At 71.4% G+C, this 57,337-nt stretch carries 51 protein-coding genes and 1 pseudogene (2 of these 52 running past the window's edge); 20 read left to right on the forward strand and 32 right to left on the reverse strand.

Annotated elements, in window-relative coordinates:
* Nucleotides 1–434: the 3' portion of a dihydropteroate synthase gene (gene folP, locus A6P39_RS16695; RefSeq protein ID WP_067038730.1), read on the forward strand. 427 nt of this gene lie to the left of the window's left edge; only the last 434 of its 861 coding nucleotides appear in the window; the start codon falls outside the window, past its left edge; it ends in the stop codon at nt 432–434.
* A gap of 51 nt (nt 435–485) precedes the next feature.
* Here folP and A6P39_RS16700 read toward each other — a convergent pair whose 3' ends face one another.
* Nucleotides 486–1,244 (reverse strand): TIGR00730 family Rossman fold protein, encoded by a 759-nt coding sequence (locus tag A6P39_RS16700; protein WP_067038732.1) that lies wholly within the window; start codon nt 1,242–1,244, stop codon nt 486–488.
* A 104-nt stretch (nt 1,245–1,348) separates the two neighbouring features.
* A complete protein-coding gene (gene dapE / locus A6P39_RS16705; RefSeq protein ID WP_067038734.1) occupies nt 1,349–2,428 on the reverse strand; it encodes a succinyl-diaminopimelate desuccinylase in 1,080 nt (359 codons plus the stop codon).
* Nucleotides 2,429–2,571: 143 nt separating this feature from the next.
* On the opposite strand from dapE, the gene A6P39_RS16710 reads away from it, so the two are divergent.
* Together A6P39_RS16710 and A6P39_RS16715 are read left to right on the forward strand one after the other, a co-directional pair.
* Nucleotides 2,572–3,570 (forward strand): heavy metal transporter, encoded by a 999-nt coding sequence (locus A6P39_RS16710; protein ID WP_199840633.1) that lies wholly within the window; start codon nt 2,572–2,574, stop codon nt 3,568–3,570.
* A gap of 284 nt (nt 3,571–3,854) precedes the next feature.
* Nucleotides 3,855–4,265, forward strand: coding sequence for an ATP-binding protein (locus A6P39_RS16715; RefSeq protein WP_067038738.1), 411 nt, complete (start codon nt 3,855–3,857; stop codon nt 4,263–4,265).
* Between the two features lie 116 nt (nt 4,266–4,381).
* Here A6P39_RS16715 and A6P39_RS16720 read toward each other — a convergent pair whose 3' ends face one another.
* Nucleotides 4,382–5,479 (reverse strand): bifunctional succinyldiaminopimelate transaminase/glutamate-prephenate aminotransferase, encoded by a 1,098-nt coding sequence (locus A6P39_RS16720; RefSeq protein WP_067038740.1) that lies wholly within the window; start codon nt 5,477–5,479, stop codon nt 4,382–4,384.
* Nucleotides 5,480–5,590: 111 nt separating this feature from the next.
* On the reverse strand, nt 5,591–5,914 hold the full coding sequence (gene fdxA, locus A6P39_RS16725) for a ferredoxin (protein WP_067038742.1): 324 nt from the start codon (nt 5,912–5,914) through the stop codon (nt 5,591–5,593).
* Between the two features lie 140 nt (nt 5,915–6,054).
* Between fdxA and A6P39_RS16730 the strand changes: the two genes are divergently transcribed.
* Together A6P39_RS16730 and A6P39_RS16735 are read left to right on the forward strand one after the other, a co-directional pair.
* Nucleotides 6,055–7,077: a GNAT family N-acetyltransferase gene (locus A6P39_RS16730; protein ID WP_079133038.1), complete on the forward strand. Its 1,023-nt coding sequence runs from the start codon at nt 6,055–6,057 to the stop codon at nt 7,075–7,077.
* Between the two features lie 7 nt (nt 7,078–7,084).
* Nucleotides 7,085–7,951 (forward strand): transglutaminase-like domain-containing protein, encoded by an 867-nt coding sequence (locus A6P39_RS16735; protein WP_067038746.1) that lies wholly within the window; start codon nt 7,085–7,087, stop codon nt 7,949–7,951.
* Between the two features lie 17 nt (nt 7,952–7,968).
* On the opposite strand, the gene A6P39_RS16740 is transcribed toward A6P39_RS16735, so the two are convergent.
* The 8 genes from A6P39_RS16740 to A6P39_RS16775 form a co-directional block, all read right to left on the reverse strand.
* Nucleotides 7,969–8,583 carry a response regulator transcription factor gene (locus tag A6P39_RS16740; RefSeq protein ID WP_067038747.1) on the reverse strand — a complete coding sequence of 205 codons (615 nt, stop codon included), beginning with the start codon at nt 8,581–8,583 and terminating at the stop codon, nt 7,969–7,971.
* The gene (locus A6P39_RS16745) at nt 8,580–9,773 is read right to left on the reverse strand and encodes a sensor histidine kinase (protein WP_067038786.1); all 1,194 of its coding nucleotides are present in this window, start codon (nt 9,771–9,773) and stop codon (nt 8,580–8,582) included. The genes A6P39_RS16740 and A6P39_RS16745 overlap by 4 nt, the downstream gene beginning before the upstream one ends.
* 5 nt (nt 9,774–9,778) lie before the next feature.
* Nucleotides 9,779–10,519 (reverse strand): ABC transporter permease, encoded by a 741-nt coding sequence (locus tag A6P39_RS16750; RefSeq protein ID WP_067038749.1) that lies wholly within the window; start codon nt 10,517–10,519, stop codon nt 9,779–9,781.
* Complete coding sequence (locus A6P39_RS16755) at nt 10,516–11,445, reverse strand: ABC transporter ATP-binding protein (RefSeq protein WP_067038752.1); 930 nt, start codon at nt 11,443–11,445, stop codon at nt 10,516–10,518. Before A6P39_RS16755 ends, A6P39_RS16750 begins: the two co-directional genes overlap by 4 nt.
* Nucleotides 11,446–11,580: 135 nt before the next feature.
* On the reverse strand, nt 11,581–13,998 hold the full coding sequence (locus tag A6P39_RS16760) for a hypothetical protein (protein ID WP_067038754.1): 2,418 nt from the start codon (nt 13,996–13,998) through the stop codon (nt 11,581–11,583).
* Between the two features lie 159 nt (nt 13,999–14,157).
* Nucleotides 14,158–14,574, reverse strand: coding sequence for a DUF6113 family protein (locus A6P39_RS16765; protein ID WP_067038756.1), 417 nt, complete (start codon nt 14,572–14,574; stop codon nt 14,158–14,160).
* Nucleotides 14,571–15,428: an N-acetyl-1-D-myo-inositol-2-amino-2-deoxy-alpha-D-glucopyranoside deacetylase gene (gene mshB / locus A6P39_RS16770; RefSeq protein ID WP_067038758.1), complete on the reverse strand. Its 858-nt coding sequence runs from the start codon at nt 15,426–15,428 to the stop codon at nt 14,571–14,573. The genes A6P39_RS16765 and mshB overlap by 4 nt, the downstream gene beginning before the upstream one ends.
* 192 nt (nt 15,429–15,620) lie before the next feature.
* Nucleotides 15,621–15,815, reverse strand: coding sequence for a hypothetical protein (locus A6P39_RS16775; protein WP_067038760.1), 195 nt, complete (start codon nt 15,813–15,815; stop codon nt 15,621–15,623).
* Between the two features lie 164 nt (nt 15,816–15,979).
* On the opposite strand from A6P39_RS16775, the gene A6P39_RS16780 reads away from it, so the two are divergent.
* Nucleotides 15,980–18,106 (forward strand): S9 family peptidase, encoded by a 2,127-nt coding sequence (locus A6P39_RS16780; protein ID WP_067038762.1) that lies wholly within the window; start codon nt 15,980–15,982, stop codon nt 18,104–18,106.
* A gap of 167 nt (nt 18,107–18,273) precedes the next feature.
* On the opposite strand, the gene A6P39_RS16785 is transcribed toward A6P39_RS16780, so the two are convergent.
* The 5 genes from A6P39_RS16785 to A6P39_RS16805 are packed head-to-tail and all read right to left on the reverse strand — an operon-like array spanning nt 18,274 to nt 23,847.
* Nucleotides 18,274–19,335, reverse strand: a complete 1,062-nt coding sequence (locus A6P39_RS16785; protein WP_275883865.1) for an ABC transporter ATP-binding protein — start codon at nt 19,333–19,335, stop codon at nt 18,274–18,276.
* Nucleotides 19,319–20,302: an ABC transporter ATP-binding protein gene (locus A6P39_RS16790; protein WP_067046916.1), complete on the reverse strand. Its 984-nt coding sequence runs from the start codon at nt 20,300–20,302 to the stop codon at nt 19,319–19,321. Before A6P39_RS16790 ends, A6P39_RS16785 begins: the two co-directional genes overlap by 17 nt.
* A 5-nt stretch (nt 20,303–20,307) precedes the next feature.
* The gene (locus A6P39_RS16795) at nt 20,308–21,306 is read right to left on the reverse strand and encodes an ABC transporter permease (RefSeq protein WP_067046919.1); all 999 of its coding nucleotides are present in this window, start codon (nt 21,304–21,306) and stop codon (nt 20,308–20,310) included.
* On the reverse strand, nt 21,299–22,222 hold the full coding sequence (locus A6P39_RS16800; RefSeq protein ID WP_067046923.1) for an ABC transporter permease: 924 nt from the start codon (nt 22,220–22,222) through the stop codon (nt 21,299–21,301). Before A6P39_RS16800 ends, A6P39_RS16795 begins: the two co-directional genes overlap by 8 nt.
* Before the next feature lie 5 nt (nt 22,223–22,227).
* Nucleotides 22,228–23,847 (reverse strand): peptide ABC transporter substrate-binding protein, encoded by a 1,620-nt coding sequence (locus tag A6P39_RS16805; RefSeq protein ID WP_067046925.1) that lies wholly within the window; start codon nt 23,845–23,847, stop codon nt 22,228–22,230.
* Between the two features lie 188 nt (nt 23,848–24,035).
* Between A6P39_RS16805 and A6P39_RS16810 the strand changes: the two genes are divergently transcribed.
* The 6 genes from A6P39_RS16810 to A6P39_RS16835 all read left to right on the forward strand — a co-directional run bounded on the left by A6P39_RS16810 (nt 24,036) and on the right by A6P39_RS16835 (nt 30,863).
* Complete coding sequence (locus A6P39_RS16810; RefSeq protein WP_067046928.1) at nt 24,036–24,776, forward strand: class I SAM-dependent methyltransferase; 741 nt, start codon at nt 24,036–24,038, stop codon at nt 24,774–24,776.
* Nucleotides 24,777–25,004: 228 nt separating this feature from the next.
* A complete protein-coding gene (locus A6P39_RS16815; RefSeq protein ID WP_067046930.1) occupies nt 25,005–26,879 on the forward strand; it encodes an ABC transporter substrate-binding protein in 1,875 nt (624 codons plus the stop codon).
* A 24-nt stretch (nt 26,880–26,903) separates the two neighbouring features.
* Nucleotides 26,904–27,929, forward strand: coding sequence for an ABC transporter permease (locus A6P39_RS16820; RefSeq protein ID WP_107304368.1), 1,026 nt, complete (start codon nt 26,904–26,906; stop codon nt 27,927–27,929).
* Entirely contained in the window at nt 27,926–28,840 is a 915-nt protein-coding gene (locus A6P39_RS16825; protein ID WP_067046935.1) for an ABC transporter permease, read from the forward strand. Before A6P39_RS16820 ends, A6P39_RS16825 begins: the two co-directional genes overlap by 4 nt.
* Nucleotides 28,837–29,853 (forward strand): ABC transporter ATP-binding protein, encoded by a 1,017-nt coding sequence (locus A6P39_RS16830; protein ID WP_067046938.1) that lies wholly within the window; start codon nt 28,837–28,839, stop codon nt 29,851–29,853. The genes A6P39_RS16825 and A6P39_RS16830 overlap by 4 nt, the downstream gene beginning before the upstream one ends.
* Entirely contained in the window at nt 29,850–30,863 is a 1,014-nt protein-coding gene (locus tag A6P39_RS16835; protein ID WP_067046941.1) for an ABC transporter ATP-binding protein, read from the forward strand. The genes A6P39_RS16830 and A6P39_RS16835 overlap by 4 nt, the downstream gene beginning before the upstream one ends.
* A gap of 101 nt (nt 30,864–30,964) precedes the next feature.
* Here A6P39_RS16835 and A6P39_RS16840 read toward each other — a convergent pair whose 3' ends face one another.
* The 7 genes from A6P39_RS16840 to A6P39_RS16870 form a co-directional block, all read right to left on the reverse strand.
* Complete coding sequence (locus A6P39_RS16840; protein WP_067046944.1) at nt 30,965–32,107, reverse strand: ABC transporter ATP-binding protein; 1,143 nt, start codon at nt 32,105–32,107, stop codon at nt 30,965–30,967.
* Entirely contained in the window at nt 32,100–33,152 is a 1,053-nt protein-coding gene (locus A6P39_RS16845) for an ABC transporter ATP-binding protein (RefSeq protein ID WP_067046947.1), read from the reverse strand. Before A6P39_RS16845 ends, A6P39_RS16840 begins: the two co-directional genes overlap by 8 nt.
* 14 nt (nt 33,153–33,166) lie before the next feature.
* On the reverse strand, nt 33,167–34,102 hold the full coding sequence (locus A6P39_RS16850; RefSeq protein ID WP_067046950.1) for an ABC transporter permease: 936 nt from the start codon (nt 34,100–34,102) through the stop codon (nt 33,167–33,169).
* Nucleotides 34,095–35,018, reverse strand: coding sequence for an ABC transporter permease (locus A6P39_RS16855; protein ID WP_067046953.1), 924 nt, complete (start codon nt 35,016–35,018; stop codon nt 34,095–34,097). The genes A6P39_RS16850 and A6P39_RS16855 overlap by 8 nt, the downstream gene beginning before the upstream one ends.
* Before the next feature lie 167 nt (nt 35,019–35,185).
* Nucleotides 35,186–36,811 (reverse strand): peptide ABC transporter substrate-binding protein, encoded by a 1,626-nt coding sequence (locus A6P39_RS16860; protein ID WP_067046956.1) that lies wholly within the window; start codon nt 36,809–36,811, stop codon nt 35,186–35,188.
* A gap of 642 nt (nt 36,812–37,453) precedes the next feature.
* Complete coding sequence (gene typA, locus A6P39_RS16865) at nt 37,454–39,370, reverse strand: translational GTPase TypA (RefSeq protein ID WP_275883866.1); 1,917 nt, start codon at nt 39,368–39,370, stop codon at nt 37,454–37,456.
* 152 nt (nt 39,371–39,522) lie between these two features.
* Nucleotides 39,523–41,691: an ABC transporter family substrate-binding protein gene (locus A6P39_RS16870; protein ID WP_067047352.1), complete on the reverse strand. Its 2,169-nt coding sequence runs from the start codon at nt 41,689–41,691 to the stop codon at nt 39,523–39,525.
* 289 nt (nt 41,692–41,980) lie between these two features.
* Here A6P39_RS16870 and A6P39_RS16875 point away from each other — a divergent pair, with 289 nt between their 5' ends.
* Genes A6P39_RS16875 through A6P39_RS16890 form a run of 4 tightly spaced genes read left to right on the forward strand, consistent with a single transcriptional unit; the run spans nt 41,981 to nt 45,840 of the window.
* Complete coding sequence (locus A6P39_RS16875) at nt 41,981–42,271, forward strand: hypothetical protein (RefSeq protein ID WP_067047355.1); 291 nt, start codon at nt 41,981–41,983, stop codon at nt 42,269–42,271.
* A 24-nt stretch (nt 42,272–42,295) separates the two neighbouring features.
* Nucleotides 42,296–43,117: a hypothetical protein gene (locus A6P39_RS16880; RefSeq protein ID WP_067047358.1), complete on the forward strand. Its 822-nt coding sequence runs from the start codon at nt 42,296–42,298 to the stop codon at nt 43,115–43,117.
* Nucleotides 43,118–43,135: 18 nt separating this feature from the next.
* A complete protein-coding gene (locus A6P39_RS16885) occupies nt 43,136–45,073 on the forward strand; it encodes a fumarate reductase/succinate dehydrogenase flavoprotein subunit (RefSeq protein WP_067047360.1) in 1,938 nt (645 codons plus the stop codon).
* A complete protein-coding gene (locus A6P39_RS16890) occupies nt 45,070–45,840 on the forward strand; it encodes a succinate dehydrogenase/fumarate reductase iron-sulfur subunit (protein ID WP_067047363.1) in 771 nt (256 codons plus the stop codon). The genes A6P39_RS16885 and A6P39_RS16890 overlap by 4 nt, the downstream gene beginning before the upstream one ends.
* Here A6P39_RS16890 and A6P39_RS16895 read toward each other — a convergent pair.
* On the reverse strand, nt 45,821–45,952 hold the full coding sequence (locus A6P39_RS16895; protein WP_267893330.1) for a hypothetical protein: 132 nt from the start codon (nt 45,950–45,952) through the stop codon (nt 45,821–45,823). The genes A6P39_RS16890 and A6P39_RS16895 overlap by 20 nt on opposite strands.
* Before the next feature lie 104 nt (nt 45,953–46,056).
* Between A6P39_RS16895 and A6P39_RS16900 the strand changes: the two genes are divergently transcribed.
* Nucleotides 46,057–47,625 (forward strand): hypothetical protein, encoded by a 1,569-nt coding sequence (locus tag A6P39_RS16900; RefSeq protein ID WP_067047366.1) that lies wholly within the window; start codon nt 46,057–46,059, stop codon nt 47,623–47,625.
* A 20-nt stretch (nt 47,626–47,645) separates the two neighbouring features.
* On the opposite strand, the gene A6P39_RS16905 is transcribed toward A6P39_RS16900, so the two are convergent.
* The 5 genes from A6P39_RS16905 to A6P39_RS16925 form a co-directional block, all read right to left on the reverse strand.
* Nucleotides 47,646–50,234: a SpoIIE family protein phosphatase gene (locus tag A6P39_RS16905; RefSeq protein WP_067047369.1), complete on the reverse strand. Its 2,589-nt coding sequence runs from the start codon at nt 50,232–50,234 to the stop codon at nt 47,646–47,648.
* Between the two features lie 305 nt (nt 50,235–50,539).
* Nucleotides 50,540–50,938, reverse strand: a complete 399-nt coding sequence (locus A6P39_RS16910) for an ATP-binding protein (RefSeq protein ID WP_067047372.1) — start codon at nt 50,936–50,938, stop codon at nt 50,540–50,542.
* Between the two features lie 182 nt (nt 50,939–51,120).
* Nucleotides 51,121–51,558 (reverse strand): (deoxy)nucleoside triphosphate pyrophosphohydrolase, encoded by a 438-nt coding sequence (locus tag A6P39_RS16915; RefSeq protein WP_275883867.1) that lies wholly within the window; start codon nt 51,556–51,558, stop codon nt 51,121–51,123.
* Between the two features lie 30 nt (nt 51,559–51,588).
* Nucleotides 51,589–51,780: an SPOR domain-containing protein gene (locus A6P39_RS16920; protein WP_067047378.1), complete on the reverse strand. Its 192-nt coding sequence runs from the start codon at nt 51,778–51,780 to the stop codon at nt 51,589–51,591.
* A 438-nt stretch (nt 51,781–52,218) separates the two neighbouring features.
* Nucleotides 52,219–52,971, reverse strand: a complete 753-nt coding sequence (locus A6P39_RS16925) for a GntR family transcriptional regulator (protein WP_067047381.1) — start codon at nt 52,969–52,971, stop codon at nt 52,219–52,221.
* A gap of 253 nt (nt 52,972–53,224) precedes the next feature.
* On the opposite strand from A6P39_RS16925, the gene A6P39_RS16930 reads away from it, so the two are divergent.
* Both A6P39_RS16930 and A6P39_RS16935 read left to right on the forward strand, forming a co-directional pair.
* Nucleotides 53,225–53,782, forward strand: a complete 558-nt coding sequence (locus A6P39_RS16930) for a hypothetical protein (RefSeq protein ID WP_067047385.1) — start codon at nt 53,225–53,227, stop codon at nt 53,780–53,782.
* The gene (locus A6P39_RS16935) at nt 53,779–55,005 is read left to right on the forward strand and encodes a serpin family protein (RefSeq protein ID WP_107304376.1); all 1,227 of its coding nucleotides are present in this window, start codon (nt 53,779–53,781) and stop codon (nt 55,003–55,005) included. The genes A6P39_RS16930 and A6P39_RS16935 overlap by 4 nt, the downstream gene beginning before the upstream one ends.
* A 149-nt stretch (nt 55,006–55,154) precedes the next feature.
* Here A6P39_RS16935 and A6P39_RS16940 read toward each other — a convergent pair whose 3' ends face one another.
* Nucleotides 55,155–56,216 (reverse strand): phospholipase D-like domain-containing protein, encoded by a 1,062-nt coding sequence (locus A6P39_RS16940; protein ID WP_107304380.1) that lies wholly within the window; start codon nt 56,214–56,216, stop codon nt 55,155–55,157.
* 449 nt (nt 56,217–56,665) lie between these two features.
* On the opposite strand from A6P39_RS16940, the pseudogene A6P39_RS16945 reads away from it, so the two are divergent.
* Nucleotides 56,666–56,872: pseudogene (locus A6P39_RS16945) on the forward strand (Uma2 family endonuclease); the annotation flags it as partial.
* A gap of 84 nt (nt 56,873–56,956) precedes the next feature.
* Here A6P39_RS16945 and ychF read toward each other — a convergent pair.
* Nucleotides 56,957–57,337, reverse strand: the 3' end of a protein-coding gene (gene ychF, locus A6P39_RS16950) for a redox-regulated ATPase YchF (protein ID WP_067047394.1). The gene runs 708 nt beyond the window's last position; only the last 381 of its 1,089 coding nucleotides appear in the window; its start codon lies beyond the right edge, outside the window; its stop codon occupies nt 56,957–56,959.

A 57,337-nucleotide genomic window follows, 5' to 3' on the forward strand; every position in this document is an offset into this window, starting at 1 on the left:
TGCAGCCGCGGACGCGTCCGCACCGGGTGACGTACGACGACGTCATGAGCGACATCCTCGGCGTGACGGTGGGGCTGGCGGAGCGGGCGGTCGCGCTGGGCGTGCCGAGGGAATCGGTCCTCATCGACCCCGGGCACGACTTCGGGAAGAACACCCGGCACAGCCTGGAGGCGACACGGCGGCTGCCCGAGATGGTCGCGACGGGCTGGCCGGTGCTGGTCTCGCTGTCCAACAAGGACTTCGTCGGCGAGACGCTGGACCGGCCGGTGAAGGAACGGCTGATCGGCACGCTGGCGACGACCGCGGTGTCGGCATGGCTCGGCGCGCAGGTGTACCGGGTCCACGAGGTGGCCGAGACCCGGCAGGTGCTGGACATGGTCGCCTCCATCGCCGGCCACCGGGCCCCCGCGGTGGCCCGCCGCGGCCTGGCCTGACCCGCCGGGGGCTCCCACGGGGCAGGGCAGGCGGGAATTTGACGACAGGACCTAGCGGGCCGCTTCCTTCGAGACCAGGGCCACCGCTTCCTCCACGTCGTCCGTGACGTGGAAGAGGAGGAGGTCCTTCTCCGAGGCCTTGCCCTGGGCGACCAGGGTGCCGCGGAGCCAGGAGACCAGGCCGCCCCAGTACTCGCTGCCGAAGAGGACGATCGGGAAGCGGGTGACCTTCTGGGTCTGGACCAGGGTGAGGGCCTCGAAGAGTTCGTCCAGGGTGCCGAGGCCGCCGGGCAGGACCACGAAGCCCTGGGCGTACTTCACGAACATCATTTTTCTGACGAAGAAGTAGCGGAAGTTCAGGCCGATGTCGACGTAGGGGTTCAGGCCCTGCTCGAAGGGCAGCTCGATGCCGAGGCCGACCGAGACACCGCCCGCCTCGCACGCGCCCCTGTTGGCCGCCTCCATCGACCCGGGGCCACCGCCCGTGATCACCGCCCAGCCCGCGTCCACGAGGCCGCGGCCGAGCCGCACGCCCGCGTCGTACTCCGCCGAGTCCACCGGGGTGCGCGCCGAGCCGAACACGCTGATGGCGGGCGGGAGTTCGGCGAGCGTGCCGAAGCCCTCGATGAATTCCGACTGGATCCGCAGGACCCGCCAGGGGTCGGTGTGGACCCAGTCCGTCGGCGCGCGCTCGTCCAGCAGCCGCTGGTCGGTCGTGCTGGCCATCACCTGTCCGCGCCGTCGGAGGACCGGTCCGAGCTGCTGCTCGTCCGGCGGCTGCTTCTTCCCCACGGGGTTGCCGGTAGCCATGTGCGCTCCCTCCGCTTGCGGGTAGTTCGATCTCAGACTAGATCGCCGTGGGTTACAGCGGGGGGACGTACGCATGTCCGGCGTGCAGCGACGCGCTCCGCCGGCTATGCCGTGAGCCAGTTCCGCAGCCGCTCCTCGCCCGCGAGGATCTTGGCCGTCTCCACCCGCTCGTCGCGCTTGTGCGCCAAGTGCGGGTTGCCCGGGCCGTAGTTGACGGCCGGGATGCCGAGCGCGGAGAAACGGGAGACGTCCGTCCAGCCGTACTTGGGCTGCGGGGTGCCGCCCACCGCCTCGATGAAGGCCGCCGCGGCCGGGTGGGACAGGCCGGGCAGCGCGCCGCCGCTGTGGTCGTCGATCACGAACTCCGCCACCCCGCAGTCGGCGAAGACCTCGCGGACGTGCGCGATCGCCTCCTCCTCGGTGCGGTCGGGGGCGTAACGGAAGTTGACCGTGACCACGCACGCGTCGGGGATGACGTTGCCGGCCACTCCCCCACCGATGCGCACCGCGTTCAGGCCCTCGCGGTACTCCAGGCCGTCGATGACGGGGTAGCGGGGCTCGTAGGCCGCCAGGCGGGCCAGGATGGGGGCTGCGGCGTGGATGGCGTTGGAGCCCATCCAGGAGCGCGCGGAGTGCGCCCGCTCGCCCGCGGTCTTCAGCAGCACCCGCAGCGTGCCCTGGCAGCCGCCCTCGACCTGGCCGTCGGAGGGCTCCAGCAGGATCGCGAAATCGCCCGCCAGCCAGTCGGGGTGGGCCTCGGCCACATGCCTGAGCCCGTTGCGCTCGGCCTCGACCTCCTCGTTGTCGTAGAAGACGAAGGTCAGGTCGCGGTTGGGGGCCGGGACCGTGGCCGCGATGCGCAGCTGCACCGCCACGCCGGACTTCATGTCGCAGGTGCCGCAGCCCCACAGCACGCCGTCCTCGTCCAGGCGCGAGGGGACGTTGTCCGCGATCGGGACGGTGTCGATGTGGCCGGCCAGGATGACGCGCTCGGAGCGGCCCAGGTTCGTGCGGGCGATCACGTTGTTGCCGTGGCGGTCCACCGTCAGGTGCGGCAGGGCGCGCAGGGCGGCCTCGACCGCGTCCGCGAGCGGCTTCTCGGTTCCGCTCTCGGAGGGGATGTCCACGAGCTGCGCGGTGAGCGCGGCGGCGTCGAGCGTGAGGTCAAGCGAGGTGTCGGCCATGCCCCGACCCTAGCGCGCCGCCCGCCGGGACCGGTTTCGCCGACCGCGCCCCGGGTCCGCCGGCCGCGGCGCGGCTGCGTCTGCTGGATCACACTGGCCAGACCCCCGGTGAGGGCCCGGCGCGGCTCCAGTACCTTGTACGCGTGTCAGAGCCGTCCCCCACCCGTCCCAAGCGTCGCGGCCGTCTTCTTCGTTTCTCCGCGGCCCTGTTGGTCCTGTGCGGCGTCGCCGCGTACCTCGTGGTGCAGTACGTCACCGGAGGGCGGCCGCACGGCTGCACGGTGGTGTCGGACTCGGGCGACGGGACGTCGTACGAGTTCACCCCGGAGCAGGCGGTGAACGCGGCCACGATCGCGGCCGTCGGCACCGGGCGCCACATGCCCGAGCGGGCCGTGGCGATCGCGCTGGCCACGGCCATCCAGGAGTCGGGGCTGCGCAACATCCAGCACGGCGACCGGGATTCGCTGGGCCTGTTCCAGCAGCGGCCCTCGCAGGGCTGGGGCACCGCGCAGCAGATCATGGACCCGGACTACGCGGCGGGCATCTTCTACGCGCACCTGGCGAAGGTGCCGGACTACACCGACCTGCCGCTGACGCAGGCCGCGCAGCGCGTGCAGCGCAGCGGGTACCCGGAGGCGTACGCCAAGCACGAGCCGGACGCCACGCTGCTGGCGGCGGCCCTGACCGGCACCGCGGCGGCCACACTCACCTGCGACGGGCATCCGGACGGCACGGCCACGGCGACCGGTCCGGACGCGGTACGGGCCGCGCTGGTACGGGACTTCGGGCGCGACGCGCTCCAGGAGACCGGTGCCGAGGTGGGCGGTACGCCCGTGCCGTCGCCGTCCCCGTCGCCGAGCGTGACCGCCACGGCCCGGGGCCGGACCGTGACCGTGCCGGTGCCGCAGGGCACGGAGGTGGACGCGACCGGGCGCGGCGAGCGGCAGCGGGGCTGGCAGCTGGCGCACTGGGCGGTCGCGAACTCCTCGGCGCTGCACATCCAGCGGGTGTCGTACGCGGGGCGGCAGTGGACCGCCGGGAGCGACAACAGCCAGTGGAAGGCGGCCGCCTCGCAGTCCGCGGCCGGGACCGGCGGGGCGGAGCAGTCCACGAGGGCCGTCCAGATCGTGACCGGACAGTAGTACGAGAGGTCACTCCGGCGGGTTGTGCGGCGACGGTTCGCCCCGCCGGGCGGGCGTCTTGCACGTCGGTGCCTGAAACCCCGGAAATTCAAGGGCTGTAAGGATTCTGCGGGAATTCCGGCAGGCGTTCTTTGCCCGTTTTTCTCCACACCTGATAATGCGATGCGTTATCCATTCGTTACCTGGGGCGTCCGCAACCTTCGCGGGTCTCGAGCGGTAGTCACGGCGTCCGGGCCCGGACCGGACCCGGACACACACCGTTCTCTCCCGTCGAATGGAGCATCATGTCCCTCCCCCTGACCCGCCGGATCGCCCGTACCGCGCTGCTCGTCGCAGCGGGAGCGGCCGCCGGGGTCGGTGCGGCCGGCTCCGCCAGTGCGGCCCCGAGCCTGCCGACGGCGGCCCCGAACCTGGGCGGCCTGACCGCCGTGGACGCCACGCACGTCGCCGAAACCGCCAACAGTGCCGCAACGAACGCCACCACTCTCGCGGGCAACGCGGGCAGCCGGGTGGTCGGGACGGCGGTGCCGGCCGCGGGCCAGGCCGGCGGCAGCGCCGTGCGGAAGGCGGCGCCGGTGGCGCAGCAGGCCGCGGGCAGCGTCGCCGGGACGGCCGGGAACGTCCTCGGTGACGCCGCGCAGGGCGGCAGCGCGCTGCCGACGGCCAACCTGCCGGTTCAGGGGCTGGGCGGCTGACGGTCCGCCGCGCTGCCGCTGAGCTGACACCGGCGACGGGGTCCAGGGAGCTTCCTGGGCCCCGTTTCCCTGTGTGCGGGGCGTGCGCCCGCCGCGGGGCGGCGGGTGCGGCCGGGTCAGGCCGTCAGGCGCTCCGCCGCCGCCCGGATCCGCTCGTCCGTCGCCGTCAGGGCCACCCGTACGAACTTCTCGCCCGCCTCGCCGTAGAAGTCGCCCGGAGCCACCAGGATGCCGAGGCCGGCCAGGTGGGCGACCGTGGTCCAGCAGGACTCGTCGCGGGTGGCCCACAGGTAGAGGCTGGCCTCGCTGTGCTCGATGCGGAAGCCGTGGCCGAGCAGGGCCGTGCGCAGGGCCTCGCGGCGGGCCGCGTACCGCGCGCGCTGCTCGTGGACGTGGGCGTCGTCGCCGAGGGCGGCCACGACCGCCGCCTGGGTCGGCGCCGAGGTCATCATGCCGCCGTGCTTGCGGATCTCCAGCAGCGGGCCGAGGACAGCCGGGTCGCCGGCGATGAAGGCCGCGCGGTAGCCCGCCAGGTTGGAGCGCTTGGACAGGGAGTGGACGGCGACGATGCCGTCGTACGAGCCGCCGTTGACGTCCGGGTGCAGCACCGAGACCGGGTCGGCCTCCCAGCCCAGTTCCAGGTAGCACTCGTCGGAGAAGAGCAGGATGCCGTGGGCGCGGGCCCAGGCGACGATGTCCGTCAGCTCCTGCTTCGACAGCACCTTGCCCGTCGGGTTGGACGGGGAGTTCAGCCAGAGGAGCTTCAGGTCCGCCGGGTCGAGGTCGCGTGGGTCGTCGTAGACCTCGTACGCGGTGCGGGCGAGGCGGGCGCCGACCTCGTACGTCGGGTAGGCGAGGCGCGGATAGGCCACCTTGTCGCCGGGGCCGAGGCCCAGCTGGGTGGGCAGCCAGGCGACCAGTTCCTTGGAACCGACCACCGGCAGGACGTGGCGGTGGGTGATCCCGCGGGCGCCGAGACGGCGCTCCAGCCAGCCGGTGATCGCGTCCCGCAGCGCCGGGGTGCCCCAGACCGTCGGATAGCCCGGCGAGTCGGCCGCGTCCATCAGGGCCTTCTGGATCAGCTCGGGCACCGGGTCGACCGGGGTACCCACGGAGAGGTCGACGATCCCGTCGGGGTGCGCGGCGGCCGTCTTCTTGTACGGCTCCAGCTTGTCCCAGGGAAAGGTCGGCAGGCGGTCGGAGACTGCGGACACGGTCAGTGGCTCACTTTCGTACGGTGCGGCAAACGCCTCGGTCCCGTGCGGCGGTGATCGGGTGATCGGGGCCGTACGGGACCGAGGCGGCGATGCGGGCCGCTTGGCGTGTTACTCGCCCGCCTGCGGCGGCAGCGCGGCGATGAAGGGGTGGTCGCGCTCGATCAGCCCCAGCTTGCTGGCGCCGCCCGGGGAGCCCAGCTCGTCGAAGAACTCGACGTTCGCCTTGTAGTAGTCCTTCCACTCCTCCGGAGTGTCGTCCTCGTAGAAGATCGCCTCAACCGGGCAGACCGGCTCACAGGCACCACAGTCGACGCATTCGTCCGGGTGGATGTACAAGGACCGCTGGCCCTCGTAGATGCAGTCGACCGGGCACTCCTCGATGCACGCCTTGTCCTTGACGTCGACACAAGGCTGCGCGATGACGTAGGTCACGCTGTCGTTCCTCCTCGATAGGGCGCTGGCGGGCCTCCTCAGGCTCCGCCGCCTGGCGCGCGGGAGCGCGGCGTCGTCGATGCCCGCCCCTAGTATCTCCGTTCCGGGGCATGATCCGAACAGGAGGGGTGAACTGACCAGTGGAAATCTCGGCGACAGGACGCCTGGAAGTCCGAATTACCCCTGCTGACGTGGGCAAACGCGTCTCCGTACGGTGCTTGGAAGAGCCTGGAGCAACATCGGAGAAGTTCACCGACACGGTGGGTGTTCTCACATCATGGGATTCCGGCGTGCTCATGATCACACGACGGAGCGGGGAGAGTGTCCGCATCCCGGAAGCCGTCGTGGTAGCGGGCAAGGTCGTGCCGGCCGCTCCGGCACGCCGCCGGGGGCCCGCGGCCACCTACCCGGAACTCGCGCGCATCGCCTCGCGCGGCTGGCAGCCGCTGGAGAGCGAGCGGCTCGGCGAGTGGGAGCTGCGGGCCGCCTCCGGATTCACGCGGCGGGCGAACTGCGTGCTGCCGCTCGGCGATCCGGGGCTTCCGCTCGACGCGGCCCTGGCGGCCGTACGACGCTGGTACCGCGAGCGTGGTCTGCCTGCCTACGTCCAGACCGCCACCGGCGCCGAGGACACACAGGAGCTGCTGTGCGCGGAGCTGGAGCGGCGCGGCTGGGTGCGGGAGGTGACCGCCGAGGTGTGGACCGGTGCCCTGGCACCGGTCGCGGACCGGGCCGAGGGCGCGGGTGTGGCCCTCGCCCGGCAGGCGGACGAGGCATGGCTCGCCCGGTATCAGCGCAAGGGGGTGAGCGAGGTGGCCCTGCGGGTGCTCGGCACGGGACCCTCGGTGTGGTTCGCGACCGTGCCAGGGGAGGGCGGCGTGCCCCCGGCGGCCATCGGGCGGTGTGTCGTGGACGGGCGGTGGGCCGGGTTCGCCGCCGTCGAGGTGGACCCCGGCCGGCGCCGGCAGGGGCTCGCCACGCAGGTGATGGCCGCGCTGGCCCGGCGGGCCCTGGACGAGGGCGCGTCGGCGGCCTGGCTCCAGGTCGAGACGGACAACGAGAGCGCGCGGGCGCTGTACGCCGCGCTGGGCTTCAGCCCGCACCACGCCTACCACCACTACCGGGCGCCGGACGAGCAGAGCGAGCACGGTGGAAGGGCCTGAGCCGGTCATGCGTCACCCGCACCTGCCGCCCCCGCATCCGCCCCCGCCGGAGCGGTCCGCCGAGCTGCGCCGGCGGTTCGCCGAGGAGGCGCGGTCCGAGCGGCCGGATCTGTCGGCGCTGTGCCTGCTGATCGGCGCCTGCGCGGACGGCTCGCTGGACGAGGCCGGGACCGACGCCGCCCAGCTGGAGCTGGACCGGCTGGCGGGCGAGCTGCCGTACCGGCCGGGCGGGCCGCGCGCGTGGGCGGAGGCGGTACGGCGGCTGCTGGGCGCCCGCTACGGGTTCCACGGCACCGCGGGCGACTACCAGCGGCTGGAGTCCTCGCTGCTGCACGAGGTGCTGCGGCGGCGGCGCGGGCTGCCGATCCTGCTGTCGGTGGTGTGGCTGGAGGTCGCCCGCCGGGCGGGCGCTCCGGTGTACGGGGTCGCGCTGCCGGGGCACTTCGTGGTGGGGTTCGGCGCGGCGGCGGAGCAGGTGCTGGCCGATCCGTTCGACGGCGGGCGGGTGCTGACCGGGTCCGACACCGAGCTGCTGGTGGTGGGGGCCACGGGGGCGCCGCTGGAGCCGTCCATGCTGCAGCCCGCCCCGCCCCTGGAGGTCGTCCAGCGGGTCCTGAACAACGTCCGGGCCTGGGCGGCCGCCCGGCCCGAGCGGTCGGACGTGGCGCTGTGGGCCGTGGAGCTGGCGCTGCTGGTGCCGTCGCATCCGGCGCGGCTGCGCTACGAGCGGGGCCACCTGCTGGTGCAGCGGGGCGAGTTCGTCTCCGGCGCGAAGGAACTGGACGCCTACGCCGACCTGATCGAGGTCGTCGACGAGTCGACCGCCCGCAAGGTGCGGCAACAGGCCCATACCGCGCGGGCGATGCTCAACTGACCTTCAGGGCCGCTCGCTCACAGCCAGCCCTTCTCCCGCGCCGTGCGTACCGCCTCCGCCCGGTTGCGGACCGCCAGTTTCTGGATGGCCGTGGAGAGGTAGTTGCGGACGGTGCCCTGGGAGAGGTGCAGGGACTTGGCCAGTTCGGCGTTGGTCGCGCCGTCGGCCGCCGCGCGCAGCACCTCGCGTTCGCGCTCGGTGAGGGGGTTCGCACCCTCGGCGAGCGCGGCGGCGGCGAGGGTGGGGTCGATGACCCGCTCACCGGAGAGCACCTTGCGGATCGCCTCGGCGAGCTGGGCGGCCGGGGCGTCCTTGACGAGGAAGGCGTCGGCGCCCGCCTCCATGGCGCTGCGCAGATAGCCGGGGCGGCCGAAGGTGGTGAGGACGACCAGCTTGATGTGGGGGAACTCCCGGTGCACCCGGGCGGCCGCCTCGATGCCGGTGCAGCCGGGCATCTCGATGTCGAGCAGGGCCACGTCCACGCCGTGCGCGCCGACGGCGGCGAGCACCTGGTCCCCGCGCGCGACCTGGGCGACGACCTCGATGTCGTCCTCCAGGCCGAGCAGCGCGGCCAGCGCCTCGCGGACCATCGACTGGTCCTCGGCCAACAGGACCTTGATCGTGCTCGTCATGCCCCGGATCCTACGTCCCGCGAGCGGGCCGTGGGGACGCGGGCGACGAGCCGGAAACCGTGCTTGACCCGGCCTGCTTCCAGGCTGCCGCCGGCCTTCTCCAGCCGTTCCGTGAGGCCGGTCAGACCGTTGCCCGGGACGCCGCCCGCGCCGCCGGATCCGTTGTCCTCGACGCAGAGTTCGAGGACCGGTCCGTCGAGGGTCTGGCGGTGGGTGAGCTGGACGAGGCAGCGGTCGGCGCCGCTGTGCCGGACCACGTTGGTGACCGCCTCGCGCAGCGCCCAGGCGAGCGCGGACTCGGCCTCCTCCGGGACGTCGTCGAGGTCGGGGTCGGCGGGCACGTCGGCGCTGACGCCGGCGGCGGTGAGGGCGACCTGGGTGCCGGCGAGTTCGGCGCCGAGCCGGGGCCGCCGGTAACCGGTGACGGCCTCCCGCACGTCGACCAGCGCCTGGCGGCTGACCTGCTCGATGTCGGCGACCTGCTGGGCCGCCTTGTCGGGGTGGTCGGGCAGCATCCGGCCGGCCAGCTCGCTCTTCAGCGTGATCAGGGAGAGGGAGTGGCCGAGCAGATCGTGCAGGTCGCGGGCGAGGCGCAGGCGCTCCTCGTTGGCGGCGAGGTGGGCGACGGTGGCCCGGGCCTTGCGCAACTCGATGGTGGTGCGGACGAGTTGGCCGACGCCGACCATCGCGAACCCGATGAGGACGACGAGGAGCAGGGTCTCGTCCCACCCCGAGACGCCGTTGTGCCGCTCGACCACGAACATCACCACGGCGGTCGCCGGGATCGCCCAGAACGCGGCCCGCAGCGGCAGGGTCGCCCCGCAGGCCACCGAGACGTAGACGAAGAGCCCGGTCCAGGCTTCGCCGAGGGTGTAGTTCAGCAGGGGGGCGAGGACGAGCATCACCGCGAGCAGCGAGACGACGACCCTCGGGGTGAAGGGCTTGCCCATGTTCCGGAAGACCAGCGTCAGGTAGGAGACGACGAACGCGGTGAGCCCGAGCGCACCGGCCACGGTGCCGCCCGTGGTGTGGTTCCCCGAGGTCAGGTCGTGGATGGGCGAGCTGAGGAAGACCAGCCAGACGCCGATCCACAGCGCCTTGACCGCCACCTCGCGCCGGTTGCGGGGGCCCTGGCCGATCCGCACCTGGGTCTCCGGCCGCTTCTCGCCGGCCCGCCGGTCTTCCGTCATGGTGCTCACGCCTTCAGCGTGTCCTTCCGGTACAGCCAGGCCGCGCCGCCCGCGAACAGGGCGAAGTAGACGGCGAGGATGGCGATGTCCGACGCGTGCGGGGCCTGGCTCTGCTCGATCGCCCGCCCGAGAGCAGCGTACGCGTGCGTGGGCAGCCACTTCGCGATGTCCTGCATGATCTTCGGGAAGGTCGTCGTCGGCATCCACAGGCCGCCGAGGATCGACAGACCGAAGTAGATGATCATCGTGATGGGGCGGACCGCGTCACCGGAGGCGACGTAGCCGATGGCGACGCCGAGCGCGGCGAAGACCAGGCTGCCGGCCCAGATGACCCCGGTGAGGGCCAGCCACTGCCAGGCGTCCAGGTGGACGTGCTTGATCGCGGCGGCGGCCACGAACACCACGATGATCGACGGCAGGCTCACCACGGCGGCGCTGGCGGTCTTGGCGAGGACATAGCCGCGCCCGGGCAGCGGGGTCAGCCGCAGCTGCCGTACCCAGCCGTTCTCGCGCTCCTTGGCGATGCGCTCGCTGTTGCCCATCAGGACGGCGGTCAGGGCGCCGAAGGAGGCCATGGAGACCATCAGGTAGGTGGCGACGGTCAGCCCGGTGCCGTCGACCTTCTCGTTCGAGCCGGAGCTGCTGGAGAAGATCAGGAAGAGGATCGCCGGGTAGAGCACCGAGAAGAACAGGAACTTCTTGTTGCGCAGGGCACGCGCCAGTTCGAGCTTGATCAGGGCGTTCATGACTGCTTGGCCTCCTCGGCCTCCGTGATGGCGACGAAGGCCTGCTCCAGGCCGAGGCCGGCGACTTCGAGATTGCGCGGGTAGACACCGAGGCCGTACAGGGCGTGGACGGTCGCGTCGGCGTCGGTCGACTGGATGCGGACGGTCTGTCCCGACACGTCGACGGAGGTCAGGAAGGGCAGGGCGCGCAGGGCGGCCTCGTCGATGGCGCCCTCGAGGTCGAAGGCGATCCGCCGGGCGCCGGCCTTGGCCTTGATCTCGGCGGCGGTGCCGTCGGCGAGGAGCCGGCCGCGGTGCAGCACCAGGACCCGGTCGGCGATGGCGTCGGCCTCTTCGAGGTAGTGGGTGGCGAACAGGACCGTACGGCCCTGGTCGGCCTCCGCGCGCATGGTGGCCCAGAACGCCTGGCGGGCGGAGACGTCCATGCCGGTGGTCGGCTCGTCCAGGATGATCAGGTCGCTGTCGCCGGCGGTGGCGAGGGCGAACCGGACGCGCTGGGCCTGGCCGCCGGAGAGCTTGTTGACCTTGCGGTCGGCGATCTGCGTGATGCCCGCGCGGGCCATCACGTCGGCCGCCTTGTACGACTTCGGGTGCAGCGAGCAGGCCAGCTTGACCAGCTCGGCGACTGTGACCTCGTCCATCAGGCCGCCGCTCTGCAGCATGGCGCCGACGCGCCCGGCGACGATGGCCTCGCGGGGGCTGGTGCCGAAGACGTTCACCGTGCCGCTGTCGGCGTTCTTCAGGCCGAGGAGCAGGTCGAGGGTGGTGGACTTGCCGGCCCCGTTCGGGCCGAGGAGGGCGACGGTCTCGCCGGGGTGCAGCTGGAGCGAGAGCCCGTCCACGGCCCGCACGCTGCCGTACGTCTTGGTCACCTGGTCGAAGCCGACCACCGGCGTGGTGGTGGCCGGTGCCGCAGTCGTTGTCATACCCCCATGCTCGCCGAGCGGCGCCGGGGCCGGCAGTGTCGGCGGTCCTGAGAGCCGGATGACAGATGTCATGCGGATCGGGTGACAGACACGGCGAAGGGGGCGCCCGGCGGGCGCCCCCCATGTGCCGTGCGGCTAGTTCGGGTTGGTGGAGATGACCGCGACCCGGTTGGTCTTGCTCATCAGCGCCTGCCGGAGGGCGCCGTAGACGTCCTGCGGGGTGACGGGCGTCTTGCTGCCGTTGCCGCGGGTGATGAGCACGCCGTTGAAGGCCCCGCCGTAGAGCTGCTTCAGGACGTTCAGGTCGGGCTTGTCGACGAGCTTGCCGCCCACGGGCACCACCTTGAGGAACTTCCAGAGCGACTTCTCCGGGCTCATCAGGACCACGTGCCCGGCGCCCGCCTCCACCGTCACCTTGCCCGACATGGCCGGCTGCGCGAACGCCTTCATCTCGCGGTCGACCTCGGCGTTCGACACCGTCGGCTGCTTGGTGGTCGTCGGGACGGTGACCGCGGTCGCCGTGCCCGTCTCCACGAGCGTGCGGTAGGCCTGCTCGACCGCCTGGGTCGACTGGCCCGCGTCGATGGCCTTGCCCGCCTTGCCGTAGACGGCGACGGCCTGGCCGGCCTTGAAGTCGATGCCGCCCTCGACGACCGAGCCGGAGCCGCCGCCGGCCTGCGCGAGGGCGGCCTGGAGCTTCTCCTCGTCGACCGGCATCTCCGGCTCGATCACCCGCTTCTGGCCGAAGAGCGAGCCGATGACGTGGGCCGGGTTGTAGTCGCTGGTCGCGGCCTTGCTCACGGTGGCCTGGAAGTCGAACTGCAGGCCCGCGTTCTCCGGGGTGAGGGTGACCGTCTGCCCGCCGACGGACAGCTTCAGCGCCTTGTTCACCCGGCCGCCGAAGGAGTCGTCCAGCTTCTTGACGGCGTCGTCGCGGGTGCCGCCGCCGATGTCGACGCCGAGGACCGTGGTGCCCTTGGGGACGTCGGTGCGGTTCATCAGCAGTCCGGCGCAGTAGGCACCGCCCGCGACGACGACCACGCCGGCCCCGAGCAGCACCAGCTTGCTGCGGCCCTTCTTCTTCGGCGCGGCCTTCGCCTTGGGCGCGGCCGGCTCCGGCTTGGCCGGGGCCTGCGCGGCCGGGCCGCCGGATCCGGGGCCGGGGAACGGGGACTTGCCGGCGCCCGGGACGACCGGGATGCCACTGGTGACGGTGTGTCCGGAGACGTTGTCGGGGCGGTAGCCGGGTGTGCCCGGTCCGGGGGCCGGCTTCTGCGGGGTGAGGACCGCCGTGTCGTCGCTCAGCCCGCCGCCGGGACCGAGGCCGGTGGCGCCGCCCGCGGGAGCGCCGGGGGCCGCGGGACCTTCGAGGTCGGCCAGGTCGGCGAGGGCGCTGCGCGGGGGCGTGGTGCCCGGGCCGCCGGGGGCGTTGAAGACGCCGGCCGGGTTGCCGAAGGGGTCGCCCGAGTCCGGGCCGGGGCCGCCGGCCGAGGGGGCGAGGGGGCTGTCGCCGGTGACGGGGCCGCCGGTGGGGCCGGCCGGTCCCTGCGGACCGCCGGGGCCGCCGTGCCCGCGGGGGCCGTTGAAACCGCTGGGGCCGCCCGGACCGCCGGGCCCGCTCGCGCCCGTCGCGCCCGCGCCGAAGGCGTCGTGGCCGCCCGCCGCGCCGGGACCGCCGTAGCCGCCCTGGCCGTTCGTGCCGGGCGTGCCCGGAGTGCCGTAGCCGCTCCGGCCGTTCGCGCCGGACGGCCCGCCGCCGGGGCCGTCCTGGCTGCCGGTCTCCGAGAAGTACGGCAGGTCGTCCCGGCGTGGCTCGGCGGCCGAGGGGCCGGGGCGGGTGCCGGGGCCCAGGGGGCCCGCGTTCAGGGCCTCGGTGACGTCGAAGGAGCCGGTGCCGCCGCCGTGTCCGGGGGCGACCGGGCCGCCGGTGGCGCCGGGCAGGTTCTTGGCGTTGCCGGTGCCGGAGCGGGAGGCGCCCGGGACGCTCATGGAGCCGACCACACCGCCGGGACGGCCGCCGCCGGAGCGTGCGCCGGTGGTACCGGACTTACCGGACGCTCCAGGACCACCCGGACGGGCGCCCGGCACGCCGGTGGCGGCGCCGGCCGCGGTGGAACCGCCCTGGACTCCGGCCCCGTTCGTGCCGCCGCCGCCCGGTCCGCCCTTGGGGGCGGAGGACTTGCGGGGCGCGAACCAGTCGCTGGGCTTCTCGTCGGCCGGGGCTCCGGGCGCGGCGGAGGCCTCGGGGGCGGCCGGCCGCTCGGGCGCGGGCCGGGTGTCGGCGGCGGGCGCCTCGTCCCCGGCGCCCTCGGTGTCCCCGACGGGCTTGCGCACGACGACCGGCGGAATGGGCCGGGACCCGGGGATGTTGATCCGGATCCGGGTCGTCAGCGTGGTCTCGGTCTTCTTCTCCTCCGGCTGCATGCCCGAACGGCCCGCTGCCGTACCGTCGTCGGTAGCCATGGGGGTCCCGTAGGGCGGCGTGCCGGAGGGGTATGCGGCTCCGCCGCGCCCGTTGGGCCCGGAGGACGGAGTGTCAGTTTCACGACTCAAGGCAGGTTCTCCCAGTTGGCTCCGCCGCCCGTTACGACCTGACTGCTCGGGCGGCTCGGCGGCGCGCACCACCATACTGGCCACTTCTGGCGCTTATCCCATGACCGCTGAGGAAACCCACACCGGACTCGCACGTGCGCCGCACGGCGAAGTGGTACGTCACTTCCCAAGTCGGGCGGGAGCGCCGTGAGGTTGCCGTCCCGCACCGAGGGTGGCGCAGATCACAGCGAGGACCATGCCGCCCAGCAGGAAGAGGTAGGAACCTCCTCCGGCACCGAACAGGAAGTCCCCTTCGGGGCGCGAGGTGGTGAGCAGGACGACGGCGATGATCCAGCCGGCCACGGGCGCGACGGCTCCGCCGCGGCCGCCGGTGGCGCGGGCCCCGCCGAGGAACGCCCCGGCCGCGCCCGCGAGCGCGAGGAGCAGCCCGCCGGGGAACCAGGCGGCCTGGACGAGCGTCCCGGCGAAGCCGACGACGGCTCCCAGCAGGAAGAGTCCGGCATAAGCGGCGATCCGCCCGGCCGAGGGCCGTTGCAGCGGCTGGGCGAGCAGCGAGCCGGGCTGGTTGTCGCTCATACCGCCGCCTCCTCGACACCCGCGAACAGGTCGCTCTCCCCGCTCTCGGCCGTGCCGCGCACCAGTTCGTAGTACTCGGTGGTGAACAGCGGCTGGGCCAGGTGGTTGGAGAGCGCGAAGTACGGCTCGGCCACGTCGATCTGGGTGACGTGGGCGCGCATCGCGGCGGCCTTGGCGGCGGCATGGATGGTGCCGTCGACGGCGGTGGTGATCCGCTCGTCGTCCACCACGCCCGGTACGTCGGCCACGGAGGCACCCTTGTCGAACGGCAGTGCGGGCAGCTCGTCCTGGAGGCGCTCGAAGGCGGCCTCGGCGACGGAACGCGGGACGCGGTTCCAGTAGACCTTGCCGATGCGGTGCCCGCGCTCGTCCGCCAGCTCGACGGCGCGCATCGCGACACGGTGGGCCTGGATGTGGTCCGGGTGGCCGTAGCCGCCGTTGTCGTCGTACGTCACGAGGACCTGGGGGCGGACCTCCAGGATCACCTCGGCCAGGTGGCCGGCGGCCTCGTCGACGTCGGCCTGCCAGAAGCAGCCGGGGTCCTCGTTGTCGGGCAGACCCATCATCCCGGAGTCGCCGTAACGGCCGGCGCCGCCGAGCAGCCGGGCGTCGGCCACCCCGAGCGCGCGGACGGCGGCGGTCAGCTCGTCGCGCCGGTGCATGCCCAGCGCGGCCCCGGTCAGATGCCGCAGTTCCGGCGGAATGACCTCACCGCGCTCCCCGAGGGTGCAGGTGACCAGCGTCACATGGGCACCCTCGGCCGCGTACCTGGCCATGGTCGCGCCGTTGTTGATCGACTCGTCGTCCGGGTGCGCGTGCACCAGCAGCAGACGACGGGCTGGCAGTTCCGTCATGGGGACCACCCTACGAGGCACCCTGGCCCTTCGCGCCCAAGGGCGCCGGGCCGTCGCGGCTCCCCGGCCACGATGTGCGTCGCGGGGTCCGCCGGGGCGCCCCCGTGGGCAGCCGGGACCGGCGTATACGTATGCAGCAGCGTTCCTGCGCTCGCGGACGGGGTTCGCGCACACCCCCCGGGGCACGGCCCGTCAGAATTTGACGCTGCTGATCATGCTCGCCACGCTCGTCGTCAGCTGGCTGATCGTCGGGGCGACGGTCGAGGAGGCGAGGTAGAAGCCGAGCAGGATGCAGACGACCGCGTGCCCGCCCTTCAGTCCCGACTTCTTGATCAGCAGGAAGACGATGATCGCCAGCAGCACCACCGCCGAAATCGAGAGTGCCACGGCGGCTCACCTCCAAAAGTCGCCAGATCCGGATCAGTTGACCAAGTCCACGCAGACGCCAGCAGGTTCATACCCACACAGCGGTAGTGATCATAACTATCCGTACTCGCGCATCGCTCGGCGCACGGCCGCACAAGGGGGCGCATGGCCAATATGGTCAGGGTATGACGACCGAGGCTGACTCCTTCCCCCGACGGCACGCCCGGACACAGCGGTTCACGCTCGGCGCGCCGCGTTCGTTCACCGTGGCGCCCGACGGTTCACGTGCCGCGTTCCTCCGCTCCGGCTCCGGCAGTGACCGGGCCAACTCCCTTTGGGTTCTCGACCTTCCGGACGGCACCGAGCGCCCGGCCGCCGATCCGCGCACCCTTCTCGGCGGTGCCTCGGAGGAGCTGTCCGCCGAGGAGCGGGCGCGCCGCGAACGCAGCCGGGAGGGCGGTGCGGGGATCGTCGGCTACGCCACCGACGCAGCCGTGGAGTTGGCGTCTTTCGCCTTGTCAGGGCGGCTTTTCACAGCCGAGCTGCGAGCCGGGACGACGCGCGAACTGCGCGTCCCGGGACCGGTGATCGACCCGCGCCCCGCCCCCGACGGCCGGCACATCGCCTACGTCGCACAGGGCGCGCTGCGGGTCGTGGGGGCCGGCGGGGAGCAGGACCGGGCGCTCGCGGAACCGGAGTCGGAGAACGTCGTCTACGGCCTGGCGGAGTTCATCGCGGCCGAGGAGATGGGGCGTTCGCGGGGCTTCTGGTGGGCGCCGGACGGGGACCGGCTGCTCGTGGCGCGCGTGGACGACACGCCGGTGAAGCGGTGGTGGATCGCGGATCCGGCCCACCCGGAGCGTGAGCCAGTTAACGTCGCCTACCCGGCGGCCGGTACCCCGAACGCGGACGTGCATCTGTTCGTACTGGGGCTCGACGGGGCGCGCACGGAGGTCGCGTGGGACCGGGCCCGCTATCCGTATCTGGCGCGTGTGCACTGGTCAGCGGCGGGTGCACCGCTGCTGCTGGTGCAGGCGCGGGACCAGCGCAGCCAGCTGTTCCTGGCGGTGGATCCGGACACGGGGGCCACCCGGATGGTGCACGCCGATGAAGATCCGATTTGGCTGGAACTTTTCCCTGGAGTGCCCTGCTGGAGCCCCTCCGGGCAGCTTGTCCGCATCGCGGACGAGGGCGGCGCCCGGGTGCTGGCGGTCGGCGAACGTCCGCTGACCAGCGGGCAGTTGCACATTCGTGCGGTGCTGGACGTGGGCGAGGGGGACGTACTGGTTTCCGCCTCGGCGGGCGACGAGGCGGAGGCCGCCGAGATTGGCGAAGTTCATGTGTACCGCGTGAACGAACTGGGCGTGGAACGCGTGTCCCAGGAGCCCGGGGTGCACTCGGCGGTGCGGGCCGGGGACGTCACGGTGCTCACGTCCGCGACCCTGGAGCGGCCGGGCACCCGGGCGCAGGTGCTGCGTGACGGAAATCCGGTGGCCACTGTCCGGTCGTACGCCGAAGATCCTGGTTTGTCGCCCCGGGTGACCCTGATCGAGGGGGGCGCACGCCGAATTCCGTGCGCCGTGCTTATGCCGCGTGACTACCCTGGGGACACTCCCCTGCCGGTTCTGCTGGACCCGTACGGCGGTCCGCACGGCCAGCGGGTGGTCGCCGCGCACAACGCCCATCTCACCTCGCAGTGGTTCGCCGACCAGGGCTTCGCGGTGATCGTCGCCGACGGGCGGGGCACCCCGGGGCGCTCGCCTGCCTGGGAGAAGTCGATCCGGGACGAGGTCGCGGCCGTCACCCTCGAGGACCAGGTGGCCGCGCTGCACGCGCTCGCCGGGCAGTTCCCGCTGGACCTGGACCGGGTGGCGATCCGGGGCTGGTCGTTCGGCGGATATCTGGCGGCGCTGGCGGCGCTGCGCCGTCCGGACGTCTTCCACGCGGCGATCGTCGGGGCACCGGTCACCGACCTCAGGCTGTACGACACCCACTACCAGGAGCGCTATCTCGGGGACCCGGGCGAGCGGCCGGAGGTCTACCGCCGCAACTCGGTGGTGGACGACGCCGGCCTGGTCGACCCGGCCGGGCCGCACCGCCCGATGATGATCATCCATGGGCTGGCCGACGACAACGTGGTGGTCGCCCACTCCCTGCGGCTGTCCTCCGCCCTGCTGGCCGCCGGCCACCCGCACGAGGTCCTGCCGCTGTCCGGGGTCACGCACATGACCCCGCAGGAGACCGTCGCCGAGAACCTGCTGCGGCTCCAGCTGGACTTCCTGCGGCGTTCGCTGCCCCACCAGGGAAAATGACCGCCAACTGCGTTAACACGCAGGCAACTTCGCGGAAGCCGCACCGATATACGGACGCGGGAGCCTGATCAGCGTACGGCCGTGCGGGTGCCGTAAGCGGGCCGGGACGCGCCATGTCGTCCCGGCCCGCTGCCATGTCCGGTCGTCCCCGCGCGCTGCCGTGCCGGTCACGCGGGCCCGTTGCCCTGCCCGCCCTCCGCCGTGACCGCCTGCCGTTCCTCGGCGAAGTGGCAGGCCGAGTCGTGCGCGGCCGGCGAGCCGGTGCCGCGGAAGACGGCGGGGACCGCGAGCGCCGGGACCTCCACGACGCACCGCTGCTGGGCCTTCCAGCAGCGGGTACGGAAGCGGCAGCCGGAGGGGATGTCGGCCGGCGAGGGCACGTCACCGGTGAGGATGATCCGCTCGCGCCGGTCGCGGGCCTCGGGGTCGGGCATCGGGACCGCCGAGAGCAGCGCCTGGGTGTAGGGGTGCGTGGGGTGGTCGTAGATCTCGGTGTCCCGGCCGGTCTCCACGATCCGGCCCAGGTACATGACCCCGACCCGGTCGGAGATGTGCCGCACGATCGACAGGTCGTGCGCGATGAAGACGTAGGAGAGGTCGAACTCCGACTGCAGCCGGTCCAGCAGGTTGATCACCTGGGCCTGGACCGAGACGTCCAGCGCGGACACCGGCTCGTCGGCGACGATCACCTCCGGGCGCAGCGCCAGCCCCCGTGCGATGCCGATGCGCTGGCGCTGGCCGCCGGAGAACTGGTGCGGATAGCGGCTGATGTACTCCGGGTCGAGGCCGACCACGTCCAGCAGTTCCCGCACCCGGCGGCGCCGGTCGCCCTTGGGCGCCACCTCGGGGTGGATGTCGTACGGCTCCCCGACGATGTCGCCGACCGTCATCCGGGGGTTGAGGGAGGTGTACGGGTCCTGGAAGACCATCTGGATGTTGCGGCGTACGGCCTTCAGGGCGCGGCCGGACAGCCGGGTGATGTCCTCGCCCTTGAACCGGATGGTGCCGGCGGTCGGGCGCTCCAGGTGGCACAGCATCCTGGCGAGCGTGGACTTGCCGCAGCCCGACTCACCGACGATGCCGAGGGTCTCGCCCCTGGCGAGGGTGAAGTCGACGCCGTCGACGGCCTTCACGGAACCGACCTGCTTCTTGAAGAGGACGCCCCGGGTGAGCGGGTAGTGCTTGACCAGCCCACTGACCTCCAGGATCGGCTCACTGCTCGGGGCCATGCAGGCACTCCCTCCAGAAGTGGCAGGCGCTGCCCCTCAGTTCGGACACGTCGTACAGCGGCGGTACGTCCGTACGGCAGACGTCCCGGGCCATCGGGCAGCGGGGGTGGAAGGCGCAGCCGGGCGGGATGTTCGTCAGGTTCGGCGGCAGGCCCTTGATCGCGTACAGCTCCTGGCCCTTCTGGTCCAGGCGCGGGATGGAGTCGAGCAGGCCCCGGGTGTAGGGGTGGGCGGGCGCCTTGTAGATGTCGTGGACGGGTGCGGACTCGACGATCCGCCCCGCGTACATGACGGCGATCCGGTCGGCGACGTCGGCGACCACCCCCAGATCGTGGGTGATGAGGATGAGCCCCATGCGGTACTCGCGCTGCAACTCCGCGAGCAGGTCCATGACCTGGGCCTGCACGGTGACGTCCAGGGCGGTGGTGGGTTCGTCGGCGATGATCAGCGCAGGCTCCAGGGCCAGCGCCATGGCGATCATGATGCGCTGGCGCATGCCGCCGGAGAACTGGTGGGGATAGTCCCGCACCCGCTGGGCGGCGGCCGGGATCCGCACCCGTTCCATCAGCTCGACGGCCTTGGCCCGCGCGTCCTTCTTCGACATCCCCCGGTGCACGACGAACATCTCGCCCAGCTGGTCCCCCACGCAGACGACGGGGTTGAGGGCGGACAGGGCGTCCTGGAAGATCATCGCCATCCCGGCGCCCCTGATCCTCCGCCGCTCCTCTTCCTTCAGCTTCAGCAGGTCCCGCCCCTGGAAGAGGATCTCGCCCCCGGTGATCCTTGCGGGCGGCATGTCGAGGATCCCCATGACGGCCTGGGCGGTCACCGACTTGCCCGACCCCGACTCCCCGAGCACGGCGAGCGTCTCCCCGGCTTCGACCTCGTAGCTCACCCCGTTGACGGCCTTGGCGACCCCGTCCCGCATCCGGAACTCCACCTGCAGCCCCCGGACTTCGAGCAGCACCGCCCTCACCTCAGCTTCGGATCGAGGGCGTCGCGGACCGCGTCGCCGAGCATGATGAAGGCCAGGACCGTGACGGCGAGGGCGCCCGAGGGCCACAGGAGGGCGTGGGGGGCGTTGCGGACGTAGGGGGAGGAGGCCGAGATGTCGATTCCCCAGGAGACGCTCGGGGGCTTGAGGCCCACGCCGAGGTACGACAGGGTTGCCTCCAGGGCGATGTAGGTGCCGAGCGCGATCGTCGCCACGACGATGACGGGGGCCACCGCGTTGGGGGCGATGTGGCGCAGCAGGATGCGGCTGTCGGAGGCGCCGAGGGCGCGGGCGGCGTGGACGTAGTCGTTCTGCTTGGCGGTGATGACCGAGCCGCGGGCGATCCGGGAGACCTGCGGCCAGCCGAGCAGCACCATGAAACCGATCACCGGCCAGACCGTGTTGCTCGTCACCACGGAGAGGAGGACGAGACCGCCGAGGACCACCGGGATCGCGAAGAAGATGTCGGTGATCCGGGACAGGATCGCGTCCCACACCCCGCCGAAGTAGCCCGCCAGGCCGCCCAGGACCGAGCCGAGGACCGCCACCCCCAGCGTGGCCAGCACGCCGACCGTGACGGACGTACGGGCGCCGTAGACGGTGCGTGTGTAGACGTTGCAGCCCTGGCCGTCGTACCCGAAGGGGGCGCCCGGTCCCGGGCCGTCCTGGGCCTTGGCCAGGTCGCAGGTCAGGGGGGAGCCGGAGGCGATCGCCGAGGGCCACAGGGAGATGACGACCAGGAAGACGATGACCAGGGCGGAGAGCAGGAACACCGGGTTGCGGCGCAGGTCCCGCCAGGCGTCCGACCACAGCGAGCGGGCCCGTCCGGCTGAAGGATGCGGCGCCGCGGGGCCCGTGCCCTGCGGGCCGCCCGGGGTTCGCTCCAGCGTCGTCGCCTCGCTCGCCGCGAGGTCCATGGCGCCGCCCATGCCGGTGCCGGCGATCGCGCGCTCGGGTTCGTACGGCTGCTCAGGCATAGCGGATCCTCGGGTCGAGCACGGCGTACAGGAGGTCGACGAGGAGGTTGGCGACCAGGAAGACCAGGACGAGGACCGTCACGAAGCCGACGACCGTCTGGGTGTTCTGCCGCAGGATGCCCTGGTAGAGCTGGTAGCCGACGCCGTGGATGTTGAAGATGCGCTCGGTGACGATCGCGCCGCCCATCAGCGCGCCGATGTCGGTGCCGATGAAGGTGACCACGGGGATGAGCGAGTTGCGCAGCAGGTGCCGTACGACGACCCGGCGCCTCGGCAGGCCCTTGGCGATGGCCGTGCGGACGTAGTCGGACCGCTTGTTCTCGGCGATCGAGGTGCGGGTGAGCCGGGTGACGTAGGCCAGCGAGACGGAGGCCAGCACCAGGCCCGGCACGATCAGCTCGCCGAACGTGGCGGCCGGTGAGACGGACGGCCTGATCCAGCCCCACTGGACGCCGAGCAGCAGCTGCAGCAGCAGACCGGTGACGAAGGTGGGCACGGAGATGACCACCAGGGTGCCGAGCAGGACGCCGGTGTCGACGGGCCGGCCGCGGCGCAGGCCCGTCACCACGCCCAGCGTGATCCCGATGACGATCTCGAGGAGGATGGCCACGACGGTCAGCCGGATCGTGACGGGGAACGCCGTCGACATCAGCTCGGTGACCTTCTGCCCGTTGAACGCCGTACCGAAGTCGCCGGTGAAGACGTTGCCCATGTAGGTCGCGTACTGCTGCCAGATGGGCTTGTCCAAGCCGAACTCCCGCTTCAGCTGGGCGGCCGTCGCCGGATCGCACGCCCGCTCACCGCACAGGCCCGCGATCGGATCACCCATCACGTTGACCATCAGGAAGATCAGCAGCGTCGACCCCACGAACACCGGGATCATCTGCAGCAGCCGCCGCACGACATAGCGCCCCATGCGGCTCAGCCGACCTTGATCTCGTTGTAGACCGGCACGCTGAAGGGATTGAGCGCCACGTGGGACAGCCGGGCGGAGTAACCGGCGCTGCCGTTCTGGTACCAGAGCGGGATGGCCGCCATGTTGTCGCGGACGACCTTCTCGGCCTGCTGGAAGAGCGCGACGGCCCGGGGCCGGGCGGTCTCGGCGTTGGCCCGGTCCACGAGCCGGTCGAACTGCTGGTTCGACCACTTGCCGTCGTTGGAGGAGGCGTTCGTGTAGTACAGGGGCTGCAGGAAGTTCTGGATCAACGGGTAGTCCATCTGCCAGCCGGCCCGGAAGGGGCCGGTCATCTTGTGCTGCCCGATCTGGTTGCGGAAGTCGGCGAAGGTGCCGACCGGATCGCCCACGCAGGCCTTGTCGTCGCCCAGGGCGTTGTTGACGGAGTTGCACACGGCGTCCACCCATTGCCGGTGCGAGCCCGAGTCCGCGTTGTAGGCGATCTTGAGCTGGCCGCCGGGGAACCCGCCGCCCTCCTGGATGAGCCTCTTGGCCCGCACCGGGTCGTAGTCGCAGGCGGGGCCGCACAGTCCGGCCTGGAAGCCGCCGGCCACCCCGAGGACCGGGGAGGTCCAGTCGGTGGCCGGGGTGCGGGTGCCGCGGAAGATGGTCCCGGTGATCTGCTTGCGGTTGATCGCCATGGACAGGCCCGTGCGGACCTTCCGCGCCCCGCTCGTGTTCCACTTCGGGTCGTAGTAGGGGAAGGCCAGGGTTTGCAGGATGCCGGCCGGGGTGTTGATGTAGCGGCCGTTCAGGTCGGTCCCGACGTTCTTGAGCTGGGTGGCGGGCACGTCGTCGACCAGGTCGAGGTTGCCGGCCAGCACGTCGGTGTAGGCGGTGTTGTTGTCGGTGTAGACGAGGAGCGTGACGCCGGCGTTCCGCGCGGGGTCGGGCCCGGGGTAGCCGGCCCACTTCCTCAGGGTCATGGCGGAGCCCTTGGTGTACGACGCGATCTCGTAGGGCCCGTCGCCGACCGGCTTGCTCAGCCAGGCCGCGTGGTCGGTGAAGAACGCGCGCGGGAGCGGGGCGTAGGCCATGTAGCCGAGGGTGTCGGGGAAGCTGGAGAACTTCTGGGCCAGCCGGACGGTGAAGGTCCTCGGGCCGGTGACCCGGAGCCCGGAGAGGGTGCCGGCCCGCTGGGGGCCGCTGTCGGGGTGGACCTTGTCGTAGCCCTCGATGTAGCCGAAGAAGTACGCGTTCTTCTGGTTGTTCCTCAGGCTCGCCCCGTAGTTCCAGGCGTCCACGAAGGACCTGGCGGTCACCGGCTCGCCGTTGCTGAACCTCCAGCCGCTCTTGACGGTGATCGTGAAGTTCCGTGAGTCCGGGGTGTCGATGCGCTCGGCGAGCATGTTCTGCGCCTTGCCGGTCCTCGGGTCGTACTTCTTCAGGCCCCGGAAGATCATGTCGAGGACCTTGCCGCCCTGCACCTCGTTGGTGTTGGTGGGCTCGAGCGGGTTCTGCGGGTCGCCCCAGGACGAGGTCAGCACCCCGGCACCGCCGTATCCGCCGCCGCCACCGCAGCCGGCGGCCAGCACACCCGCGGCGATCGCGCAGACGGCCCACCGGGCGCGCGTGACTCCCCGCATGGCGTGCCTCCTCCGCGATCACTGATGCGATACCGGCCAATATCCTCATAAAGGATGTAAAGCGCATCTCGGGGCGTCCACGGACGGAACACTCCACCCGTACGGACGCGGCCGAACGCCGCCCGGAGAAGGCAAGAAGACGGTTGTTCACCTCTCGCCCTGCAACAGCGTGTGGCAGACTGCCGCGCGTGGCTGACCGTTCGTTCGCAGATCTGTCCCTCGCCTGCCTGTACGACGCGCTCAACCCCTGGGACACGGGCGACACCTTCTACCTCGACCTGGTGATGTCCGCCCGGAACGTGCTCGATGTCGGATGCGGTACGGGCCGGTTGCTCACACGCGCTCACGAGGACGGCCACCCCGGGCGGCTCACCGGGCTGGAGCCCGCCGCCGCGATGCTCGTCCAGGCCCGGCGGCGCGCTCCCGCGGTCGAGTGGGTACTGGGGGATCTGCGCTCGCGTGCCTGGCGCGGCGAGTACGACCTGGTCCTGATGACCGGCCATGTCTTCCAAGTGCTGCTGTCCGACGCGGAGTTGCGGCACGCCCTGGCCGCGGTGCGGGCCGCCCTGGCACCCGGCGGGCGATTCGTGTTCGAGACCCGGAATCCGGCGGTGCGGCCCTGGGCCACCTGGACGCCCGAGCGGGTGCGCCAGGTCGCCGACGCCGACGGGCGCCCCGTCCGGGTGTGGCACGAGGTCGAGGAGCCCGTGGCCGGGGACCGGGTGACGTTCACCGAGACGTTCGCGGGCGCCCCCTGGGACGCGCCGCGCGTCAGCCGCTCCACCCTGCGCTTCCTCGGCCCGGACGCGCTGTCGGCGTTCCTCGCGGAGGCGGGGCTGCGCGTGACGGAGCAGTACGGCGATTTCGGGCGCGGGCCGCTGACGCGGGAGAGCCCCGAGATCCTCACCGTCACCGAGCAGGCCCGCTGAACCGGCGCCAGCGCCCCACCAGCACCGCTTCACCGGTCTGGACCAATAGTGGCGATCTCGCCCGCCAACTCGGCGTTTCCGCAGGCCACGAAGGTATCCACACGCCGTTGACGCGCGCAGACCGCCGCTGGTAGACCACTCATCACCCTACTGGCGCCACCAGGAGAAACCCGGTCCCGAAGCCGAACAAGCCGTCCCTGTGCGAGCGATGACGCGAGGTCACCCTTGATGAGCACACCAGATGAGCACGGCACGAGAGGTTCCACCCAGGAAAGCCCCCGACCACGCGTGCGCCGGCCCGCCGTCGCAGCCGGAGCCCTCGCGCTGACGCTCGCCGCGGCCATCGCGACCCCGCTCGGCCCCGCACCCCAGCGGGCTCAGGCCGCACCGAACGACAAGGTCCTCACCGTCGCCGTCGCCCAGAGCGTCGACTCCCTCAGCCCGTTCCTGGCAGTGCGCCTGGTCAGCACCAGCATCCTGCGCCTCACCTACGAGTACCTCACGGACTACGACCCCGGGGACGGGCACCCGGTGCCGGGGCTGGCCACCCGCTGGTCCTACTCCCCCGACAAGCTGACCTGGACGTACACCATCCGCTCCGACGCGCGGTGGTCCGACGGACAGAAGGTGACCGCGCAGGACGCGGCCTGGACCTTCGACAAGCTGATGACCGATCCGGCCGCCGCCACCGCGAACGGCAACTTCGTCACCAACTTCCGCAAGGTGACGGCCCCGAGCCCCACGCAGCTGGTCATCCAGCTGAAGAAGCCGCAGGCCACGATGACCGCCCTGGACGTGCCGATCGTTCCCGAGCACATCTGGAAGAACGTCACGGACTTCGCCAAGTTCAACAACGACAAGAGCTTCCCGATCGTCGGCGACGGCCCGTTCGTCCTGACCGACTACAAGGCCGACAGCTACGTCCGGCTCAAGGCCGACAAGAGCTTCTGGCGCGGGGCTCCCAAGTTCGACCAGCTCGTCTTCAAGTACTACAAGGACCAGGACGCGGCGGTGGCCGCGCTGCGCAAGGGCGAGGTGTCCTTCGTCGCGGGCTCCCCGTCCCTCACCCCCGCACAGGCGGCCTCCCTCAAGGGCCAGCCGCACATCCGGGTCAACGACGCCCCCGGCCGCCGCTTCTACGCCCTCGCCACCAACCCCGGCGCCCGGGCGAAGAACGGCCAGAAGATCGGCGACGGCGACCCGTCGCTGCTGGACGAGCGGGTACGGCACGCCCTCTTCATGGCCGTCGACCGCAAGACCCTGGTGGACAAGGTGTTCCAGGGCCACGCCGCCGAGGGCCGGGGCTACATCCCGCCGCGCTTTTCGACGTACTTCTGGCAGCCGTCCGCGAGCCAGGAACTCGGCTACGACCCGGCCAGGGCGGCCCAGCTCCTCGACCAGGCCGGTTACCGGAAGAACGCGGACGGCAAACGCGTCGGCAAGAACGGCAAGCCGCTGAACTACCGCGTCCTGTGCCACGCCACCGATCCCAACGACAAGGCGGTGGGCCAGTACCTGAAGGAGTGGTGGGGCAAGCTCGGCATCGGCATGAGCCTCGACTGCCTCGACAACGTCACCGACCCCTGGCTCGCCGGCAAGTACGACCTCGCCTTCGACGGCTGGTCCGTCAACCCGGACCCGGACTTCGTCCTCTCCATCCACACCTGCGCGGCCCTGCCCGCGACCCCCAAGGACACCGGCGCCACCGACAACTTCATCTGCGACCCGACGTACGACGAGGTGTACGCGCGGCAGCTGGCCGAGTACGACACCGGCAAACGGGCCGCACTCGTCAAGCAGGCGGAGTCACGGCTGTACGACCTGGGGTACATGAACGTCATGGCGTACCCGAACGCCGTCGAGGCGTATCGCACCGACCAGATCAAGTCGATCGAGACCATGCCGAAGGCCGCCGGCAACATCTACGGCCAGGACGGCTACTGGAGCTGGTGGTCCGCGACCCCGGCGGACTCCGGCGGCTCGTCCGGCGGCGGCTCGACCGGCGCCGTCCTCGGGATCGCCGCGGGGGCCGTGGTGGTCCTGGCCGGAGCCGGGGTGTTCGTGGCGCGGCGGCGGCGCACGACCGCGGACGACCGCGAGTAGCCGGTGGACCCCACTGCCCAGGCGGTGCTGCCGGCCGCCGGTCCAGCACGCGGGAAGAGGCACGGCAGTGCCGCCGCGTACCTGCGGTACGCGGCGGTGAAGGCGGGCGGCGCGATCGTCTCGCTGCTCGCCGTGCTCGTCACCGGCTTCTTCCTGTTCCGGCTGATCCCCGGCGACCCGGTGAAGACGATGACCGGGGGCCGGCCCATCTCGGCACAGCAACTGGCCGAATACCGCAAGGAGTTCGGGCTGGACCTGCCGCTGTGGGAGCAGTTCACGGACTACTGCGGCAAGGTGCTCACCGGCGACCTGGGCACGTCCTACCAGTTCCACGCCCCCGTCATCGACAAGATCACCGAGGCGCTGCCGAACACCCTGCTGCTCACCGGCACCGCGTTCGTGCTCTACACCGCGCTCGGCCTGGTCCTCGGCACCCGTGCCGCCTGGCACCGGGGCCGCTTCGCCGACCGGTTCCACACCGGGCTGGCCCTGACGCTGTACTCGGTTCCCTCGTTCTGGCTGGGGCTGCTCCTCATCATCGTGTTCGCGGTGGGGGCGGGCCCGGTCCCCGGCCTCTTCCCCACCGGCGGCATGGAGTCGGGCGGCAAGCACGGCCTGGACTACGTCGTGGACGTCGTCCACCATCTCGTGCTGCCCGTGCTCACGCTGGTGGCGGTCGAGTACGGACAGACCCTGCTGGTCACCCGCTCCGCGCTGCTCGACGAGATGGACAGCGACTACCTGACGACCGCGCGCGCCAAGGGCCTGCGCGACGACCTGGTCCGGCGCCGGCACGCCGTGCCCAACGCGCTGCTGCCCACCGTCACGCTGCTGTTCGTCAACCTGGGCCGGACGGTGGCGGGAGTCATCCTGGTCGAGACGGTGTTCTCCTGGCCCGGCCTGGGCGGCCTGTTCTACCAGGCGCTCAGCGTGCCCGACCTGCCGCTCGTGCAGGGCCTGTTCCTCTTCTTCGCATCGGCGGTGATCGTCATGAACACCCTGGCCGACCTGGTCTATCCGCTGCTCGACCCGAGGGTGGGGCGGACATGACCACGCAAGCGGCCGCGGGCCCGAGCGCCCGGGCACTGGCCTGGCGGCGCAGGCGCCGTGCCGCCGCCCGGTTCTGGCGGCAGTACCGCGGCCACCGCGCGGGCCTCGTCGGGCTCGCCGCCCTCGTCGTGTTCGCCCTGCTGGCGCTGACCGCGCCGCTCACGGTCGGCTCGGACGTGGCGAGCGTGACCGGCGCGCCCGGACAGCCGCTGCAGGGCCCGAGCGGTGCGTTCCTGCTGGGCACGGACCGGTTCGGCCGGGACCTGCTGGGCCTTCTGGTGTGGGGTTCGCGGGTCTCGCTGCTGGTCGGGCTGCTGGCGGCGGTGCTGTCGGTGGCGATCGGGGCCGTGGTCGGCATCACCGCGGGCCACTTCAAGGGCGCCTGTGCGACCGTGCTGATGCGGGTCACCGACTGGTTCCTGGTGATGCCGACGCTGGTGCTCGCCATCGCGCTCGCCACCGTCATGTCCCGTTCGCTGGGCACGGTGGTCCTGGCGATCGGCGTGACGACCTGGCCGACCACCGCACGCCTGGTCCGGGCCCAGACCCTGGCGGTGGAGTCACGGCCGTACATCGAACGCGCCAAGGCACTCGGCGGCGGGCACTGGCACGTCATGACCCGGCATGTGCTGCCCAACGTGCTGCCGCTGATCCTCGCCCAGACCACCCTGATGGTCTCCTCCTCCATCCTCGCCGAGGCGACCCTCGCCTTCCTCGGGCTCGGTGATCCGACGGTGGTGTCCTGGGGCGGACTGCTCCAGGACGCGCGCGAGACGGGCGCGGTCAGCTCCGGCGACTGGTGGTACCTGGCGCCGCCCGGCATCGCCGTCGCGGGTGTGGCGCTGGCGTTCACCCTGTGCGGACGCGCCGTGGAGTCCGTGCTCAATCCCAGGCTGGGGGTGGCCCGTTGACACTGCTGGAGGTCCGGAACCTGAAGGTCACCTATCCGGGCGGGGCGGCCGCCGTACGAGAGGTGGACCTGCGGCTCAAGGCCGGGCAGACGCTGGGCATCGCCGGCGAGTCGGGCTGCGGCAAGTCCACGCTGGCGCTGGCACTGCTGCGGCTGCTGCCGGCCGGCACCGATGTCCGCGGGGAGATCCTGCTGGACGGCGAGGACGTGCTGGGCATGCGCTGGGGACGGCTGCGGGCGGTCCGCTGGGCGGGCGCGTCGATCGTCTTCCAGGGGGCCATGCACTCCCTCAACCCGGTGCACCGGGTCGGCGACCAGATCGCCGAGCCGATCCTGCTGCACGGCGGCGCGAGTACGGACGCCGCGCGGACCAGGGCCGGGGAACTGCTGGAGCAGGTCGGGCTGCCGGCGGCCCGGGCGTCGGCGTACCCGCACGAGCTGTCCGGCGGCCAGCGGCAGCGGGTGATGATCGCCATGGCGCTGGCCTGCGCACCCCGGCTGATCATCGCGGACGAGCCGACGACCGCGCTGGATGTGATGGTGCAGGCGCAGATCCTGCGGCTGATCCGCCGGCTCGTCACCGAACAGGACCTGGCCCTGATCATGATCAGCCATGACCTGGCGGTGCTGGCCGACACCTGCGACCGGCTCGCGGTGATGTACGCGGGCCGCGTGGTGGAGCAGGGCCCCGCGCGCGAGGTGTACGAGGACGCCCGGCATCCCTACGCCAGGGCCCTGTCGGAGGCCTTCCCGCGCATCGGCGACCCCGCCTCCCGGTTCGCTCCGCGAGGTCTGCCCGGCGACCCTCCCGATCCCGCCGCGCTGCCGCCGGGCTGCACCTTCCATCCGCGCTGCCCGGTGGCGCTGCCCGTCTGTGCGACACAGGACCAGCCGCTGCGGGAGGCGGGCCCGGGGCACCGGGCGGCATGCGTGCGCGTCGGCACACCGGCGGCGGAAGCCGCGGAGCCGACGGGATCCGCGGGCACCGCCGAGAACGCAGGGAGCACTCCATGACGCACTCCGGGCAGCAGGTACCGCCCCTGCTCAGCGCCCGCGGACTGCAGGTGGCCTTCCCCGGCCGGCACGGGGGCGCGCCGGCCCGCGCGGTCGACGGGGTCGAACTCGACATCCGGGCCGGTGAGATCGTGGCGCTGGTGGGCGAGTCGGGGTGCGGCAAATCCACCCTCGCCCGGGCGCTGCTGGGGCTGGTGCGGCCGACGCAGGGGCAGGTGGCCTTCGCCGGGCGCCCCTTGCGGTACTCGACGCGGGACCTGCGGTCGTACCGCCGGCGGGCCCAGCTGGTGCTGCAGGACCCCACCGGTTCCCTCAACCCCCGGCACACGGTGTACGACGCGGTGGCCGAGGGCCTGCGGATCCACGGGCACCGCGGGGACGAACGGGTGGCGGTCGCCGAGGCCCTGTCCCGGGCCGGGCTGCGCCCTCCGGAGCGGTTCTTCCTGCGCTACCCGCACGAGCTGTCCGGCGGGCAGCGGCAGCGGGTGGTGATCGCGGGTGCGCTGGTGCTGGAGCCCGAACTCCTGGTCGCCGACGAGCCGGTGGCCTCCCTGGACGCCTCGGTACGTGGCGAGATCCTGGCCCTGCTGCTCCGGCTGCGCGCCGACCTGGGGCTGGCGGCGCTGGTCGTGACCCACGATCTGGGGCTGGCGTGGAACATCGCCGACCGGGTGGCGGTGATGTACCTGGGGCGGATCGTGGAGACCGGCTCGGTCGAGCAGGTCCTGACCGCCCCACAACACCCTTACACCCAGGCCCTGTTGTCGGTCCTGCCGGAGGCCGGAGGTGAACCGGTGGTGCTGACCGGCGAACCGCCGGACCCCGCCCGCATCCCCGCCGGCTGCCGCTTCCACGCCCGCTGTCCGGTCCTCGCGGCCGGCGAGGCGGAACGCACGGGCGTGGCCCGGGCGTGCCGCACCGAGGACCCGGGGATCCTCGGCCCCGGCCCCCGGGCCCAGGTGGCCTGCCACTGGGCACGGGCCTCGGTGGCGGACGGGGCGACGACCTGAGAACGGCGCGCCCACGGGGCCGGGCGCCCAGGTGAAAACGCCGGTTGCCGGCACCCTCGGACGGTGGAGGGTGCCGGCAACCGGCGTCGGCGAGAGGGGCGTCAGGCCGCGTGGACCACGTCCTTCTCCTCGGCGAAGTGGCAGGCCGACTCGTGGGCCGCCGGGGAGTCCGAGCCCTGGAAGCGCTCGGGCACGGCGAGCACCGGGATCTCCTCGGCGCACTTGTCCTGGGCCTTCCAGCAGCGGGTGCGGAAGCGGCAGCCCGACGGCGGGTTGGCCGGGGACGGGACGTCGCCGGTGAGGATGATCCGCTCGCGGTTCTCGCGGGCCTCCGGGTCCGGGACCGGGACGGCGGAGAGCAGCGCCTGGGTGTAGGGGTGCGTCGGGTGTTCGTAGATCTGCTCGTCCGAGCCGATCTCGGCCATCTTGCCGAGGTACATCACACCCACGCGGTCCGAGATGTGCCGGACGATCGACAGGTCGTGCGCGATGAAGATGTAGGACAGGTTGAACTCGTCCTGCAGTCGCTCCATCAGGTTGATGACCTGCGCCTGGACGGAGACGTCCAGGGCGGAGACCGGCTCGTCGCAGATGATGATCTCGGGGTTGAGCGCGAGGCCGCGGGCGATGCCGATGCGCTGGCGCTGACCGCCGGAGAACTGGTGCGGGTAGCGGTTGATGTGCTCGGGGTTGAGGCCGACGACGTCCAGCAGCTCCTGCACCTTGCGGCGCCGGTCGCCCTTCGGAGCCACCTCGGGGTGGATCTCGTAGGGCTCGCCGATGATGTCGCCGACCGTCATCCGCGGGTTGAGCGAGGTGTACGGGTCCTGGAACACCATCTGGATGTTCCGGCGCACCGCCTTCAGGGCGCGGCCGGACAGCCTGGTGATGTCCTGTCCCTTGTAGAACACCTCGCCGGCGGTGGCCTTCTCGAGGTTCATCAGCAGCTTGGCGACCGTGGACTTGCCACAGCCGGACTCGCCGACGATGCCCAGGGTCTCGCCCTGGTAGAGGTCGAAGGACACACCGTCGACCGCCTTGACCGCGCCGATCTGGCGCTTGAACAGGATCCCCTGGGTGAGCGGGAAGTGCTTCACCAGGTTGCGCACCTGGAGGATCGGCTCCCCACGCTCCACCGGGGCCTCGACGGCGGCGATGGCAGCTTCCTCGGTGGACGCCTCGACCTTGTCCACCGGCGCGGTGTTCGGGGTCTCGGCCGCGTCCCGAGCCGTGGGCTCAGCCATTGAGGGTCTCCTTCCAGAAGTGGCACGCGCTGCGGCGGCCGACCAGTTCCCGGCCCTCGTCGCCGGTGAGCTGGGTGAGCTTCGGGACGTCCGTACGGCACACATCCTGCGCCTTGGGGCAGCGCGGGTTGAAGGCACAGCCGTCCGGGATCCGCAGCAGGTTGGGCGGCAGACCCTTGATCGCGTACAGCTCCTGGCCCTTCTGGTCCAGGCGCGGGATCGAGTCGAGCAGACCCCGGGTGTACGGGTGGGCGGGGTTCTTGTACAGCTCGTGCACCGGGGCGGTCTCGACGATCCGGCCCGCGTACATCACGGCGATCTTGTCCGCGACGTCGGCGACCACGCCGAGGTCGTGGGTGATCAGGATCAGGCCCATGTTGAACTCGTTCTTGAGTTCCGCGAGCAGATCCATGACCTGGGCCTGGACCGTCACGTCGAGCGCGGTGGTCGGCTCGTCGGCGATGATCAGGTCGGGCTCCAGGGCGAGCGCCATGGCGATCATGATGCGCTGGCGCATACCGCCGGAGAACTGGTGCGGGTAGTCGTTGACCCGCGCCGCCGCGGCCGGGATCTTCACCAGGTCCATCAGCTCGATGGCCTTGGCCTTGGCCTCCTTGCGGGACATGCCCCGGTGCACCCGGAACATCTCGCCGAGCTGGTAGCCGACGGTCAGCACCGGGTTGAGCGAGGACAGCGCGTCCTGGAAGATCATCGCGATCTCGGCGCCGCGGATCTTCCGGCGCTCCTCACCGGACATCTTCAGCATGTCCTGCCCGCGGAAGAGGATCTCCCCCTGCGGGATGCGTGCCGGCGGCATGTCCAGGATGCCCATGATCGCCTGTGCGGTGACCGACTTGCCGGACCCGGACTCGCCGAGCACGGCGAGCGTCTCGCCGGGCCGGACCGTGTAGTTGACGCCGTTGACCGCCTTGGCGACACCCTCCCGGGTGTGGAACTCGACGTGCAGGTCGCGCACTTCGAGCAGCGGCGTCTGCTCGTCGCCGGTACCGCGGGAGGCGGGAGCGGCGTCCTCGATGATGGTCATGGGTTACGCCCTCCTCAGCGCAGCTTGGGGTCGAAGGCGTCGCGGACCACGTCGCCGAGCATGATGAACGCGAGCACCGTGACACTCAGCGCGCCGGCCGGGAACAGCAGGGCGTGCGGTGAGGTGAGCCAGCGGTCCTGGGCGTCACTGATCATCAGGCCCCAGGAGATGTTCGGGGACTGGACGCCGATGCCCAGGTAGGACAGCGCCGCCTCGGTGGCGATGTAGACGCCCAGGTTCATCGTGGAGATGACCACGATCGGGGCGAGCGTGTTGGGCAGGATGTGCCGGAAGGCGATCCGCATCTGGCCCGCGCCGAGCGCCCGGGCGGCGGCGACGTAGTCGTTGTACTTGTTGCCGATGACCTCACCGCGCATGATCCGGTAGACCTGCGGCCAGCCGAGGACGGACAGCACGATGGAGACGGTCCACACGTTGCTGCTGCCGACCATCGACATGATCAGCAGACCGCCGATGAGGATCGGCAGCGCGTAGAAGACCTCCGAGAAGCGGGAGACCAGCGAGTCGATCCAGCCGCCCGTGAGACCGGCCAGCATGCCGATGACGCCACCGATCGCCGTCGTCAGGATGGTGGAGACCACACCGACGATGATCGAGTTGCGGGTGCCCCACACCGTACGGGTGTAGATGTCGCAGCCCTGGACGTCGTAGCCGAACCAGTGGCCGTGGCCCGGGCCGGTCAGCGAGTTCGACAGGTCGCAGAAGCCGTTGCTGAACGGGGACCGCGAGGTGAACATGCCGGGCGCGATGGCCAGCACCAGCAGGCACAGGATGACGAAGGCCGAGATGAGGAACATCGGCCGCTTGCGCAGGTCGGTCCAGCCGTCGCGCCAGAGGCTGGCGACGCGCTCCTGCTTGCCGTCCGGCTCCGGCGCCTTGGCCGTGGGGCCGTCTGCGGGCACGGGCCGTTCGATGATCTGTTCACTCATAGCGGATCCTCGGGTCGAGCACGGCGTAGAGGACGTCGACGACGAGGTTGGCCACCAGGTAGATCAGGATGAGCAGGGTGACCAGGCCCACGACGACGGGCCCCTCGCGCAGGGAGACGGACTGGGCCAACTGACCGCCGATACCGGGGAGGTTGAAGACCCGCTCCGTGATGATCGCGCCACCCATCAGCGAACCGAGGTCCATGCCGAGGAAGGTGACGACGGGGATGAGGGAGTTGCGCAGCGCGTGGATGCCGATGACACGGCGGCGCGGCAGGCCCTTGGCGATGGCGGTACGGACGTAGTCCGAGCGGACCGACTCGATCATGCTGGTCCGGGTCAGCCGCGCGATGTACGCCATCGAGGTGGCCGCCAGCACCAGGCCGGGCAGCACATAGCTGGCGGGCCAGCCGTCCTCGATGCCCGCGACCGGCGTCAGCTTGAACTTGACGCCCAGTTCGAGCTGGAGGACGTTGCCGAGCACGAACACCGGGATCGAGATCAGGAACAGCGTGGCGATGAAGACCACGTTGTCCGCGAACCGGCCGCGCTTCAGCGCCGAGAGGATACCGGCGAGGATGCCGATGACCGCCTCGAAGCCGAACGCCGTCAGCGCCAGCTTCAGCGTCACCGGGAAGCGCTGGGCGACGATGTCACTGATCGACCGGCCGGTGTAGGTGGTGCCCAGGTCGCCTCGGAAGACGCCGGTGATGTAGTGCCAGTACTGCACCACCAGCGGGTCGTCGAGGTGGTACCGCGCGCGCAGCACCAAGGCGAGGTGGGGGTCCTGCTTCTCGCCCATCAGGGCCCTGATCGGGTCGCCTGGCAGCAGGAAGACCAGGCAGTAGATGAGGAACGTGACGCCTATGAGTACAGGGATCGCCTGCAGCACACGGCGCACGACGAATCGGCCCATTGGTTCTCCAAGGAATGCTGGCCCGTGCCGGCGCCCCGGGGGAGGGCGCTCGCCGGTCGGACCCAACGGCGAAGAGGGTGGGCGGGGGAGCCGTCTTGCTCCGGCGGCTCCCCGTGCCCACCCCGTGGTCCGTTACTTCACGTCGCGGACACTGTTTCCGGCTTCGCTCAGGCGAGCTTGACGCTCGTCCAGTCGATCTGGTGAGCGATGATGTTCATCGAGCTGATCTTGTTGCTGAAGCCCGTGTTCAGACGGTAGAAGTACACCGGGATGTACGGCAGGTCCTTGAGCAGGACGTCGTCCGCGGCCTGGTACTTCTTGATGGCGTCGGCCTGGCTGGTCGCCTGGTCGCCCTGGCTCAGCAGCTGCTCGAACTGGTCGTTGGTGTAACCGGCGTAGTTCGAGCCGTTCTGGATGGCGTCCTTGGAGAACACCGGGCGGAGGAAGTCCTCCATGTTCGGGTAGTCCATCTGCCAGCCCATACGGAAGGCGCCCTGGTACTTCTTGGCGTCCAGGTCGTTCAGGATGGACTGGAACTGCTCGAACGGCTTGGCCGTCACCTTGACGCCGAGGGACTTCTGGATCTCGTTGGCCACGGCCTCGACCCAGACCTTGTGGTCGCCGTCCGCGTTGTAGCCGATCTCCAGGGAGTTGCCGGGCAGACCGCCCGCCTCCGTGAAGAGCTGCTTCGCCTTGGTCGGGTTGAAGGTGCACGCCTCACCGCAGGCACCCTTGCGGTAGCCGTCGATCAGCGGCGGAACGTAGTCGTCGGCCGCGGTACGGGCACCGAGGAACACCTTCGAGGCGATGGTGTCCCGGTCGATGGACATGGAGATGGCCTGACGGATCTTCGGGTTCGCGAAGGCCTTGTTGTACTTCAGCGGGAAGCCGATGTAACCGGTCGCGCCCTCGGGGACGTCGATGGTGTGGCCCGGCAGGTCCTTCTTGTACGTGGCCAGACCCGAGGTCGGGATGACCGGCAGGACGTCGAGGTTGCCGGCGACCAGGTCCTTGTAGGCGGTGTCCTGCTGCGAGTAGACCTTGAAGTCGATGCCCTTGACGTTGTACTGGGACGCGTCGGGGTACTTGGCGTACTTGGTCAGGCTGATGCCCTCGTTGTCGACGAAGGACGTCTTCGCCTCGTAGGGGCCGTTGCCGATCGGCTTCTTGCCGAAGCCCTTGGGGTCCTTGAAGAACGCCTTCGGCAGCGGCACGAAGCCGGTGAACGACAGCTGGGTCGGGAACGCCGAGAACGGCGCCGTCAGGGTGACCTGCAGCGTGTTGGCGTCGACCGCCTTCAGGCCGGACAGCGTGTGGGTCTTGACCGTCTTCTTCGGGCCCGGGTTGAGGTCCGTGTAGCCCGCGATGTGGCTGAAGAGGGCGTTGGTCTGCTGGGCGTTGGTCTGGTCGGCGCCGTAGTTCCAGGCGTCGACGTAGGACTGCGCGGTGACCGCCTCGCCGTTGTGGAAGGTGTAGCCCGGCTTCAGCTTGATCGTCCAGACCTTGTTGTCCTTCGTGGTGATGGACTGGGCCTCGTCGTTGACGATCTTGTTGTTCGGGTCGATCTTCGTCAGACCGGTGAACAGGGCGTGGATGACCTGGCCGCCCTCGGTCTCGTACGTGTTCGACGGGACCAGCGTGTTCTGCGGCTGACCGATCTCGACCGACACCACGCCGTTGTTCTTACCGCCGGCATTGCCGTTGCCAGTGTCTCCGCCGCCACCACAAGCGGTCGCACCCATGGCCACGACTATCGCGACCGCGGCCCACCTGGCGCCCTTGGCACCACGCATGGGGCTCCTCCTCAATGAGTCCATTGGTTCACCACATGGAGGGACACAAGACGCGTCACCGTCACCGGTGCTTGCAATCGTCAAGTGCCCCCGCGCTCGTAAGTCGGCGCCGCCAGCGGCGTGACCCTTTTTTATCCGAGCTCTACGCGCCTAACTATCTGCCATGCGAACGGGCGTGAACCACACCTTCAAGGTCTCGGTTCGATCACACCTGCCGAGAACTTCTTCCAAAATCCGGACAAACAGTTAGGCGAAAGATCCCTGCGAAACGGACTTGTTACACGTCTAGCGGGTTCTGGTGTCCGAATAGCGGACAAGAGGTGGTAGAAAACCGGTTGCGCGAAACGACCACGTGGGCATGCCAAGCGCGATCCACGTCACACCGGGACACAACGCGGCATGCCGGTCGTGTCAGGACGTGTCGGAGATGACGCCGGGACAGACCGACGCGAGGACCCAACAAGCCGCAGAATCCGGTCACTCTAACAACGCCGCAAGGCTGCCCGGCCCCCGTTGAGGGATCTGACGCCCTGTTGTAGGGAAAACCCTCTACGCACCTGACCACTGCCGACGGCGCCCGAAACGGCGCGAGGGCCTGCCCGGCGACGACCGGGCAGGCCCTCGGGCCACGAACGGGAGGGGTCAGCCGTGCTTGGCGCGGCTGGCGGCGCGGGCCCGCTCACGCTGGTCCAGGTTCACCTTGCGGATGCGAACGGCCTCCGGGGTCACCTCGACGCACTCGTCGTCACGGCAGAACTCCAGCGACTGCTCGAGCGACAGCTTGCGCGGCGGCACGATCGACTCGGCCACATCGGCCGTGGACGACCGCATGTTGGTGAGCTTCTTCTCCTTGGTGATGTTGACGTCCATGTCGTCGGCGCGGGAGTTCTCACCGACGATCATGCCCTCGTACACCTCGGTGCCCGGCTCCACGAAGAGCACGCCGCGCTCCTGGAGGTTCGTCATCGCGAAAGCGGTGACGACACCGGAGCGGTCGGCGACCAGCGAGCCGTTGTTACGGGTCTGCAGCGTGCCGAACCAGGGCTCGTGGCCCTCGTGGATGGAGTGGCCGATACCCGTGCCGCGGGTCTGGGTCAGGAACTCGGTCCGGAAACCGATCAGACCGCGCGAGGGCACGACGAACTCCATGCGCACCCAGCCGGAGCCGTGGTTGGACATGTTGTCCATGCGGCCCTTGCGGACACCCATCAGCTGGGTGACGGCGCCCATGTGCTCCTCGGGCACGTCGACCGTCATGCGCTCGACCGGCTCGTAGACCTTGCCGTCGACGTCCTTGGTGACGACCTGCGGCTTGCCCACCGTCAGCTCGTAGCCCTCCCGGCGCATGGTCTCGACCAGGATGGCGAGCGCCAGCTCACCACGGCCCTGCACCTCCCAGGCGTCGGGGCGCTCGGTCTCCAGGACGCGGAGGGAGACGTTACCGATCAGCTCGCGGTCGAGGCGGTCCTTGACCTGGCGGGCGGTGACCTTGCGGTCCTTGACGGCCGACTTCGCGTCGGCGCCCTTGCCGGTGCCGCCCCGGCCGACCAGCGGCGAGGTGTTCGTACCGATCACCATGGAGATCGCGGGCTCGTCGACCGTGATCAGCGGCAGCGGGACGGGGTTCTCGGGGTCCGCGAGCGTCTCACCGATCATGATGTCGGGGATGCCGGCGACAGCGCAGATGTCACCCGGGCCGGCCTTCTCGGCCGGCTTGCGGGTGAGCGCCTCGGTCATCATCAGCTCGGAGATGCGCACGTTGCTGATGGAGCCGTCGCGCTTGATCCAGGCGACGGTCTGGCCCTTGCGCAGCTCGCCCTGCTCGACGCGGAGCAGCGCGATACGGCCGAGGAAGTTGTCGGCGTCGAGGTTGGTGACGTGGGCCTGCAGCGGCGCGTCCTCGTCGTACGTCGGGGCCGGGATGTGCTCCAGGATCGTGGAGAAGAACGGCTCGAGGCTGTCGCTGTCGGCCGGGACCGTGCCGTTTTCCGGCTTGGTCAGCGAGGCGATGCCGTCACGGCCGCAGGCGTAGACGATCGGGAACTCGATCTGCTCCTCGTCCGCGTCCAGGTCGAGGAAGAGGTCGTAGGTCTCGTTGACGACCTCGTCGATGCGGGAGTCCGGGCGGTCCGTCTTGTTGATGCACAGGATGACGGGCAGGCGCTGCTGGAGGGCCTTGCGCAGCACGAACCGGGTCTGCGGCAGCGGGCCCTCGGAGGCGTCCACCAGCAGCACGACACCGTCGACCATCGACAGACCGCGCTCGACCTCGCCGCCGAAGTCGGCGTGGCCGGGGGTGTCGATGATGTTGATGGTGATCGGGTCCCCGCCGTCCTTCGGGTGGTACTTGACCGCGGTGTTCTTGGCGAGGATCGTGATGCCCTTCTCACGCTCCAGGTCGTTCGAGTCCATCATGCGGTCGTCGACCGAGTCGAGCTGGTGGGCGGCGAACGCGCCGGCCTGCTTCAGCATGCCGTCGACGATGGTGGTCTTGCCGTGGTCGACGTGGGCGACGATGGCGACGTTGCGGATGTCGTGACGCGTAGAAGACGCCGTCATAGGTTGCCGTACTCCCGGATGGTGAGGAAAGCCTGCGCGTACGTGTGCGTTACGCGGGCCCTGCCGGGCTTGACACGCCACGGCCTCACCCCATGGTACGTGGCCCCGGGACAGTCGGCCTCCTCAGGGCCGTGTGATCATCTGCGCGCAGGTCAGTTCTTCGGGCCGGCCTCGGGGCTCTGGGGACCCTTCGCGCCCTTCTCCAGGAAGCCCATGTCCTCGTAGACCGGCGTCTGGAATCCGAAGGCGCCGGCGTTGACGATGTTCCGCCTCACCCCCACCAGCTGGGGCCGCTGGAACAGCGGAATGGACCCGGCCGCCGCCCAGATCCGCGAGTCCGCCTTGTGGATCAGTGAGCGCGCCTCGTTCTCGTCCAGGGTCGCCGCGGCCTCGTCGAACAGCTGGTCCACCTGGTCCGTGCCGACCCGCGTGTAGTTCTGCTCGACGTTCAGCGAGCCGTCGGCGGCGGGCACCGGCTTGGCGTAGATCGGCCGGGCGTCGGTCGCCGGGAACGCGGACGAGGGCCACGAGTACAGCGCGAGGTCGTAGTCGCCGGAGGCGATGTGGTCCTTGAAGTAGCTGTCGTCCGAGACCTTGCTGATCGTCGTCCGGATGCCGACCTTCTCCAGCATGGCCGAGATCCGCCCGGCGACCGCGTCCAGGGTCTCGGAGCCGGGGCCGGTGGGCAGCACGAAGCGCAGCAGGAGCGGCTTGCCGTCCTTGGCGAGCGGTCCGGCCGGCGGGCCGGCCGGGGCGGCCGTGCCCTTGGGGGCGTAGGCCCCGGGTGCTCCCCCGTGCCTGCTCTCCTGCGCCAGGCGCCGGTCGCCGCCGTCACCGCGGCCCCCGCTCTTGTCGTCCTCGCCGACGATGTACTGCCCGTCCTTGCCGCCGTCGGACGGATCCTCTTTGCTGCTTTTGTCGCCTTTATCACTCTTGTCGCTCTCGGAGCCGGCCGCCTTATCGGGCTTCTTCTGCTCCTTGACCGGCCCGCCGGCCACCCAGCCGGCGTCGCCGAGCAGCGCCGCCGCCTCCTTGGTGTCCTGCTCGCCGAGTGCGCCGCTGCTGTCCGCGTAGTCGGCCTGTCCGGCCAGGGCGAGGTGGCTGCCGACCGGGACCGCGGGCAGGCCCAGCGGGGTGAGCACCAGCCGGGCCAGTTGCCTGCGGTCCAGGGCGCGGGCGACGGCCCGGCGGACCCGTTCGTCGGCGAGGGCCCCCTCGGAGCCGTTGAGGGCGAGCTGGGTGTAGGCGGGCTCCAGCGACCTGCGGACGTCGAACCCGCCCAGCGCCTGCTGCTCGCCCAGATAGTCGCTGATGGCCTTGCGCAGCTCCGTCCGGTCGGCGTCTTTGCCGGGGCCGAGGCCGTGCGCGAGCGCCCAGGAGCGCAGCTTCTTCACCGAGGTCCTGCCGGAGCCCTGGAGCGGGTTCGCGGCGCCCTGGGCGGCGAGCCCGATCCGCTGGGCCTCGGCCGGGTCGAGGTCGGCGACGTCGACGCTGCCGTCGGCGAGCGCGGCGGCCCGCTTGTCGCGGGGTACGGCGTGCAGCACGATCTCGGACAGCTTCGCCGACTGGCCCCACCAGCGGGGGTTGCGGGTGAGGACGACGTCCTTCGCGGCGGTGTCGACCTTGCCGAGCGTGAAGGGGCCGGCGGTGACCTTCAGCTTGCGGCGGGCGCCGTCGTTGAAGGCGTCCGGGGTGCCCATGACGTCCTTCGGGTACAGCGGTGAGAACAGCGACTTCCAGTCGGCGTAGGGGCGGGAGAACGTGACCCGGACCTGGAGGTCGTTCGCGCCGCGCTCGATCTTCTCGATGCGGTCGTAGCCGGCGTTGCGGGCGGTCCAGTAGGCGCTGTTCTTGCCGGACAGGGCGCGCCACTGGGCGAGGAAGTCGGCGGCCCCGATCTCCCGGCCGTCGCTCCACACGGCCTGCTGGTTCAGCTTGTACTGCACGACCTGGCGCGGCTCGGTCGCGATGACCTTGGCCGACTCGAGATACGCGGAATTGGGCACCGGCCGCCCGTCGGCGTCGAGACGGAACATCGACGGCAGGACGGCCTGGGCGATCCGGGTGGTGCCGGCGTCGGCGTCGGCCTGGAAGGCGTTGAGGGTCTCGGGGACGGCGTCGACGGCCCACTTCAGCGTGCCGCCGTCGGCGACCAGGTTCCGGGAGACCGGGGCGATGTCCTGTCCGGCGAGGGGCTTGTTGACGACCTCGTCGTCGGAGCCGCAGCCGGCGAGGAACGGCACCGCCAGCGCGCCGGCGGTGAGGAAGAGCGCCCCACGCATGACCGCGCTGGGCCTGGGTCCGACTCCGTCGTGGGACATCTCTGCTACCTCCGGGAAGCCGCGAGCGTTATGATCACTTTTGGCGGTATATGGAGCTGATCAGATCTATGCGGCCCACTGAAGAGGAAAGGATCCGGCAACCGAGGGCGACACGGCGACGACGGGTGGTGACCCCACCCGTGTGGCGCAACACCACCGCAATGCATCCGTACGCCTCCGCCAATCGCTGCACATGCCTTCACATCGGCAGGTGTGACGCGCAACACTCCAAGGCGCATGAACGTTGCCGCCCAAGGTCCCGCCGGACCCGCGGAAGTGAGGGCACACCATGTCCGTGCACGACGACATCACCTCGGTCCAGCGCTCCCTCGAGGAACTGAACCGCTCGCTGGGGCGCCTGGAGCACCAGCTCGGCACCGACGGCCTGGAGATCCGCCGGGTCCGGATGGACGCCGACCACCTGCGCGAAAGCCTCGGGCTGCTCAAGGAGAGCGCCGGCGCCTCCGGCATGTCCCGCCGGCCCGACCTCGTCACCATCTCCGACACGCCGTACGACCGCTCCCTGTGGATCGACACGGACGACGAAGGCCTGGGCGCCCGCGACCGCCACGCCCCCTGATCCCCGACCTACCGGAGCCCTGCCTTGGCCACTGGTACGGAACCCCAACAGAACAGCGGCGGCGTACGGACCGCGACGCGCGCCGCGATCGCAGCACCGCATCTGCGGACCGACCGCTGGTGGCTGGCGCCCGCCGTCACCGCGGCCGGTCTGTTCGCCTTCGTCGTCTATTCGACCTGGCGGGCCTTCGCCAACGAGTACTACTACGCGGCCCCGTACGTCTCGCCGTTCTACTCGCCCTGCCTGGCGCAGAACTGCCGGACCATGCACGCCGGTCCGAACGCGGACCTGTTCGGGAGCTGGTGGGGCATCTCCCCCGCCATCATCATCCTGATCTTCCCGCTCGGCTTCCGGCTGACCTGCTACTACTACCGCAAGGCGTACTACCGCGCCTTCTGGGCGTCCCCGCCCGCCTGCGCGGTTGCCGAGCCGCACCGCAAGTACACCGGTGAGACCCGCTTCCCGCTGATCCTGCAGAACGTCCACCGGTACTTCTTCTACGCCGCCCTGCTGGTCGCCGGCGTGCTGACCTACGACACCGTGCTGTCCTTCCGGGACACCCACTACCGCTGGGGCCACATGGGCCTCGGCACCCTCGTCTTCCTGGTCAACATCGTGCTGATCTGGGCGTACACGCTCTCCTGCCACTCGTGCCGGCACATCGTCGGCGGCAAGCTCAAGCACTTCTCCAAGCATCCCGTGCGCTACAGGGCGTGGCAGTTCGTCGGCCGGCTCAACGACCGGCACATGCTGCTGGCGTGGGCGTCGCTGTTCAGCGTGTGGCTCGCCGACTTCTACGTCTATCTGGTCGCGTCCGGGGTCTTCGCCGACCCGCGCTTCTTCTAGGAACAGGTGAGCCGTCTGATGTCCGTGGTGGACCGGCAGGAGTGGGACGTCGTCGTGGTCGGTGCCGGCGGCGCCGGGCTGCGGGCCGCGATCGAGGCGCGCGAGCGGGGCGCGCGTACGGCGGTGATCTGCAAGTCGCTGTTCGGCAAGGCGCACACGGTGATGGCCGAGGGCGGGATCGCGGCCGCCATGGCCAACGTCAACGAGCACGACACCTGGCAGGTCCACTTCCGCGACACGATGCGCGGCGGCAAGTTCCTCAACCAGTGGCGGATGGCCGAGCTGCACGCGCAGGAGGCCCCGGACCGGGTGTGGGAACTGGAGACCTGGGGCGCGCTGTTCGACCGTACGAAGGACGGCCGGATCTCGCAGCGCAACTTCGGCGGCCACGAGTACCCGCGCCTCGCCCACGTCGGCGACCGCACGGGCCTGGAGCTGATCCGCACGCTCCAGCAGAAGATCGTCGCCCTCCAGCAGGAGGACTTCAAGGAGACCGGGGACCACGAGTCACGGCTGAAGGTCTTCCAGGAGTGCACGGTCACCAGGGTCCTGAAGGACGGGGAGCGCGTCTCGGGCGTCTTCGCGTACGAGCGCGAGAGCGGCCGTTTCTTCGTCCTTCAGGCCCCCGCGGTCGTGATCGCGACCGGCGGGATCGGCAAGTCCTTCAAGGTGACGTCGAACTCGTGGGAGTACACGGGCGACGGGCACGCACTGGCGCTGCTGGCCGGGGCGCCCCTGCTCAACATGGAGTTCGTGCAGTTCCACCCGACGGGCATGGTCTGGCCGCCGTCGGTGAAGGGCATCCTCGTCACCGAGTCGGTGCGCGGGGACGGCGGGGTGCTCAGGAACTCCGACGGCAAGCGGTTCATGTTCGACTACATCCCGGACGTGTTCAAGGAGAAGTACGCCGAGTCGGAGGAGGAGGCCGACCGGTGGTACGAGGACCCGGACCACAACCGGCGGCCACCGGAGCTGCTCCCCCGCGACGAGGTGGCCCGCGCGATCAACTCCGAGGTGAAGGCCGGCCGGGGCTCGCCGCACGGCGGGGTCTTCCTGGACGTCTCCACGCGCATGCCCGCCGAGGTCGTCCGCCGCCGGCTGCCCTCGATGTACCACCAGTTCAAGGAGCTGGCGGACGTCGACATCACGGCGGAGGCGATGGAGGTCGGCCCGACCTGTCACTACGTGATGGGCGGCATCGCGGTCGACTCCGACACGGCGGCCGCGCGCGGGGTGCCGGGGCTGTTCGCGGCCGGTGAGGTGGCCGGCGGCATGCACGGCTCCAACCGGCTCGGCGGCAACTCCCTGTCCGACCTGCTGGTGTTCGGGCGGCGGGCGGGCTGGCACGCGGCCGAGCACGCGGCGCGGCTCGCCGGCAGCCGCCCGGTCGTCGACGACGCCCAGGTCGACTCGGCGTCCGCCGAGGCACTGCGCCCCTTCTCCGCGGAGGCAGACCAAGAGGGCGAGGAGGGCGAGGCGGGCCCGCCGGAGAACCCGTACACCCTGCACCAGGAACTGCAGCAGACCATGAACGACCTGGTCGGCATCATCCGCCGCGAGGGCGAGATGGAGCAGGCCCTGCACAGGCTCGGCGAGCTGCGCGCCCGGGCCCGGCGGGCCGGCGTGGAGGGCCACCGCCAGTTCAACCCGGGCTGGCATCTCGCCCTGGATCTCAGGAACATGCTGCTGGTCAGCGAGTGCGTGGCCCGCGCGGCACTGGAGCGCACCGAGTCGCGCGGCGGCCACACCCGCGAGGACCATCCCACGATGGAGCGGTCCTGGCGCAAGGTGAACCTCCTGTGCACGCTCACCGGCACGCCCGCCGCGGCCGACCCCGACCGGGGCCAGATCGACCTCACCCGCGAGACCACCGACCCCATCCGCCCGGACCTGCTCGCCCTCTTCGAGAAGGAGGAGCTGGTCAAGTACCTCGCCGAAGAGGAGCTGTACGAGTGAGCAGCTACGAGGCCCGCTTCAAGGTGTGGCGGGGTGACGTCGAGGGCGGGGGCCTTCGGGACTTCACCGTCGAGGTGAACGACGGCGAGGTGGTCCTCGACATCATCCACCGCCTCCAGGCCACCCAGGCCCCCGACCTGGCCGTGCGCTGGAACTGCAAGGCGGGCAAGTGCGGTTCGTGCTCGGCGGAGATCAACGGCCGGCCGCGGCTGATGTGCATGACCCGCATGTCGGTGTTCACCCGCGACGAGACGATCACCGTGACCCCCCTGCGTGCCTTCCCCGTGGTCCGCGACCTGGTGACGGACGTCGGCTTCAACTACCAGAAGGCCAGGGAGGTCCCGGCCTTCGTACCGCCGGCCGGGCTCGGCCCCGGTGAGTACAGGATGATGCAGGAGGACGTGGACCGCTCGCAGGAGTTCCGCAAGTGCATCGAGTGCTTCCTGTGCCAGGACACCTGCCATGTGGTGCGCGACCACGAGGAGAACAAGACGGCGTTCGCGGGCCCGCGCTTCCTGATGCGGATCGCCGAGCTGGACATGCACCCGCTGGACGCCGCCGCCGAGACCGGCCTGGACCGGGGGCGCACGGCCCAGGACGAACACGGACTCGGCTACTGCAACATCACCAAGTGCTGCACGGAGGTCTGCCCGGAGGGCATCCACATCACCGACAACGCGCTGATCCCGATGAAGGAGCGGGCGGTCGACCGCAAGTACGACCCGCTGGTGTGGCTCGGCTCGAAGATCAGGAGGAGGCCGTCGTGACGGTACGGCCGGGTCGGCGAACCCAGTTCTCCCGGTAGGCGCGCCAGTCCGCGTCCGCCGCCGCGAGGTCCACGTTGGCCTCACCGTCGACGCCCTCGGGTGCCCGGTCCACGCGGCGCCCGGTCTCGTCGTCCCTTTCCTGCCCCCTGTTCCCTCGTCCCCCGCCCGTATCCGTCCCGCTCGCGGAGGGGCCTACCTGCCCATACGCTCCGAAATGTGACGTCCTCCCTGATCCGGGGCCGGCCCCGGCGCGCCACGGCGCACATACGGATACAGGTGGCGCATGCCGTGCTGGGTGCCGTTGCCGGGGTCCTGTGGCTGGTGTTGCCGGTGATGACGGCAGACGCGCAGGATCCGGTTCCCGTGGCGCCCGCCGGGGCGGTCGCGGGCGCCGCCGCGCCGCAGCAGGGCGGTACCTCCACCGCGGATCTCGTCCTGCCCCTCGTCGCGGGGGTCACGGCCGTGGTGCTGGCCGGGTACGGCTGGCTGCGCCGCACCCGGCGCGCCCGTACCCGTACGACCCCGGGGATCGTCTCCGCCGTACCGCCCGCCCCCACCCCGGCCGACTTCGAGCGCCAGGCCCGCGCCGCGCTGGTGCTGGCCGACGACTGCGTCCGCACCAGCAGGGAGGAACTGTCCTTCGTCCAGGAGCGGTTCCCGCGGCCGGACACCGAGGGCTTCGCGCACGCCCTGCGGGCGGCGGAGACCGAGCTGTCGGCCGCGTGCGCGATCTGGCGGCGGTACGAGCAGGGGGTGCCGGCGGATGCCGCGGCCCGGCGGCAGGCGCTGGTGGGGGTGATCGGCCGGTGCGCGGAGGCCGGGCGCAGACTGGACGCGGAGGCTGCGGAGCTGGATCTTCTGCGGGGGCTGGAGGGGCCGGGGCTGGACGGGGCGCTGGACGTCGCCGAGGGACGGTTCCGGGAACTGGCGGGACGGACCGTGACCGCGCAGGACCTGCTGGCCGCGCTGGGCGAGCGGTACGCACCGTCCGCCCTGGACCCGGTCACCGGGTACGTGGAACAGGCCAAGGACCGGCTGGTGTTCGCCACCGCCCGGCTCAACGAGGCCCGCCAGGCGGCCGACCGGACCGACGGCGAACGGGCCGCCCGGCACCTGCGCGCGGCCGAGGGCGCGGTGGCCCAGGCCGGGATCCTGATATCCGGGGTGGAACGCCTGGCGGCGGAGCTGGCGGAGGCCGCCCGGCTGCTTCCGGCCACGCTGACCGGCGCGGAGGCGGAGCTGGCGGCGGCCCGCAACGAGGGCGCCCGCAAGCCTTTGACCAGCGGCGAACTGCACGCCCGGCTGTCCCACGCCGACACCGTGCTGGCCGTCGTACGCGACGAGATGATCCCGGGCCCCTGCGACCCGCTGGACGCGCTGCACCGGGTCACGCGGGCGGTACGGCGGCTGGAGGACGGCCGCGCGGGTGTCGTGGCCGCGGCGGCGCTGCTCGTGGCGCGCGGCTCCGTCGCCGGGGCGGAGGAGTTCATCGCGGTGCACCGCGGCGCGGTGGGCCCGACGGCCCGGGTCCGCCTGGCCGAGGCGGTACGCGAACTGGCCGCCGGGGACACCGACCGGGCCGGCACCGCGGCCCGGGAGGCCCGGGAGCTGTCCGAACGCGACGTGCGCACCCACGGCACCCCGCGGCCGGCCGCCGCCCAGGACACCCCGGGCCTGACCGGCGCGCTCCTGGGCGGCGTACTTCTGGCGGACGCCGGGACCGGCACCTCACCGGCGAGCTACGGAGGCCCGGAGACCAGGGACCGCCGCCGGACAGAGCCGTGACCGGCCGGCCCGCTCGCCCGTCAGAAGAGGCTCAGCAGCGCTTCCGCCGGGTCTGTCAGGCCCGTTTCCGCGCCGGGGAGCGGCAGCTCGAACCACACCGTCTTGCCGCGGGGCGTCCGGCGCGAACCCCACGCCGCGCTGAGCAACCCGACCAGCTGCAGACCCCGGCCCCCCTCGTCCGTGTCCCGGGCCCGGCGGCGGCGCGGCTGGACCAGGCCGGAGTCCCACACCTCGCAGACCAGCGTCCGGTCCAGCAGCAGCCGCAGCCGGATGTCCCCCTCGCCGTACCGCAGTGCGTTGGTGACCAGCTCGCTGACGAGCAGTTCCGTCGTGTCGACCAGCGCCTCCAGGTCCCAGCTGACCAGCTGCGCCCGGGTGTACTCCCGCGCCCGCCCCACGCTCTTGGGCTCGCGCGGCAGCGTCCAGTCGCCGACGGACTCGGCCGGCAGCCCCTGCACCCGCGCCATCAGCAGCGCGATGTCGTCCTCGCCGTGATGGGTGTCGAGGGTGTTGAGGACGTGGTCGCAGACGTCCTCCAGCTGCGGCGCCGGATCGCTGAGCGCGCCGACGAAGGCCTGCAGACCCTCGTCCAGCGGATGGTCGCGGGACTCGACCAGACCGTCCGTGTACAGGGCGAGCAAGGCTCCCTCCGGGAGTTCCACCTCCACCTCCTCGAAGGGCTCGCCGCCCACGCCCAGCGGCATGCCGGGCGGCACGTCCAGCATCAGCGCCGGCTCACCGGGCTCGACCAGGACCGGCGGCAGATGCCCGGCGTTGGCGAACGTACAGCGTCTGGTGACCGAGTCGTACACCGCGTACACGCAGGTCGCGAGGTAGACCTCGGACAGGTCGGCGTCGCGCGGCTGGCGGGCCGTGCGGCCGGCCTGCTGCACACCCCCCGGGGTGCCGAGCCCCCGGGCGATCTCGTCCAGCGCCGAGAGCACTTCGGCCGGTTCGAGGTCCAGCAGCGCCAACGTCCGTACCGCCGTGCGGAGTTCGCCCATCGCCACGGCCGCTCGCAGGCCGCGGCCCATCACGTCGCCGACCACCAACGCCGTGCGGTGACCGGGCAGTTCGATCACGTCGAACCAGTCGCCGCCCACCTCGGTGGCCGCGTTGCCGGGCAGATAGCGGCAGGCGATGTCCAGCCCGGAGGCCTCGGGGTCACCGGGCGGGAGCAGGGACCGCTGCAGGATCAGCGCCCGCTCGTGCTCGCGCCGGTACAGGCGCGCGTTGTCGATGCAGACGGCCGCGCGCGCGGCCAGTTCCACCGCCAGGTCCCGGTCGCGGTCGCCGAACGGCTCGCTGCCCTTGGTGCGGGCGAACTGCGCGAGGCCCACGACGGTGTCGTGCGCGACCATCGGCACGGCCAGCGTGGACTGCACGAGGCCGCCGTCCTCGGCGGGCACGAACTGCAGCCGGGCGGTGCGCAGGGCGTCGGCGCACGGCGAGTTGAAGGGGAAGTGGTGGACCGCGCCGAGCGCGACCGGTTCGCCGCCGCCCCGGAACGGGGCGCCGGAGACGGCGCTGGCGAAGGCGACCCGGCGCAGCTCGGCGCTGCCGTCGGCGAGGCCGGGCGGGGTCTCGTCACCGGTCAGCAGGCCCTGGTAGAGGTCGACGGTGGCGAGGTCGCAGAAGCCGGGGACGACGACGTCGAGCAGTTCGCGGGCCGTGGTCTCCAGGTCGAGGGAGTTCCCTATGCGGGCCCCGGCCTCGTTGAGCAGGGCGAGGTTGCGCCGGGCGGCGGCCGCCTCGCGGGCGGCGGCCCGGCGGGCGGTGATGTCGGTCCCGAGCCAGGCGATGCCCATGGGCCGGCCGCTGCCGCCGTGCACCCGGTAGAGGTTGACCGACCAGTGCCGGCGCTCCGCGGAGTCCGGGACATGGCCGGTGACATGCATGTCGGTGATGGACTGGCCGGTTTCCAGCACCCGTCGCAGGGTGGCCGACACCCGCTCCGCCTCACCGCGCGCCAGATAGTCGTGCACCCCCCTGCCCCGGTGGTCGTCCGGGGTTCCGCCGAAGATGGAGGCGAACCGCTCGTTGGCCCGACGGACCCTCAGATCGGTGTCGATCAGCAGGAATCCGAACGGGGACTGGCCGAAGATCGCCTGTGACGCGGCGAGGTCGGTCTCGATGCTGCGGAGGGTGCGGACGTCGACCACGATGCAGACGGCGGCCTTCTCGCCCTCGGCGGTCCGGGTGGGCATGACGTAGACCTCGGCCAGCCCCTCCTGGCCGCGCGTGCCGTCGGGCCGGTCCGGCATCCGGAAGGGCACAACCCCGGTCCACTCCCGCCCGTCGAGGATCTCGGCCATCTTGCGCTGGCCGCGCTCGCGCAGGTCGGGGTCGATGAAGGCCTCTATGGGGTCCATGCCGACCGCGCGTTCGGCGGGGATGCCGAAGAGCTGCTCGGCGCGCAGGCTCCACTGGTCGACCACGCCGCCGGTGCTGATGGAGAAGGACGCGACCCGGATGTAGTCGTAGATCGAGCCGGGCGGACTGCTCTGCCACATGGCGTCGCCGGGCGCGGCGGCAGCCTCCGCGGCCTGGTTCCTCGCGCCGCCCGACGGGTCCTCGGACTCCGTGGCCTTCGCTGGTATCTCGCTCACGCGAACCGTCCCCTCCAGCTCACCGCGCCCGGCACCGGTCACCGGGGGCGGCTGCCCGCAGTATCCAGCACTACGGCGCCGCACGACACGGTGTTCACGATCACAGCATGGTCCAGGTGTTTTTCGGACCGGTCCGTGACAACACTTCCACTCTTCTAACCAGGGAACACGCCGTCGAATCACGCACTCCGGGACGGGTCTCGGGCTCGAGGCGCACGGTGGACGGCACCTCGCCTGCCGTACACCTCCGTGCCCCCTGAGTGCTCCCGCGTCACTCCCGCTCCGACGTCACCGGTGCCCCTGTGTCACCCGGGCACCGCCAGTTCGAACCAGACGGTCTTTCCGCTCGCGCCGGGTCGCGTGCCCCACCGGCGCGAGGAGCCGGCGACCAGCTGCAGGCCGCGCCCGCTCTCGTCCCCGGGCCGGGCGACACGCTCGCGCGGCGGATCGGGGAGCGGGTCGGAGACCTCCACCAGCAGCGTCCCGCCCAGCCCTTCGGGGCGCACCAGCCGTACGCCGATGGGTCCGGTGGCGTGCCGCAGGGAGTTGGTGACCAACTCACTGACCAGCAGCGCGGTCAGATCGGCAAGGCAGTCGAGGTCCCAGCCGTGCAACTGGCCGCGGACGGCGGCACGTGCGGTGCGCACGGCGTCCGGTTCCGCGGGAAAGGTCCACTCGGCGCCGCCGCCTTCGATGTCGATCACGCCCGATCACTTCCCAGGACAGTGAGCCCACCCATGTCCGGTTTCGTGGGGTTAATGGGCACATACCCGATATTCAGCGGGCAGTACCGTGCGACGGGGCGCACCGTGGCACGAACGGCGTACGCCCGCACGGCGGATACCGGTGACCGGCGCACGCGCGGCGCGTGGCATGCACGCGGGACTCAGCGGGGGTCGGCGGCGAGGTGCGGGGTGACCGCGCGGACGGCGGGGACGTCCTGGTCGAGCCAGGGGACGTCCCAGATCTCGGCCGGGGTCAGCCAGCGCAGCTCGTCATGGTCCTGCAGGGGCCGGGGCGCGGCCGAGCCGGGGCGCAGGCGGGCGGTCCACACCCGCAGGACGTACGGCGCCCGCAGCGGCCACTGGCCGGGCACGCGCTCGACCGGCTCGGCATCGACGCCCAGTTCCTCGCGCAGTTCGCGCACCAGGGCGCCCTCGGGGCGCTCGCCCGGCTCCACCTTGCCGCCGGGCAGCTCCCAGCGTCCGGCCAGATCGGCGGGCGCGCTGCGGCGGGCGGCGAGCAGCCGGCCGCCGTCGAGCAGGGCTGCCCCCACCACCACGATCCGGTCCGTGCCGGGTGTCATCGGCGTGCTGGGCGTCATGGGGCGGAGCCTACGGGAGGCCGCCGGGGGTCAGTTGCGCGCGCCGTCCCCGTTCTGGCCGATGCGCTCGACCCAGTAGAGCTGCCTGTGCCCCCGGTCGTCGAGGCTGTCGGCGATCTTCTGGGCCTCGGCCCGGGTCGCGTACCGCCCGACGCGGTAGCGATTGCCGTTGTCGTCCTGCCGTATCACGATCCAGGGCAGGGAGACCGTCCCCTCACTCATGGCTCCCACCGCCCCCGAAGCTCCTTCTCGCACCGCCCCACCCTCCCCCTTGCTCGGCTGCGCTCGTGCGGGGGGACCCCCATCCCGTCCCGGGCCCCCACTGAGCCTCGCCTAAGGAAACCGCAATCCGCATATGCCCGAGCGTACGCCCAACCTTTACGCAGCGAACACGCCTTTTCACAAAGAGGTACGCAACCAGCCAGAACGCCGGGGGCGCACGGATGTGAACGCGCCGTCGTGAGCGCCGCCGTCGTGCGTCGGGGGCATATCCGAGTGACCCCTGACCACCTGGGAAAACGGCCGGATCACGGTGGCACGCCGAGAGCCGGCCGGGCGCGCACGGCCGGGCACCCGCCCGCGCGGGGCGCCAGGGGTGTGCGCTACCTCACTCACAGGGGCGCGCGCACCGTACGGGCGGTCGCTCACGAGGACGCCTTCTCACCTCACCGGCAGGTGGTACGCCACCCGGTACCGGTCCGCCGGGATCACCACGTCGGCGGTCTCCACCGGGCGGCCGGAGGCGTAGTACGTGCGCTGGATGACGAGCACCACATGGCCCGGGACGCCGCCGAGCACATGCAGTTCCTCGGCGAGGCCGGGGCGGGCGCCCACCTCCTCGGTGACGTTGTCCACGATGACGTCGATGGCCCGCATGCGCTCGGCCACGCCCATGCCGCCGAGCGGCCCCTCCTCGGGCAGCATCACCGGAGTGCGACCGGTGACGGCGAGGGGCTCCCAGGAGGTGGAGAGCATCATCGGCTCACCCGCTTCCCGGAAGAGGTACTTGGTGCGCATGACCCGGTCGCCGGCCTGGATCGAGAGCCGCTCGGCGATGGCGGCCCCGGCCTGGGCCTGCTCGCTGCTGGACTCCCAGGTGCCGCGCACCGAGGCGTCGGCCTGCTCCTGCCGGAAGGGCGTGGCACCGCAGGCCGGGCGGTATCCGGAGCGGGCGACCCGCCGGGGCACGGGCCGCTCGCGCACATACGTCCCCGACCCGGAGCGGCCCTCGACCAGACCTTCAGCCATCAGCACCTTGCGGGCCTCCAGCGCAACCGTGTCCGAGACGCCGTACTCCTCGCGGATGCGGGCCTGGGAGGGGAGGCGGGTGTGGGGCGGCAGCGAACCGTCGACGATCTTCTTGCGGAGATCACCCGCGACGCGCAGGTACGCCGGCTGCTCACCGAAAGTCACTGGCCGCTCCCATCAGATTGTACAGACAGCAACAGCGTGGCAACCGTGGGTTGTGCCGTGCAAGCAAAGGCCAGAGAATCACTCGATGTGATGACATGGGGTGGGGGAGGGCTTTACCCAGGCACTTTCTCCCCCGTATAGGCGCGCTCACACCTGGCGCCGGGTGCACCGGCGGCGCACGGGGGCCCGGCGGGCCGGAGCACGGACCCCGGTACGGTGCTCCTGGGCCGGGCACCGGCGGAACGGGGGCGGAATGGGGACGGCGATCCTGCCGGGGAGCAGGGTGGGCGGCGAGGTCGTACGGGCGGTGAACGGGCTCACCGGACGGTGGGCGGCGACCGCGCGGGACGGCACGGTCCTCTCGGCGGCCGGCGTGTGGCCCCTGCCGGCGTTCCTGGCCGACGGCGCGGCGGGACCGGCGCGCACGGAGCTGGGCGAGGCCCTCGGCCTGCCGGCGGACCAGGCGGCGGGCGCGGCACGGCAGTTGCCCGGCGCGCCGGCCGGCCTGCCCGGAGTGGACACCGCCGTGGGCCTGAGGACCGCACGGACGCTGGAGCTGCGCCCGCAGTGGACGGCGGGGCTGCCCGCCACGGCCCACGGCATGCTCACCGGCGACCGGATCTCCGCCGTCTTCGACCGGCCCTTCGGCTTCCTCGCGCTGCAACGGCACTCGCGGCTGGTGCCGGCGGCGGGGTGGGTGACGGATCCGCTGCCGTTCCCGGAGTACCCGGAGCGCCCGGACGAGGGGTGCCCGGACGAGGGGTGCCCGGACGACGAGTACGTGAACGACGCGTGGGAGAGCGACAAGTGAGCAAGGTGTCCGCCGAGACGGTCCGCCAGGTGAACGGGCTGACGGCCCGCTGGGCGCAGGCCCTGCCCGGGGGGACGGTCTGCTCCGCGCCCGGGGTCTGGCCGCTGCTGGGCTTCCTGGCCGACGGCGCGGCGGGACCGGCGCGCGCCGAGCTGGCCGGGGCGCTGGGCGTGCCCGCCGAGCAGGCGGCCGGCGCCGCACGGGAGTTGCTGGCCGCGCTCGCGTCGGTGCCGGGCCTCGACGTGGCGCTCGGTCTGTGGACGCACCAGGGGCTGGCGCTGCGCGAGGAGTGGCGGGCCGGGCTGCCGGCCGGGACGTACGGGGTGTTCGGGGACGACCTCGTCACCGCGCAGGAGCGGCTGGACGCCTGGGCGGCCGAGCGGACCGGCGGGCTGGTCGAGCGCATGCCGGTGACGCTGACCCGGGACGCGCGGATGGTGCTGGCCGGCGCGCTCGCGCTGGGTACGACCTGGCGGCAGCCCTTCGGCGAACTCGCGCTCAGGCCGGGCACGGGCCCCTGGCAGGGCCGTGCGCTGCGCGGTCTGCACCGGCGCAGCCCGCGGCCGGACCGGGTGGGCGTGACGGGCACACCGGACGGTTTCGTCACCGCCCTGACGGTGCCCGGCGACAACGGGATCGACGTCCACCTCGTGCTCGGCGAGGAGCACATGGCGCCGGGTCAGGTGCTCGCGGCCGGGGTGGGGATCGTGGAGCGCGCGCTCGCCCTCACCGGGGGCCGCTCGCTGCCGCACGGGCACGTGGGGCCGGGCCTGTACGTGGAGCAGCAGCCGTCCGTCGCACCGGAGCCGCTGACGCTGGATGTGCGGACGGTCGCCTACGAGGTGCGCGCCGACCACGATCTGCTCGCGTCGGCCGGGCTGTTCGGCCTGACGGCGGCGGCGGATGCCCGCCACGCCCACTTCCCGGGCGTCAGCGCCCACCCGCTCGCCGTCGGTCAGGCCCGCCAGTCGGCGCTGGCCCGGTTCGGGCCGCTGGGCTTCCGGGCGGCGGCGGTGACGGCGGTGGCGGCGGAGCCGGGCGGCGCGCCGCCCCAGCACCGCTACTCCTGCGAGTCGACGGTCGTCCGGGCCGTGTTCGACCGCCCCTTCGGCTTCCTCGCCGTCGACCGCGAGTCCCGGCTGGTCCTGATGGCGGGCTGGGTGACGGAGCCGGCACCGCAGCCGGTCGCCGGCTTCCCGGGCACTGTTCCTCCAGGACTCTGACACAGCGGGCACCGCCGACCCCACCGGACGCCTGCTGTTCGCCGTCGACATGACCGGCGGCGGACCGTACCGGGTCGGCGTACGCCACAGCTCGGTCCGCCAAGTCGCCCTGCACGGCGGAGATCAGCCTGGATCTCGACAAGCTCCGGCTAGCGCCGTGCCCCTGACTTGAGCCGAACAGCCTTCTCCCACGCCCGGCTCCCTCGCCGCGCCGGGCACACCCGGTTGAAGCATCGCCAGTACCAGGACCCGTCGGCCCGGCGGCGCAGGTCCACTTCCTCCCCCTTGCCTGCATCGCACCGAGGAGGTTTGGCAAAGTCCTCCGCATGTTCGTGAGTCAGGATCTTGCGTGCGAAGTGGCCGCCCTTGATGGTCAGCATGACCTCACGTGAGCGGCTCTGCGAAAGGGAGTTGAGGCTGCCCAGCAGAACCGTGTGCTCATCGATGACGACGATCTTCTGGTGCATGACGTTGACGGGGACGACCGTCTGCACCACTGCCCGAAGCTGCCTCACCAAGTCGGCCTGTTTCTTCTGACCCGTGTCGTGGGGATCACGGACGAAGACCGTCACACGCACTCCTCGGCGCACGGCCTCGTCCAGCACCGGCAGCAGCCCGATGAGACGTTTCGCAGTCCACGGAGACCAGATCCACAAGGAGCTGCGCGCTTCGGCCAGCCGTGCGGCAAACGTCTCGTAGAACGAGATCTCGTCGTCGACGTCGGAGACTTCGACATGGCGGGAGAGGACGTCGGCGAGACGCGTGCCGAACGGACCGAGCCGGATGTCCGGCCGCCCGCCGGGGGCGATCAGCTGAGTGGCCGGAACCGTGCGGACGCGTCGGTCGCCGACGAGGGCGGCAAGCCTGCCCATGGCGGTCTGCTCACCCGCGGCAAGAATGCGCCTTCGGCTTCCGACGACGTAAAGCCTGGTCTGAACGCGGGTGACGGCGACGTTGAAGAGCCGTACCCCATTGCTCTCCCAGGCCGACGCTCCAGGGGCCCGGGACGCCTGGGACATCCACAGGCCGTCACCGTAGTCGTCCTCCACGGTGTCGAAGATCACCACGGGGAACTCGCGCCCCTGGAAACGGTGAGCCGTTCCGACCTCGGCGAGCCGGCTGCCGGCGCCCTCGTTGTCCAGGAATCCGGTGGGCTGCGGCTTCATCCACAGACAGGGATCCGCCGGGTCTGCGAACTCCGGAACACGCATGCGAAGCGCGGTGCCGTCTCTGTATACGTCGAGCACTGAGTGACCTGCGTCAATGTCGCTCTCATCAGGTCCGGCCAGTCGCAGACTGTCCCCCTGGAGCTGGTCCGTCCCGGTTTCGGACCCACGCACGTCGACTATGTACTCCCCGGGCTTCCGGCCTCGCACCGCTCGCCCCAGAGGGCGCCACCGTGGCTCCCGCGCAGGTACGCCCTCGTGTGCCACCCAGGCGTCCAGCACCGAGACGACTTCCTCCTGCCAGCCCACGTTCCCCCACTACGACCGTGCTGCCCGGATCTTGATCAGTGGTATCAGTTCGGCCCTGGAGTGACTACCAGCAATCCCGCCAAGGAATGGGCCCTGGGCAGTCCTGGACTCCAGGACGACAGGAACGGCAGCCGCCCGATGACGATCTCGCGGCCCACGCCTCGTCGAATCGCTACGGTTGAGCCATGACCGCGCTGCCCGACTGGATGCGCCCGCCGCGCGAGGAAGGCTGGTTCGCGGAAGACCTGGACCGCCTTCCCGAGGCACCCCGCCACACGGAGCTGATCGACGGAGCGCTCGTCTTCATGGTGTCGCCGCAGAGGTGGTGGCACGGCCACCTCGTCACCATGCTCGCCGTCGCTCTCATGGAGCAGGCGCCCGGCGATGGGGAACGCGGAAGGGGCTGAGTTCGCCGGAACCCAGCCCCTTCTGATCTGCGCGCTTGGCGAACCGCTCAGCGCATGGTGACGAGTCGGTTACACATTGAAGCGGAACTCCACCACGTCCCCGTCCTGCATGACGTAGTCCTTGCCCTCCATGCGCGCCTTGCCCTTCGCGCGGGCCTCGGCGACCGAGCCGGTGACGACCAGGTCCTCGAAGGAGATGACCTCGGCCTTGATGAAGCCCTTCTGGAAGTCGGTGTGGATCACGCCGGCCGCCTCGGGGGCCGTGGCACCCTTCTTGATCGTCCAGGCGCGGGACTCCTTGGGGCCGGCCGTGAGGTAGGTCTGCAGGCCGAGGGTGTTGAAGCCGACCCGGGCGAGGGTGGCGAGGCCGGGCTCGTCCTGGCCGACGGACTGGAGGAGTTCGAGGGCCTCCTCCTCGTCCAGTTCGGCGAGGTCGGCCTCCAGCTTGGC

It is taken from the genome of Streptomyces sp. FXJ1.172, assembly GCF_001636945.3.
Taxonomy (GTDB): Bacteria; Actinomycetota; Actinomycetes; order Streptomycetales; family Streptomycetaceae; genus Streptomyces.

Coding starts and splice junctions, on each gene's coding strand:
- A6P39_RS16700 (WP_067038732.1), bottom strand. CDS start 1,244: ATGGCTACCGGCAACCCCGTGGGGAAGAAGCAGCCGCCGGACGAGCAG.
- dapE (WP_067038734.1), bottom strand. CDS start 2,428: ATGGCCGACACCTCGCTTGACCTCACGCTCGACGCCGCCGCGCTCACC.
- A6P39_RS16715 (WP_067038738.1), top strand. CDS start 3,855: ATGTCCCTCCCCCTGACCCGCCGGATCGCCCGTACCGCGCTGCTCGTC.
- A6P39_RS16735 (WP_067038746.1), top strand. CDS start 7,085: ATGCGTCACCCGCACCTGCCGCCCCCGCATCCGCCCCCGCCGGAGCGG.
- A6P39_RS16740 (WP_067038747.1), bottom strand. CDS start 8,583: ATGACGAGCACGATCAAGGTCCTGTTGGCCGAGGACCAGTCGATGGTC.
- A6P39_RS16745 (WP_067038786.1), bottom strand. CDS start 9,773: ATGACGGAAGACCGGCGGGCCGGCGAGAAGCGGCCGGAGACCCAGGTG.
- A6P39_RS16750 (WP_067038749.1), bottom strand. CDS start 10,519: ATGAACGCCCTGATCAAGCTCGAACTGGCGCGTGCCCTGCGCAACAAG.
- A6P39_RS16755 (WP_067038752.1), bottom strand. CDS start 11,445: ATGACAACGACTGCGGCACCGGCCACCACCACGCCGGTGGTCGGCTTC.
- A6P39_RS16765 (WP_067038756.1), bottom strand. CDS start 14,574: ATGAGCGACAACCAGCCCGGCTCGCTGCTCGCCCAGCCGCTGCAACGG.
- mshB (WP_067038758.1), bottom strand. CDS start 15,428: ATGACGGAACTGCCAGCCCGTCGTCTGCTGCTGGTGCACGCGCACCCG.
- A6P39_RS16780 (WP_067038762.1), top strand. CDS start 15,980: ATGACGACCGAGGCTGACTCCTTCCCCCGACGGCACGCCCGGACACAG.
- A6P39_RS16785 (WP_275883865.1), bottom strand. CDS start 19,335: ATGGCCCCGAGCAGTGAGCCGATCCTGGAGGTCAGTGGGCTGGTCAAG.
- A6P39_RS16795 (WP_067046919.1), bottom strand. CDS start 21,306: ATGCCTGAGCAGCCGTACGAACCCGAGCGCGCGATCGCCGGCACCGGC.
- A6P39_RS16800 (WP_067046923.1), bottom strand. CDS start 22,222: ATGGGGCGCTATGTCGTGCGGCGGCTGCTGCAGATGATCCCGGTGTTC.
- A6P39_RS16805 (WP_067046925.1), bottom strand. CDS start 23,847: ATGCGGGGAGTCACGCGCGCCCGGTGGGCCGTCTGCGCGATCGCCGCG.
- A6P39_RS16815 (WP_067046930.1), top strand. CDS start 25,005: ATGAGCACACCAGATGAGCACGGCACGAGAGGTTCCACCCAGGAAAGC.
- A6P39_RS16825 (WP_067046935.1), top strand. CDS start 27,926: ATGACCACGCAAGCGGCCGCGGGCCCGAGCGCCCGGGCACTGGCCTGG.
- A6P39_RS16835 (WP_067046941.1), top strand. CDS start 29,850: ATGACGCACTCCGGGCAGCAGGTACCGCCCCTGCTCAGCGCCCGCGGA.
- A6P39_RS16840 (WP_067046944.1), bottom strand. CDS start 32,107: ATGGCTGAGCCCACGGCTCGGGACGCGGCCGAGACCCCGAACACCGCG.
- A6P39_RS16845 (WP_067046947.1), bottom strand. CDS start 33,152: ATGACCATCATCGAGGACGCCGCTCCCGCCTCCCGCGGTACCGGCGAC.
- A6P39_RS16850 (WP_067046950.1), bottom strand. CDS start 34,102: ATGAGTGAACAGATCATCGAACGGCCCGTGCCCGCAGACGGCCCCACG.
- A6P39_RS16855 (WP_067046953.1), bottom strand. CDS start 35,018: ATGGGCCGATTCGTCGTGCGCCGTGTGCTGCAGGCGATCCCTGTACTC.
- A6P39_RS16860 (WP_067046956.1), bottom strand. CDS start 36,811: ATGCGTGGTGCCAAGGGCGCCAGGTGGGCCGCGGTCGCGATAGTCGTG.
- typA (WP_275883866.1), bottom strand. CDS start 39,370: ATGACGGCGTCTTCTACGCGTCACGACATCCGCAACGTCGCCATCGTC.
- A6P39_RS16870 (WP_067047352.1), bottom strand. CDS start 41,691: ATGTCCCACGACGGAGTCGGACCCAGGCCCAGCGCGGTCATGCGTGGG.
- A6P39_RS16875 (WP_067047355.1), top strand. CDS start 41,981: ATGTCCGTGCACGACGACATCACCTCGGTCCAGCGCTCCCTCGAGGAA.
- A6P39_RS16885 (WP_067047360.1), top strand. CDS start 43,136: ATGTCCGTGGTGGACCGGCAGGAGTGGGACGTCGTCGTGGTCGGTGCC.
- A6P39_RS16915 (WP_275883867.1), bottom strand. CDS start 51,558: ATGACGCCCAGCACGCCGATGACACCCGGCACGGACCGGATCGTGGTG.
- A6P39_RS16920 (WP_067047378.1), bottom strand. CDS start 51,780: ATGAGTGAGGGGACGGTCTCCCTGCCCTGGATCGTGATACGGCAGGAC.
- A6P39_RS16930 (WP_067047385.1), top strand. CDS start 53,225: ATGGGGACGGCGATCCTGCCGGGGAGCAGGGTGGGCGGCGAGGTCGTA.
- A6P39_RS16940 (WP_107304380.1), bottom strand. CDS start 56,216: ATGCGTGTTCCGGAGTTCGCAGACCCGGCGGATCCCTGTCTGTGGATG.